This window comes from Sulfurimonas sp. NW15 (assembly GCF_051132285.1).
Classification (GTDB): Bacteria; Campylobacterota; Campylobacteria; order Campylobacterales; family Sulfurimonadaceae; genus Sulfurimonas; species Sulfurimonas hydrogeniphila.
Genome location: NZ_CP093237.1, coordinates 1431916 through 1489586, shown reverse-complemented (window position 1 = coordinate 1489586; position 57671 = coordinate 1431916). Strand labels below are relative to the sequence as shown.

Annotated in this window: 56 protein-coding genes (2 of these 56 only partly in view); 33 read left to right on the top strand and 23 right to left on the bottom strand. The window is 37.0% G+C overall.

All coding sequences use genetic code 11. The features are described 5' to 3' along the window. The 3 genes in view from ftsZ to MLC52_RS07595 are tightly spaced (at most 12 nt apart) and all read right to left on the bottom strand, a layout consistent with a single transcriptional unit that may run on beyond the window. Positions 1-597, bottom strand: partial view of a cell division protein FtsZ gene (ftsZ, locus tag MLC52_RS07605; protein WP_151900107.1) — the 5' portion only. It extends 516 nt beyond the left edge of the window; the window shows 597 of its 1113 coding nt (coding positions 1-597); it begins with the start codon at positions 595-597; its stop codon lies off the left edge, out of view. Between the two features lie 12 nt (positions 598-609). After that, complete coding sequence (gene ftsA, locus MLC52_RS07600) at positions 610-1974, bottom strand: cell division protein FtsA (protein WP_151900108.1); 1365 nt, start codon at positions 1972-1974, stop codon at positions 610-612. A gap of 1 nt (position 1975) precedes the next feature. Then, positions 1976-3442 (bottom strand): peptidylprolyl isomerase, encoded by a 1467-nt coding sequence (locus MLC52_RS07595; protein ID WP_434579900.1) that lies wholly within the window; start codon positions 3440-3442, stop codon positions 1976-1978. A 94-nt stretch (positions 3443-3536) separates the two neighbouring features. Between MLC52_RS07595 and MLC52_RS07590 the strand changes: the two genes are divergently transcribed. Further along, positions 3537-4832 carry an adenosylmethionine--8-amino-7-oxononanoate transaminase gene (locus MLC52_RS07590; protein WP_346388874.1) on the top strand — a complete coding sequence of 432 codons (1296 nt, stop codon included), beginning with the start codon at positions 3537-3539 and terminating at the stop codon, positions 4830-4832. Here MLC52_RS07590 and MLC52_RS07585 read toward each other — a convergent pair. Continuing rightward, a complete protein-coding gene (locus tag MLC52_RS07585) occupies positions 4829-5422 on the bottom strand; it encodes a class II aldolase and adducin N-terminal domain-containing protein (RefSeq protein ID WP_151900111.1) in 594 nt (197 codons plus the stop codon). The genes MLC52_RS07590 and MLC52_RS07585 overlap by 4 nt on opposite strands. A gap of 5 nt (positions 5423-5427) precedes the next feature. After that, entirely contained in the window at positions 5428-6549 is a 1122-nt protein-coding gene (gene dnaJ / locus MLC52_RS07580) for a molecular chaperone DnaJ (RefSeq protein WP_151900112.1), read from the bottom strand. 87 nt (positions 6550-6636) lie between these two features. On the opposite strand from dnaJ, the gene mltA reads away from it, so the two are divergent. The 3 genes from mltA to MLC52_RS07565 are packed head-to-tail and all read left to right on the top strand — an operon-like array spanning position 6637 to position 9197. Further along, complete coding sequence (mltA, locus tag MLC52_RS07575; protein ID WP_434579898.1) at positions 6637-7740, top strand: murein transglycosylase A; 1104 nt, start codon at positions 6637-6639, stop codon at positions 7738-7740. Further along, on the top strand, positions 7737-8306 hold the full coding sequence (gene recR, locus MLC52_RS07570; protein WP_151900113.1) for a recombination mediator RecR: 570 nt from the start codon (positions 7737-7739) through the stop codon (positions 8304-8306). Before mltA ends, recR begins: the two co-directional genes overlap by 4 nt. Continuing rightward, positions 8307-9197 (top strand): phospholipase A, encoded by an 891-nt coding sequence (locus MLC52_RS07565; protein ID WP_434579896.1) that lies wholly within the window; start codon positions 8307-8309, stop codon positions 9195-9197. On the opposite strand, the gene MLC52_RS07560 is transcribed toward MLC52_RS07565, so the two are convergent. The 5 genes from MLC52_RS07560 to MLC52_RS07540 all read right to left on the bottom strand — a co-directional run bounded on the left by MLC52_RS07560 (position 9194) and on the right by MLC52_RS07540 (position 13939). Then, positions 9194-9988 (bottom strand): shikimate dehydrogenase, encoded by a 795-nt coding sequence (locus MLC52_RS07560; RefSeq protein ID WP_434579895.1) that lies wholly within the window; start codon positions 9986-9988, stop codon positions 9194-9196. The genes MLC52_RS07565 and MLC52_RS07560 overlap by 4 nt on opposite strands. A gap of 10 nt (positions 9989-9998) precedes the next feature. Next, the gene (locus MLC52_RS07555) at positions 9999-11411 is read right to left on the bottom strand and encodes an anthranilate synthase component I family protein (RefSeq protein WP_434579894.1); all 1413 of its coding nucleotides are present in this window, start codon (positions 11409-11411) and stop codon (positions 9999-10001) included. A 16-nt stretch (positions 11412-11427) separates the two neighbouring features. Beyond that, positions 11428-12078, bottom strand: a complete 651-nt coding sequence (locus MLC52_RS07550) for an SPOR domain-containing protein (RefSeq protein ID WP_434579892.1) — start codon at positions 12076-12078, stop codon at positions 11428-11430. Between the two features lie 61 nt (positions 12079-12139). Next, positions 12140-12682, bottom strand: a complete 543-nt coding sequence (locus tag MLC52_RS07545; protein WP_151900118.1) for a DUF1882 domain-containing protein — start codon at positions 12680-12682, stop codon at positions 12140-12142. Positions 12683-12691: 9 nt separating this feature from the next. After that, positions 12692-13939 carry a serine hydroxymethyltransferase gene (locus MLC52_RS07540; RefSeq protein WP_151900119.1) on the bottom strand — a complete coding sequence of 416 codons (1248 nt, stop codon included), beginning with the start codon at positions 13937-13939 and terminating at the stop codon, positions 12692-12694. Between the two features lie 165 nt (positions 13940-14104). Here MLC52_RS07540 and MLC52_RS07535 point away from each other — a divergent pair, with 165 nt between their 5' ends. Continuing rightward, complete coding sequence (locus MLC52_RS07535; protein WP_434579890.1) at positions 14105-14761, top strand: ferritin family protein; 657 nt, start codon at positions 14105-14107, stop codon at positions 14759-14761. Between the two features lie 24 nt (positions 14762-14785). On the opposite strand, the gene amrA is transcribed toward MLC52_RS07535, so the two are convergent. After that, positions 14786-15340, bottom strand: a complete 555-nt coding sequence (amrA, locus tag MLC52_RS07530; RefSeq protein ID WP_151900121.1) for an AmmeMemoRadiSam system protein A — start codon at positions 15338-15340, stop codon at positions 14786-14788. 62 nt (positions 15341-15402) lie between these two features. Between amrA and MLC52_RS07525 the strand changes: the two genes are divergently transcribed. The 6 genes from MLC52_RS07525 to MLC52_RS07500 all read left to right on the top strand — a co-directional run bounded on the left by MLC52_RS07525 (position 15403) and on the right by MLC52_RS07500 (position 21410). Beyond that, a complete protein-coding gene (locus tag MLC52_RS07525; RefSeq protein WP_434579888.1) occupies positions 15403-16350 on the top strand; it encodes an AAA family ATPase in 948 nt (315 codons plus the stop codon). 4 nt (positions 16351-16354) lie between these two features. Then, positions 16355-17215: a DUF58 domain-containing protein gene (locus MLC52_RS07520; RefSeq protein WP_434579887.1), complete on the top strand. Its 861-nt coding sequence runs from the start codon at positions 16355-16357 to the stop codon at positions 17213-17215. Next, complete coding sequence (locus tag MLC52_RS07515) at positions 17212-17598, top strand: hypothetical protein (RefSeq protein ID WP_151900124.1); 387 nt, start codon at positions 17212-17214, stop codon at positions 17596-17598. Before MLC52_RS07520 ends, MLC52_RS07515 begins: the two co-directional genes overlap by 4 nt. 94 nt (positions 17599-17692) lie before the next feature. Next, the gene (locus MLC52_RS07510; protein WP_434579885.1) at positions 17693-18505 is read left to right on the top strand and encodes a vWA domain-containing protein; all 813 of its coding nucleotides are present in this window, start codon (positions 17693-17695) and stop codon (positions 18503-18505) included. Beyond that, on the top strand, positions 18506-20053 hold the full coding sequence (locus tag MLC52_RS07505) for a vWA domain-containing protein (protein ID WP_434579883.1): 1548 nt from the start codon (positions 18506-18508) through the stop codon (positions 20051-20053). Continuing rightward, positions 20031-21410 carry a BatD family protein gene (locus MLC52_RS07500; RefSeq protein ID WP_434579881.1) on the top strand — a complete coding sequence of 460 codons (1380 nt, stop codon included), beginning with the start codon at positions 20031-20033 and terminating at the stop codon, positions 21408-21410. The genes MLC52_RS07505 and MLC52_RS07500 overlap by 23 nt, the downstream gene beginning before the upstream one ends. Positions 21411-21431: 21 nt before the next feature. Here MLC52_RS07500 and MLC52_RS07495 read toward each other — a convergent pair whose 3' ends face one another. From MLC52_RS07495 to ppk2, 5 genes are all read right to left on the bottom strand, one after another. Further along, on the bottom strand, positions 21432-22445 hold the full coding sequence (locus MLC52_RS07495) for a cytochrome-c peroxidase (protein ID WP_346388865.1): 1014 nt from the start codon (positions 22443-22445) through the stop codon (positions 21432-21434). Between the two features lie 330 nt (positions 22446-22775). Next, the gene (gene pdxA, locus MLC52_RS07490) at positions 22776-23720 is read right to left on the bottom strand and encodes a 4-hydroxythreonine-4-phosphate dehydrogenase (protein ID WP_346388864.1); all 945 of its coding nucleotides are present in this window, start codon (positions 23718-23720) and stop codon (positions 22776-22778) included. Then, entirely contained in the window at positions 23717-24499 is a 783-nt protein-coding gene (locus MLC52_RS07485) for a pyridoxine 5'-phosphate synthase (RefSeq protein WP_346388863.1), read from the bottom strand. Before MLC52_RS07485 ends, pdxA begins: the two co-directional genes overlap by 4 nt. Further along, positions 24496-25212: a lysophospholipid acyltransferase family protein gene (locus tag MLC52_RS07480; protein WP_346388862.1), complete on the bottom strand. Its 717-nt coding sequence runs from the start codon at positions 25210-25212 to the stop codon at positions 24496-24498. The genes MLC52_RS07485 and MLC52_RS07480 overlap by 4 nt, the downstream gene beginning before the upstream one ends. Positions 25213-25275: 63 nt before the next feature. Beyond that, positions 25276-26217 carry a polyphosphate kinase 2 gene (gene ppk2, locus MLC52_RS07475; protein ID WP_188110054.1) on the bottom strand — a complete coding sequence of 314 codons (942 nt, stop codon included), beginning with the start codon at positions 26215-26217 and terminating at the stop codon, positions 25276-25278. 86 nt (positions 26218-26303) lie between these two features. Between ppk2 and MLC52_RS07470 the strand changes: the two genes are divergently transcribed. Further along, the gene (locus MLC52_RS07470; RefSeq protein ID WP_434579879.1) at positions 26304-27173 is read left to right on the top strand and encodes a CHAD domain-containing protein; all 870 of its coding nucleotides are present in this window, start codon (positions 26304-26306) and stop codon (positions 27171-27173) included. On the opposite strand, the gene MLC52_RS07465 is transcribed toward MLC52_RS07470, so the two are convergent. Then, a complete protein-coding gene (locus tag MLC52_RS07465) occupies positions 27145-29076 on the bottom strand; it encodes a thioredoxin domain-containing protein (RefSeq protein WP_434579878.1) in 1932 nt (643 codons plus the stop codon). The two genes, MLC52_RS07470 and MLC52_RS07465, sit on opposite strands and share 29 nt — an antisense overlap. A 277-nt stretch (positions 29077-29353) precedes the next feature. Here MLC52_RS07465 and MLC52_RS07460 point away from each other — a divergent pair, with 277 nt between their 5' ends. Further along, positions 29354-29854, top strand: a complete 501-nt coding sequence (locus MLC52_RS07460) for a nucleoside 2-deoxyribosyltransferase (RefSeq protein ID WP_151900136.1) — start codon at positions 29354-29356, stop codon at positions 29852-29854. Further along, positions 29851-32442, top strand: coding sequence for an ABC transporter substrate-binding protein (locus MLC52_RS07455; protein ID WP_434579877.1), 2592 nt, complete (start codon positions 29851-29853; stop codon positions 32440-32442). The genes MLC52_RS07460 and MLC52_RS07455 overlap by 4 nt, the downstream gene beginning before the upstream one ends. 3 nt (positions 32443-32445) lie before the next feature. Here MLC52_RS07455 and MLC52_RS07450 read toward each other — a convergent pair whose 3' ends face one another. Then, the gene (locus tag MLC52_RS07450) at positions 32446-32667 is read right to left on the bottom strand and encodes a hypothetical protein (RefSeq protein WP_434579875.1); all 222 of its coding nucleotides are present in this window, start codon (positions 32665-32667) and stop codon (positions 32446-32448) included. A gap of 130 nt (positions 32668-32797) precedes the next feature. Here MLC52_RS07450 and dsbD point away from each other — a divergent pair, with 130 nt between their 5' ends. The 14 genes from dsbD (at position 32798) to MLC52_RS07380 (ending at position 45733) form a co-directional block, all read left to right on the top strand. Further along, on the top strand, positions 32798-34534 hold the full coding sequence (gene dsbD / locus MLC52_RS07445; protein WP_434579874.1) for a protein-disulfide reductase DsbD: 1737 nt from the start codon (positions 32798-32800) through the stop codon (positions 34532-34534). Positions 34535-34564: 30 nt separating this feature from the next. Beyond that, positions 34565-35659, top strand: a complete 1095-nt coding sequence (locus tag MLC52_RS07440; protein WP_434579873.1) for a cache domain-containing protein — start codon at positions 34565-34567, stop codon at positions 35657-35659. Continuing rightward, on the top strand, positions 35656-36309 hold the full coding sequence (locus tag MLC52_RS07435; RefSeq protein WP_151900140.1) for a response regulator transcription factor: 654 nt from the start codon (positions 35656-35658) through the stop codon (positions 36307-36309). Before MLC52_RS07440 ends, MLC52_RS07435 begins: the two co-directional genes overlap by 4 nt. Continuing rightward, complete coding sequence (locus MLC52_RS07430; RefSeq protein WP_434579872.1) at positions 36299-37456, top strand: sensor histidine kinase; 1158 nt, start codon at positions 36299-36301, stop codon at positions 37454-37456. The genes MLC52_RS07435 and MLC52_RS07430 overlap by 11 nt, the downstream gene beginning before the upstream one ends. A gap of 79 nt (positions 37457-37535) precedes the next feature. Continuing rightward, positions 37536-38060, top strand: coding sequence for a sulfur oxidation c-type cytochrome SoxX (soxX, locus tag MLC52_RS07425; RefSeq protein WP_151900142.1), 525 nt, complete (start codon positions 37536-37538; stop codon positions 38058-38060). 18 nt (positions 38061-38078) lie between these two features. Beyond that, on the top strand, positions 38079-38546 hold the full coding sequence (gene soxY, locus MLC52_RS07420; protein WP_151900143.1) for a thiosulfate oxidation carrier protein SoxY: 468 nt from the start codon (positions 38079-38081) through the stop codon (positions 38544-38546). 51 nt (positions 38547-38597) lie between these two features. Then, positions 38598-38933 carry a thiosulfate oxidation carrier complex protein SoxZ gene (gene soxZ, locus MLC52_RS07415; RefSeq protein WP_193149969.1) on the top strand — a complete coding sequence of 112 codons (336 nt, stop codon included), beginning with the start codon at positions 38598-38600 and terminating at the stop codon, positions 38931-38933. A gap of 4 nt (positions 38934-38937) precedes the next feature. Next, positions 38938-39708: a sulfur oxidation c-type cytochrome SoxA gene (soxA, locus tag MLC52_RS07410; RefSeq protein ID WP_418640407.1), complete on the top strand. Its 771-nt coding sequence runs from the start codon at positions 38938-38940 to the stop codon at positions 39706-39708. A gap of 11 nt (positions 39709-39719) precedes the next feature. Next, positions 39720-41480, top strand: a complete 1761-nt coding sequence (gene soxB / locus MLC52_RS07405) for a thiosulfohydrolase SoxB (RefSeq protein WP_151900146.1) — start codon at positions 39720-39722, stop codon at positions 41478-41480. Positions 41481-41586: 106 nt separating this feature from the next. Beyond that, positions 41587-43038, top strand: coding sequence for an OprD family outer membrane porin (locus tag MLC52_RS07400; RefSeq protein ID WP_346388856.1), 1452 nt, complete (start codon positions 41587-41589; stop codon positions 43036-43038). A 37-nt stretch (positions 43039-43075) separates the two neighbouring features. Further along, on the top strand, positions 43076-43984 hold the full coding sequence (locus tag MLC52_RS07395; protein ID WP_151900148.1) for an MBL fold metallo-hydrolase: 909 nt from the start codon (positions 43076-43078) through the stop codon (positions 43982-43984). Beyond that, entirely contained in the window at positions 43977-44351 is a 375-nt protein-coding gene (locus MLC52_RS07390; protein WP_151900149.1) for a thioredoxin family protein, read from the top strand. Before MLC52_RS07395 ends, MLC52_RS07390 begins: the two co-directional genes overlap by 8 nt. A gap of 10 nt (positions 44352-44361) precedes the next feature. After that, positions 44362-44796: a DsrE family protein gene (locus MLC52_RS07385; RefSeq protein ID WP_151900150.1), complete on the top strand. Its 435-nt coding sequence runs from the start codon at positions 44362-44364 to the stop codon at positions 44794-44796. A 10-nt stretch (positions 44797-44806) separates the two neighbouring features. Continuing rightward, positions 44807-45733: a DUF302 domain-containing protein gene (locus tag MLC52_RS07380; RefSeq protein WP_151900151.1), complete on the top strand. Its 927-nt coding sequence runs from the start codon at positions 44807-44809 to the stop codon at positions 45731-45733. Between the two features lie 5 nt (positions 45734-45738). Here MLC52_RS07380 and MLC52_RS07375 read toward each other — a convergent pair whose 3' ends face one another. Next, positions 45739-46983 (bottom strand): DEAD/DEAH box helicase, encoded by a 1245-nt coding sequence (locus MLC52_RS07375; protein ID WP_434581630.1) that lies wholly within the window; start codon positions 46981-46983, stop codon positions 45739-45741. Between the two features lie 121 nt (positions 46984-47104). Here MLC52_RS07375 and MLC52_RS07370 point away from each other — a divergent pair, with 121 nt between their 5' ends. Beyond that, the gene (locus MLC52_RS07370) at positions 47105-47842 is read left to right on the top strand and encodes a hypothetical protein (protein WP_434579869.1); all 738 of its coding nucleotides are present in this window, start codon (positions 47105-47107) and stop codon (positions 47840-47842) included. A gap of 16 nt (positions 47843-47858) precedes the next feature. Here the strand turns inward: MLC52_RS07370 and lpxB are convergent, their stop codons facing one another. Continuing rightward, entirely contained in the window at positions 47859-48902 is a 1044-nt protein-coding gene (gene lpxB, locus MLC52_RS07365; RefSeq protein WP_434579867.1) for a lipid-A-disaccharide synthase, read from the bottom strand. Positions 48903-48957: 55 nt separating this feature from the next. On the opposite strand from lpxB, the gene MLC52_RS07360 reads away from it, so the two are divergent. Further along, positions 48958-50172, top strand: a complete 1215-nt coding sequence (locus tag MLC52_RS07360) for an amidohydrolase family protein (protein ID WP_434579866.1) — start codon at positions 48958-48960, stop codon at positions 50170-50172. 208 nt (positions 50173-50380) lie between these two features. Here MLC52_RS07360 and tgt read toward each other — a convergent pair whose 3' ends face one another. The 3 genes from tgt to MLC52_RS07345 are packed head-to-tail and all read right to left on the bottom strand — an operon-like array spanning position 50381 to position 52992. Continuing rightward, entirely contained in the window at positions 50381-51499 is a 1119-nt protein-coding gene (gene tgt / locus MLC52_RS07355) for a tRNA guanosine(34) transglycosylase Tgt (protein WP_434579864.1), read from the bottom strand. Positions 51500-51541: 42 nt separating this feature from the next. Next, positions 51542-52690, bottom strand: coding sequence for a response regulator (locus MLC52_RS07350; RefSeq protein WP_434579862.1), 1149 nt, complete (start codon positions 52688-52690; stop codon positions 51542-51544). Continuing rightward, positions 52690-52992: a hypothetical protein gene (locus MLC52_RS07345; protein ID WP_151900158.1), complete on the bottom strand. Its 303-nt coding sequence runs from the start codon at positions 52990-52992 to the stop codon at positions 52690-52692. Before MLC52_RS07345 ends, MLC52_RS07350 begins: the two co-directional genes overlap by 1 nt. 179 nt (positions 52993-53171) lie before the next feature. Here MLC52_RS07345 and efp point away from each other — a divergent pair, with 179 nt between their 5' ends. From efp to dnaE, 3 genes are all read left to right on the top strand, one after another. Next, positions 53172-53738: an elongation factor P gene (efp, locus tag MLC52_RS07340; RefSeq protein WP_151900159.1), complete on the top strand. Its 567-nt coding sequence runs from the start codon at positions 53172-53174 to the stop codon at positions 53736-53738. A 30-nt stretch (positions 53739-53768) separates the two neighbouring features. Next, positions 53769-55187, top strand: coding sequence for an ATP-grasp domain-containing protein (locus tag MLC52_RS07335; protein WP_151900160.1), 1419 nt, complete (start codon positions 53769-53771; stop codon positions 55185-55187). An 87-nt stretch (positions 55188-55274) separates the two neighbouring features. Beyond that, a protein-coding gene (gene dnaE, locus MLC52_RS07330; protein ID WP_434579859.1) for a DNA polymerase III subunit alpha crosses the window boundary here: on the top strand, positions 55275-57671 show its 5' portion. Its footprint extends 1221 nt past the window's final position; only the first 2397 of its 3618 coding nucleotides appear in the window; its start codon is at positions 55275-55277; its stop codon lies off the right edge, out of view.

Genomic DNA, 57671 nt, shown 5'->3' with positions numbered 1-57671 from the left:
TCCGCTGACAGCCTGTGCCAATACGCTGTCTACTATTTTAAAGCTCTCTTTAAGTCCCAGTCTTCGGTCGATGATTGATAAAAGTTTGTCATTTGGAATAACTACTATAGAATCACTCTCTTTTTTGAGTTCTTCTAATCCTTCTTCCGCTAATTTTAAACGTTTTTTTCCTTCAAACATAAAAGGTTTGGTAACGATTGAAATAGTAAGGGCTCCAACTTCTTTGGCTATCTGGGCAACTACAGGTGCAGCACCTGTTCCTGTTCCTCCGCCAAGACCTGCAGAGATAAAAACAATGTCAGCCCCTTCAAGTGCTGCTCTGATTTCATCATAGTTTTCCAGTGCAGAATCTTTGCCTATGCTTGGTTTCATTCCGGCACCCAAACCTTTTGTAAGTTTTGCACCTATTTGAATTTTTGAAGCGGCATTTGTTTCATTGAGAACCTGTGCATCGGTATTGATAAGCATCATCTCAATACCTGTTACACCTTCATTAATCATATGTCCTATCATATTTCCACCGCCGCCACCGACACCGACAGCTATAATTCTTGCACCGGTAGGGCTCTGTGCTTCTTCTATTACAAATGGTTCCATTCTTTCACTCCTTTAAAATAACTGGGTTGCCCAGTTCCAAAATTTACTGAAACTTCCAGCTTCATCACTTTTTTTCTCTTTTGCTGTCTCTAAGTTTACCATTTTATCCTTATCACTAACTGTTTGTTCTTCAGATGAGACTATAGGTATAACAGGTTCATTGGACAGATCAATACTGTTTGTTACTGTCGGCTCTTCATTAGTATGACGGACTCTTTTGTTGACATCAATCTCATAAGGGGTATAAGGAGAAGCAGAGTACATAACCAGTCCGACAGCACTTGCATATTCCGGACCGCGCAATGAGTCAAAAAGACCGTTCATCTCAATAGGTTTTGCCAAACGAACAGGGACAGAACCAAAGGTTGCTACAGCCAGGTCACGTATACCGTCCATTTTTGAAAAACCGCCTGTGAGGACTATACCTGCTCCAATCTGCTCTTTAAGCCCACTGTTTTCTATAAACTGAGCAAGTATCATTAATGTCTCTTCGACTCTTGCAAATATGACATTGTGGACAACTTCCAGAGAGACTTCATGCGTAGAGTTCTCATCCCCGATAATAGGAAGTTCTATTAAATCATTGCTTGGCGTGAGCAGTGAACCATAAGTCAGTTTTACTTTGTCTGCAACATTAAGCGGTGTGTGCAAGGCCATGGAAAGGTCACTTGTTACATGGTTTGAACCAACACCCAAGAATTCGTTGTAGCGAATTGAATTGCCTGAGTGAATGGCAATGTTACTTGTATTACCACCCATATCAATAACTGCGGCACCTAACTCTCTTTCATCTTCATTGAGTGTTGCGATGGCTGAAGCATAACTGTTAAGGACTACATTCTCCACCTCGACACCAGCTCCCCTGACAGCTTTTTTAAGATTGTTCAGATTTGATTTTTGTGTCGTTATGATGTGTGTTTCAACCTCAAGTCTTGAAGCATTCATCCCAAGCGGATCTTCTATATAGTCCTGGTCATCTACTTTAAAGTTAAAAGGCAGTGCGTGCAGAACTTCGTATTCGTTTGGTATATTGGCGTTGTACAAAGAAGTGTGCATAACTCGTTTTATCTCTTCAAAGGAGATCTCCTTTGATTGAATGTTTACAATGCCATTTGAGTTAAGGCTTTTTGTGTAGGCTCCGGATATGGAAACAATTGCCGTGTTGATATTGCTGCCTGATACCCGTTTTGCATCTTCAACTGCTGTTTTTATACTTCTTGAAGCAAGTTCAATGTTTGTTATGCTTCCCTTTTTTAAACCCTGTGCTTTTGTTGTGCCTGCACCGGTTATTGAGATTGTATGATTATTGTCGATTTCTGCAATGATTGCACAAATTTTTGTCGAACCTATATCTATGGCTAAAACAGTTCTACTCAATTTAGAGTCCTTGAATATAAATCTCAGTTTGGTACTTGTTTTGAAGCGTTTTTATAAGCCCTTCGTTAAACAGAGTATTTTTTAATTTTGCGACAGTGTCGCTAACATTGTTGTTTTTATTTGTAAGCAGTTTTTGTTCCAAAATGTTGTATAAAACAACTTTTCCGTTATTCAGACCGATATAAGATCTTTTTTTATCACTCACAAACAGTTTTTGTAAGAAATCAGCAGCTTCTTGCTTACTTAGAGGTGCTAACTTGTCTACAGAAGTCACAGTAAGAAAATCAGAAGTTTTGCCTATAAAAGTATTTACAGAATCATTGACAAGTTTCATCAGCTTTTCTTTTTTCTTTTGTGTTATATAGAGTGGTAAAATTTCCGCTTTTGCTTCTTCAAATGATTTTGGTTTTGCAGGTATTGTTTTTGTTAACTCAAAAACATAGTATGTTCCATTGATATTTATCGGTTTTGTATATGGTTTCGTCAGTGCCAGTTTGGAAATTGTATCGAGTGTTTGCTCATTGAACGGATTGTTTGATTTTGAGATTTGAGTACTTTGCGGTTTTACAGTGTCCGGAAGTTTGTTCTTTTTAAATGCTATATATGTTCGTAAGGCTTTGTCTTTCATCGCTTTTGCATTAAGCTCCCTAAGAACCTTTTCTTTAGCTGCCTCAAGAGTTAAAATTTTACCGTCACTGCCTTTGAAATGTGTTCTGTTTTCTTTGTAGTATGTCGCAATCTCTGTATCGCTGAATTTTTTTGTTACAGGGGCTACCTTGATAAAAGTAACCTCGTAAACAACATCATTCATAAAATTGTTTTTCTGTTTTTGCCAAAACTTTTTTAATGCTTCATTGTCTACAGAAACCTGAATGTCATCAAGTGCAAGAACTTTATAGTTTATTTTGTCTGCGATGTTGAAAATCGTGTTTAAAATATTTTCTTCATTTTTTGATGTTTTTACAGGAAGCAGTTTCAAAGTTTTTTGTATAAGAAGTTCTTTTCGCAACTCGGTTTCATACTCTTTGATACTCAGTCTGTTCTGGGAAAGGACAAGCTTGTATGTCTCTTTGTCGAATGCTCCGTTTTTGTAAAAAGCTTTTTGCTGTTTGAGTGCTTCAATCATCTCTTCGTCACTTACGATAAGATCATAAGACTGTGCAAGATTTATAAGCAATGCCTGCTGTATCAACTGTTGGAGTGCCTGTTTGTCCAATCCGAACTGTTTTGCTTTTTCTTCATCAAAGTTTCCCTGAAACATTTGATTATACTGTGCATAAAGACGAGAATAGGTTTTTTGCAGTTCACCGTTTGTAATTTCAACATTTCCCACTTTTGCAACAGCACCTGCTTTGTTGCCATAGCTGTATTGTCCCCAGCCGACAAAGCCTGCTCCAACAAATGCTATTGTTGAAATCCATATAGTTATAATAAGCCATTTCTTATGTCTTTGCATCCATGTAATCATATAATAAAAACCTTGTTTGTGATATTGTTTGATATTCTATGTAAATTCGTATTAAAACTTGATAAAGAGAGAAAATAAAAGGTATAATTTGCCCATGAAAAACAATGAATTGAAAAACAGAGATCTGGATGTCCTTTGGCATCCGTGTACACAAATGAAAGACCACGAAACGCTGCCGCTTATTCCGATTAAAAAAGCACACGGTATTTATCTGGAAGATTTTGAGGGAAACAGGTATATAGATGCTATCAGCTCCTGGTGGGTAAATATGTTTGGACATACGAATGAATATATTAATTCAAAAATAAAAGAACAGCTTGATACTTTGGAACATGTTATATTGGCAGGTTTTACGCATGAACCGGTTATAAGGCTCTCTGAGCGTCTTGTAAAACTAACACCGGCTAACTTGGATAAGTGTTTTTACTCAGATAACGGTTCATCTGCTGTTGAGCTTGCCTTGAAGATGAGTTATCATGCTCATTATAACGACGGAAAGAAAAAGTCTCTTTTCGTTTCACTGAGCAACTCGTATCACGGGGAAACCATAGGTGCTTTGAGTGTCGGAGATGTGAAACTTTACAAAGAGACCTATGAGCCTCTTTTGATCAAAACAATTCAGACACCTGTCCCTGTTGACATGAGTGAGACGGCAGCTGTAGAAGCAGCGCAGAAGTTTGAAGAACTGTGTCAGGAAAAAGCATCACAAATCAGTGCCTTGATATTAGAACCTCTTATACAGGGTGCAGGCTATATGCATATGTATCATGCAAAGTATCTGGTACTTGTTCGGGAAATATGTACAAAATATGATATTCATCTTATAGCCGATGAGGTAATGGTCGGTTTTGGAAGAACAGGAGAACTTTTTGCCTGTGAAAAAGCAGGAATATCCCCTGATTTCCTGATTCTTTCAAAAGGCTTGACCGGCGGATATTTACCGCTTTCTGTGGTTCTGACTTCCAATAACATATATGCAAAATTTTACTGTGACTATAATGAGCATAAAGCTTTTTTGCATTCTCATTCCTATACAGGGAATGCCTTAGCCTGTGCCGCTGCAAATGCAACACTTGATATTTTTGAAAATCAAAATATTATTGAAAAGAACAGAGAGCTTGCAGACTATATGTCACAAAAACTCCAAAGGTTTTTAGAATTGCCGAATGTAGAACAAATCAGACAGACAGGGATGGTTGGCGTTGTGGAACTCAAAGGCTATGATGCTAAAGAGAGAATAGGGCTAAAAGTATATGAATATGGGCTTGAACATGGTGTTTTACTGCGTCCGCTTGGACACATAGTCTATTTTATGCCGCCTTATGTGATAACTAAGGAAGAGATAGATACTATGATGGATGTGGCATATGAAGCCATAACAGGGCTTTAGTCATAATCACAAAGAGAGTTACACGAATCACCTAACATGAGTAAGCGACAGCTTTTTTCCAAAATGGCAAGTTTTTTTGCCATTTCATGAATATCTCTGCTGTATGCATAGACCCCATATCCGCGAATCACCATCAGATTTGTCTTTTTTGTTTGAAAATACAAAATAATTTCACTTTGTGCTCTTTCATACCAGTCTTCAAATTGTTTGGGATCGATTATTTCCACCAAGCCTATCTCTGTATATCCAAAATAATCTTTTGGAATGATAATGTTATGTTCAAGCGAATAGGCTGTAGTGAATTGTGGCATACTGAAGCATATAAATTTTGCTTCTGAAATATGAGAATAGATGCCTTGGTGAATATTGGCGTCTATACTTGCCTGTTTCCATCTGTAGTCCTGTTTGAAAGACAACTCTATAAGACTCTCTTCATTGATGTTGTCAAATATAGCCTCTTTTGTGTTGATGATAAAGCGGCTTTTGTCTGTTTTGGAAGATATTGAACCGTGATATATGCCAAAAAAATCTTTTCTAAACATGGAAAGAGCCAGTGATGAGAGTTGATTTTTAAGGCGTGTTTTATTCATAAGGGTTACTTAAACCAGTTTTTCATTTTGTCTATCACTGAATCCAAAATACCTTCATGAGGTTTTGATTCTATGCCAAAAGAGTCTTGAATTTTGTCTAAAAGTTCTTTTTGTTCATCAGTCAGTTTTTTAGGATACTGGATGTTGATCACAGCGATTAAATCACCTTTTCCGTGTCCATGGACATCTTCTATCCCTTCACCTCTAAAGACATACCGTTGTTTGTCTTTTGTTCCGATGTCAAGTTTTAGTTCAAGTTCGCCTGTTAAAGAAGGTATTGTCAGGGTGTCTCCTTTAACAGCTTGCGTGAAAAATACCGGAATTTCAATATATACATCGTTGTCATCTCTTATAAAATGTTTGTCAGGTTTGACTTCAAATGTTACATAAAGATCGCCACGGTTTCCTTTTTTTCCGATATTTCCTTTTCCTGAAACGCGTAAGCGGTTCCCGCTGTCAATACCTTTTGGCACAGAGATGGTAATAGTCTCTTTTACCTCTTCATAACCCTTGCCATGGCATTTTCTACATTTGTCTGTTGCTGAGGTACCTGTTCCGTTACATACCGGACAGGTTTGAGAAAAGGTCATAAAGCCCTGTTTCATATAGATTTGCCCCTGTCCTTTACATTGCGGACATGTTGAGAGCTTGCCGTCTTTTGCTCCTGTACCTTTGCATGATTCACAGGCTTTTTTATAGGTGTATTTTATCTCTTTTTCACAGCCAAATACAGCCTCATTAAAATCAATGACAATATCGACATTCATGTCAAGCGGATATTTGTCCATATCGGCAGGATTTTGGCGTCTTGTGCGTCCGCCGCCAAATCCGCTGAACATCTCTTCGAACATAGACCCCAAATCATCAAAACTTGAAGAAGATCGACTGCCGCCGCCCATTCCCTGGAGACCTTCCTTGCCATAACGGTCATAAATACTGCGTTGCTGGTCATTGCTCAAACACTGATAGGCTTCATTAATAAGCTTAAATTTGTGTTCTGCCTCTTTATCCCCAGAGTTTTTATCCGGATGATATTTTTTTGCCAAAGTTCGGTAAGCTTTTTTGATAGTTGCCTTATCTGCATTTTGTGATACTTCTAAAATCTCATAATAGCTTAAGTGTTCCATTATAATAAAATCCTATTTAAATATTTTTTTGAAATTATACCCATTTTGTAGTTTAAAAAAAAATAATTAGATGATATAATACTGTTTATGAAACAAACAACTCTTTTTTTCCTGATGATGACACTTTTTTTAGGGTGCAACAAACATACACAGTCGCCACAGCCAAGTAAAATAAAAAATGTAAATTTTACCAAAACATCTTTTTCAAAACTTCCCGGATTTCAAGAACAAAATTATGATGAATTCTTAAATAATTTTACAAATAACTGTAAAAGTACACAGGGACAAAAAATCTATAAAAATTTATGTCAAAAAGCCTTACATGTAACAGATGCAAAACAGTTTTTGCTTAATAACTTCACCCCTTACTCAATAGCTGATAAAAGTGGAAATAAAGAGGGCTTGTTAACCGGGTACTATGAAGCACGGATACACGGTTCTTTTCATAAAAGCGATACCTACAAATATCCGATTTATGCAACACCGAAGGATCTGGTTGTTGTCGATCTGAGTTCTATATATCCCGAACTCAAAAACTACAGGCTTCGAGGAAAGATACAAAATAACAGGCTGGTTCCTTATTACAGCCGCAAAGAAGCAAAGCTTCATGATTTAAATGCCTCGGTCATTTGCTACTGTGATTCTAAAATAGACAGATTTTTTCTACAGGTACAGGGTTCAGGAAAGGTAATCTTGGATGATAATTCGACGATGTATATAGGATATGAAAACCAAAATGGCTATAAATATAAATCAATAGGAAAGTATTTGGTGCAAAAAGGAGAAATTTCTTTGCAAAACATCTCTTTGCAGAGTATCCGTAAATGGTTGGAGGAACATCCCTCTCAGATCGATGAAATACTTGATTACAATCCCTCTTTTGTCTTTTTTACAAAAAGAGACAAAGGTGCAACAGGTGCATTAGGGTTACAACTTCGAGAGAAAAGTTCTATTGCAGTTGATAAAAAATATATTTCGTTGGGAAATATGCTATACTTGTCATCAAGTTTCGGAAAAGAAAAATTTAATAATATCGTTTTTGCCCAAGATACGGGTGGGGCTGTCAAAGGTCCTGTACGGGCAGATCTGTTTTTAGGCAGTGGAGAGGATGCATTGAAAATTGCCGGAAAACTACAATCACCATTGCAGTTATGGCTATTTATGCCAAATAAAAAAGAAGTGAATGAATGAACAGCTCCTTGGAAAAATTTAACAGGCTTGTTGATGCACTCGGTGAATTGCCGAGTATAGGAAAAAAGTCGGCGACAAGACTGGCGTATCATATGATTATGAATGATACATTTGCAGGGATGAAAATAGCACATGCTATTGAAGATGCCCTGGGGAGTCTGAAAAAATGCAAAGAGTGTGGTGGCATGAGCGAAGATGAACTGTGTCATATCTGCTGTGACGAGACACGCGACACATCTTTATTGTGCATAGTTGAAAATGCTAAAGATATTTTGCTTTTGGAAGAGAATGGCCTGTTTGACGGAAAATATTTTGTTTTGGAATCACTCGAAGAGTTAAGTATGACACATCTGGAAACTATTGTACAAAATGGAATAAGAGAAGTGTTGTTTGCGCTTACGCCCTCAATAGCAAATGATGCCGTCATTCTGTATATAGAAGACAAACTTGGCATATATGATTTGAATTTTTCTAAAATAGCACAGGGTGTCCCGACAGGAGTCAGTTTGGAAAATATAGATTTGCTTTCATTAACGAGAGCGTTAGAAGATAGAGTAAGGGTGTAGATGAGATTATTTTTATATGTGATTTTAATAGTAACGGTGCTCCAGGCAGAACAAATCTCTGATGCAACAAAAAGTAAAATAAATATTGAAAATATTGCAAATGATACTTCAAAAGAGAATATGCAAAAATGGCTTGATAACTCTTTTGGTCTTCGTCCCTATAAAGCAAATTACCTTTTACCTTTTGGTGTTGCAAATAAGAAGTATATAAATCATAAACTCGATATTGTGCCATATGATAAGTTTGAAGCTGAACTTCAAGTGAGCTTGCAATTGCAAGTTTTTAAAAATATTTTTGGTTTAGGGGAAAAATACTCTTTGGCATATACGCAACAGGCTTTTTGGCAGATATATGTTACATCTTCTCCTTTTAGAGAAAACTTATATAACCCTGAAGGATTTGTTGTTTTTCCCATTAGTGACAAAAGCTCAATATTTCAAATGCGATCATTAAAATTTGCTATTGCACATAAATCAAACGGACAGCCGAATACAGAGTATATACCAGAATTTAATGGTTTTAATCTCTCTAAAAGTATAAATTATTTTTATACAACATTGCGATTGCAACATAGTACGCTTATTACAGACTTAACACTTTTGGTACCTTTTCCGGGAAGTGCAAATTTAAGTGATAATCCTGATTTAATGAAATATTTAGGGTATACAAAGGTAAAATTTACCTATTTTTATAATAAACATATGTTTAGTCTGATGGCACGAGGGAATATAGACAGTATGAGAGGAGCGGTTGAAGCGACTTATTCTTACCCTTTACGAAAAGACAAATCATATCTGTATATAAAACTTTTTAGTGGATATGTAGAGTCTTTAATAGATTACAACAAAGATATCACAAAACTTTCTATAGGTTTTAGCTTTTCTCGTTAGTAAAGAAAACTTTTTTGCATCTCTTTTTTTATGGCTTCTTTGTCAAGTTCAAAGTTGCAAAAAAGTTCATTTGCCAAAACTCCCTGTCCCAAAAGCATGTCTGCACCGTCTTTACATGTAAGACCTTTTTCCTTGGCAAGTTGTAAAAAGGGAGTAATTCTGCCATATATGGCATCTGCAACATAGTGGGTATTTTGCAAAGCAGCTTCAATCATCTCTTTTGGTGCAGGCAGATTTTCATCTTTGAGACCGGCACTTGTTGTATTTATAACCAAGTCATACTGACTGGGCTGAAAATTTTCCCATGTATAACATTCACAGTCAAGTTTTTCAAAGTATGTAAGGCGTGCCTTGCTTCTGTTGAGTATGCTTACATGTAAACCTTCTTCTAAAAATTTTTGCACAAGAGCTTTTGCTGTGCCGCCTGCACCAAGTACCAAAATATTTTGTATATTTTTAAACTCATTTATGGCATACATAAAGCCATCAGCATCTGTATTGTAGCCGATAAGTTTTCCGTTTTCATTTATAAGTGTATTGACAACTCCGATTTTTTTTGCAAAGCCCCGAACTTCATCACAGGCAGCATAGGCGCTCTCTTTGTGTGGTACTGTGACATTGGCACCGCTCAGGCCCAGAGAAAAAAAGGTTTCTTTGAGTTTGTTGCCATCTTTGAGAAGCGTGCGTGTATAGCAGGCATTGTAATTAAGATTTTTGAAAACGCTGTTGTGCATCAGAGGACTGCGGGAGTGTGAAACAGGATTTCCAAAGATGGAGAAAAGTTTATGCATTGTATCTCTTTTAGTCTTTTTTATCTAAATCTTCAAGTGAGTGAATGAGCGCACCCAGTTTATTGTTTACTTCAAGATACTCCAGTTCTTTTATACTGTCTGCGACTATGCCCGCACCTGCCTGAAGAACTACCTTGTCTTCTTTTACAAGGGCTGTCCGTATGGCAATTGCACTGTCCATATTTCCGTCAAACCCGAAGTATCCGACACTGCCGCTGTAAAAACCGCGTTTTAAGCCTTCATATTCGGCTATAAGTTCCATAGCACGAATTTTTGGAGCACCGGTCATAGTACCTGCTGTAAATGTTGCCATAAACAGATCAAACATATCTTTGTCATCATCGAGTGTTGCTACCACATCAGAAACAATATGCATAACATGTGAAAAACGCTCTATATGCATAATATCTTCCACTTTGACTGTACCGGTTTTGGCAACCCGGCCGACATCGTTTCTGCCAAGATCTATAAGCATTAAATGTTCAGCCAACTCTTTTGGGTCTGCGAGCAGTTCTTTTTCAAGTTCTTTGTCTTTTTGTTTTGTAGTTCCGCGTTTTCTTGTACCGGCAATTGGGCGAAGAAGCAATTGTGTATCTGTGAGTCTCACCATAACTTCAGGCGATGAGCCGACGATACTGAAATCTTCATACTCCATTAAAAACATATAAGGGGAGGGATTTTTTGTACGAAGAATACGATAAAAACTAAAAGGGTGCACTTTTATATGTCTGGTGAAACGATTTGTCATCAAAATTTGAAAAACATCACCGCTTTTAATCATCTCCTTTGATTTGTCTATCATGGCAAAGAATTTTTCTTTTGTATGGGCAAAGCTTCCTTTGTCCTCTCCAATGTTGAAGACTCTGTGTTTGTAAGTATATGTGCCTTTTAAATCATTTTCAATGGCTTGAAATTTTTCACTGTACTCTTTGAGTGTCGAAATAAGTGTAATCTGATGATTTTTATGGGAATAGACAAGGACAAGTTTTGGTAAAATCAGGTCTAAGTCCGGAGTGTTCAATTCGTCTTTGAGGTTGTCCATGAATAATCGAAGTTTTGGCTCAAAGACTTTTACCATATCATAACCGATATAGCCGATAAATCCATCCACATAACCGACATTTAGTTTTTTTGTGGCATTTTTATATTCGTCTGTATCTATATTTTTATAATACTCTTTTAAAAAGGAAAAAGGATTTTCTTTTTTAATATGTTTTGTACCGTTTTTGTCTGTATAGACTGTTTTGTCGTCTATAAACTGTAAGCGTTCTCTCGCACCTATACAGATAAAACTGTAGTTTCCCTCACTCTGTCCGGCACTTTCAAAAAGGTAGGAGACCTCCTCCTTGAAAAACTCTTTTAGTTTTGAATAAACGGCAATAGGTGCCAGCTGATCTTGTGTAAATTGTTTAGAATATATCAAGATTACCCTTGTAAAATTATAATTTTACTAAAAATGCACCCGGCTCAATTTTGGCACGAATAACACGTTTAGCATTATTTGCTTCTTTTTGTGTTTTAAATGGTCCAATCAATACTTTGTTAAGTGTTTTTGAATTGACTGTAACTTTATGATATCTATATTTATAGCCTAAATCCGTAATAGATTTTAGGAATTTTTTATTTGGTTCATATTTTGAAAAAGACCCCACCTGTATATAATACTTTACCTTTGATGTTCCATGAGGTTTCTGTTTTATCTGGGGTTTCTGTGTCACTTTTTTGGTTTGAGTCACTACTTTTTTCTGTGGTGCAGCAACTGTTTTATGTTCTTGTTTACTTTCTTGTTTGAGTTTTTGTGCGATTTTATCTAAATCTTCATCAACAGAATTATTTTCCTGTATGACATCCACTTCTTCAAAAAGAGGTTCTTCAGGTGTTTCCTGTGCAAGAGTTTTGGCTTGAGGTTCCGGCGGCAGTATAGCTTGAGGCAAATTGTCTGTCCCCTTGGAATTAAGTGAATTCATAAGCATTACAACTACTATGAGAATAATTCCCAATGTGGCAACAGCGAGAATTATTTTTTTATTTGAGCTGGAAGAGCCGTTTTTATTCAGGACAATATCACTTAGTTCATTCTTATCATTCATACTATTATACCCTCAATTTTTTATTTGTTCTATGATACCAAAAATAACCTAAAGAACAAAATCACATATGCTTCGACCACGAAGCGCCTCTCTCTTTTGCATAGACTTCATAAGGAAGTGTCAAAATGTTGTATTCATCAGGCAAATCATTTGTCGGAAACATTCTCCACTGTTTTGGCTGTTTTGCAGCCAGTTTCATACTGATCATTTTGCCAAGTTGTATCGCTTCTTGCAGTGTTGTATGCCCTTTGTGAATATAGAGATGCAAATGCCCTTTGGTCTTTGTTTCATAGGCTGTAAAGTTAATAAAACCTTCTTCTCGCAAAAGAAGCTGTGCTTTGTGATAGAATCTTTCAGGATCTCTGCCGTTATAATCAATAACTATATTTTCAACAATCCCTTTTTTGTCCACAATCGAATGGGCTACAGTTATTTCACCTTTTATATGTTTGTTAATCACAGACTGGTTTAAAGGCGCATTGACTTTTTCAAATTTATTGTAAAAAGTACGCCCTTTAAAGGTGATTTTGTTCACTACCGTATCTCTTTTGATCCAGTAGTGGTCACTTACCATTTTTATAAGTTTTAAATCCATGGCAGTCATGTGGGAACCTTAATATGTTGGTTGGTTGTATATTACAAAATTTTGTGCAAGTTCTTTGAGTTCTTCTTTTATTTTTGCCTGAAGTTCAGTATTGTTGATATCATCCAAAACATCTGCCATTTTATTTGCGATGAGTTCAAACTCTTTTTCTTTCATACCGCGAGATGTAAGTGCCGGTGAACCGATACGAATACCTGATGTTACGAAAGGACTTCGTGTTTCTCCGGGAACAGTGTTTTTATTGACAGTGATCCCTGCATTTCCCAGAGCTGCATCAGCATCTTTTCCGGAGATCTCTTTGCCTACAAAACTGACAAGCACTAAGTGATTGTCAGTTCCGCCGCTTACGACATCATAGCCGCGTTTCATAAGTACATCAGCCAATACAGAAGCATTTTTCTTTACCTGTTTCGCATAATCTTTCCACTCTGGTGTAAGATTGTGTTTAAAACCAACTGCTTTCGCAGCGATTACATGTACAAGCGGTCCGCCTTGAAGAGCCGGGAAAATAGCAGAGTTTATCTTCTTTGCTATATCCTCATCATCTGTCATTATCATACCGCCGCGAGGTCCTGCAAGTGTTTTGTGTGTAGTTGTTGTAACTACATGTGCGTGAGGGAATGGACTAGGATGCTCACCTGCGGCTACCAAACCTGCAATGTGTGCGATATCTGCAAAAAGAATTGCACCGACTTCATCGGCAATTTCACGAAATTTCTTAAAATCAATTTCACGGGCATACGCAGAAGCCCCGCATACGATGATTTTAGGCTGTACAATTTTAGCGATATCTAAAACTCTGTCATAGTTAATACGTCCGTCAAGTTCAACACCATAGGTGAAACTGGAGTAGTTTTTCCCTGAAAAACTTGGTTTGGAACCATGTGTCAAGTGTCCGCCATGGCTCAGGTCCATACCTAAAAGTTTGTCACCTGCTTTTAAAAGTGCCGCATAAACAGCTCCGTTTGCCTGTGATCCTGAATGTGGCTGCACATTTGCATATTTGCACCCAAAAAGTTTACATGCTCTGTCTATAGCCAGCTGTTCTACGCTGTCAGCATATTCACATCCGCCATAGTAGCGTTTTGCCGGATACCCTTCAGCATATTTGTTTGTAAAAACCGAACCCATAGCTTCCATTACTGCCGGAAGTGTGAAGTTTTCACTTGCTATCATTTCCAGATGGTTAGTCTGTCTCTCTAACTCTTTTTCGCACAAGTTATAAACTTCTTCATCGTACTCTTTTAAAAAACTCATGGTGTCAAAATCCTTGTAAAAATTAAAAAATATATTTATTGTACTGAAAATATAATAATATTGTTCTGAATGGAGAGTCTGTTTTTTATTTATCAGGGTTTTGAGAGCTGTCCTTAAGTTTCCATGTGCAATAATGATGGAAAATTTCAATATAAAGGTGTTGCTATGAGAAAGTATGAAACGTATAGATGTAACAAATGTGGAAATATTGTAGAAATACAGGCAGTCGGGGGAGGAGAACTGCATTGTTGTGGCGTGGCAATGGAGATGATTACGCAAAATCTTACTTTAGTCAATCTTATGAAAGCGTTTGCCGGAGAATCTCAAGCCCGAAACAAATACGAATTTTATGCAAAAGTAGCACAAAAAGAAGGCTACCGAGATATAGCTGCCCATTTCCAAAGAGCGGCAAACAATGAAAAAGAGCATGCAAAATTAGAATTTGCCCTCCACAACAGGCTCAAAAACAACAGCGAAGAGAGTTTTGGCAAGACAATGGAAAATCTTCAAGATGCCATTAACGGTGAGCATTATGAAAATTCTGATATGTATCCTGATTTTGCAAAAATTGCCAAAGAAGAGGGTGATAAAGAAGCAGCTGTACTTTTTACGGCTATTGGCAAAGTGGAAATTGAGCATGAAAAAATGTATAAAATGCTTTTAGAACGTCTAACTTCCGGACATGAGTTTGAAAGTGATGAAGAAGAAGCATGGATATGTGAAGTGTGCGGGCATGTTCATTATGGAAAAAAACCACCGAAAAAATGTCCTGTGTGTAAACATCCGCAAGAGTATTTTTCAAGGCTGCTTGAAATAAAATAGGTCCCAAAGAGGATGAAGGAAGTCTTAAAAGACTATCGCTTCATATACATAAAGCGTTGCATCCTTGCAATGCTCTGGTGCAATTCCTGCTTTTTCAATGCAGCAGCTTCTTACAAACTGCTCTTTATCCCATCCCATATCTGTTGCCACTTGCGGTAAATAGGTACCGTTTTTATTACCGTATTCAATATATATTCCATGTTTGCCGACAATGACATCATCAACAGAATTGACTTTTTTTCTCGGTGTAAGCACTGAAATTTCAATCTCTATATTGTCAAGTTCTTCTTTTGTGACAGGGGTAAAACGGGTGTCATACCGTGAAGCGGAAATTGCCATATCTATAATGACTTGATAAAGAGGCTCATCCGGTTCAAATCGTCCTATACAGCCTCTGAGTCTGCCGTTTTCTTTAAGTGTGACAAAAGCACCGAGGTGCAGTTTGAATTTTGGAGGTACTTTCTCTTCATCGAGGGCAATTTTTCGGTTATGTATAACAGCTTCATAAAGCGCTGCTTTTGCTATCTCTTTGAGTGCTTTTTTTTCTTCGTCTGTGAGGTAAAATTCATCTGTGTCCATAATAAAACTCCTTTGTAGATATATTTTACATATCTTTTACAAACTAATACTACACTTTATATATGAAAAACAAGATAAAATTATTAAAACAAGAAATAGCAAAAGGGGTCATCGGTCATGAAAATATGATTGATGCTCTGCTTATCGGACTTATTACAAACGGACATATATTGCTTGAAGGGGTTCCTGGTCTTGCAAAAACAACGGCTGTCAATGCCTTGTCAAAAGCATTGAGCCTGGATTTTAAACGTGTGCAGTTTACTCCTGATTTACTGCCGTCAGACATTATCGGAGCAGAGATTTATGATGTCAAATCCGGAGAGTTTAAAATTAAACACGGTCCGGTTTTTACAAATTTGCTTTTGGCAGATGAAATAAACAGAGCGCCTGCAAAAGTACAATCGGCACTCTTGGAAGTCATGCAAGAGAGACAGGTTACAATTGGTGATGAAAGTTTTAAAATCGAACCTCCGTTTTTGGTGCTTGCAACACAAAATCCGATTGAGCAGGAGGGCGCTTATACTTTGCCCGAAGCGCAGTTAGACCGCTTTATGTTTAAAGTAATTGTCGGTTATAACACAGAAGATGAAGAGTATTTAATAGCACAAAAAGCTGCAAATGAGACTTTTGAAACCATTGAACCGGTTCTTTTGGCCAGTGAACTCGAAGAGATGAAAGAAGAGGTAAAAGCTGTTTATATCGAAGAGGAGTTGAGTACCTATATAGTAAGACTGATCTTTGCAACAAGAGATCCGAAAAAATACGGTCTTGAGACGTTGGAACGATATATAGCTTTTGGAGCAAGTCCGCGTGCAACGATAAATATGCTCAAAGCCGTCAAAGCAAGAGCCTATTTAAGAGGGAATGATTTTGTCTCTCCTATAGATATTGCTCTGAGCATCAAAGATGTATTGCGACACCGTATCATTTTAAGTTATGACGCCATTGCAGAGGGGTTAAGCAGTGATGATATTATTCAAACAATCCTAGAATCTATAGAAATACCGTAACAGCATGCTGAAAACACTTTTGGAGTCCAATAAAAAACTTGCACTAATCCTTATCAAAACACAAAGAGAAGTCTTTAGTAAAATTGCAGGGGAAAATATTTCAAAAAAAAGAGGCGAGGGATATGATTTCCAAGAACTCAGAGAGTATGAAAGCGGAGATGATATAAGGCATATTGACTGGATTATAAGTGCAAAAACTACAAAACCCTATGTGAAAGTTTTTCATCAGCAAAAAGAACTCAACGTAGTGATTGTTCCGTTTTTATGCGGTTCGCTTCATTTTGGAACGAAAATACTGAAAAAAGATTTACTGACTCAGATTTGTGCATTACTCAGTTACAGCTGTGTCAAGCAAAACAATCCCTTTGAGAGCTATATCTGCAGTGATACACTCTTTTTGTGTACGCAAAAGACCAAACAGCTCTTTGCTGTGCGAAGACTGGCAGAAAAGGTTGACAGTTTCGATGTTCTTGGAAAAACTTTGGATTATTCGTACAGTACACAGGCTCTTTACAGACAAATTCAAAGAAAGAGCATTCTGTTTTTAATCGGAGATTTTTTTGATACGCATGATTTAAATTTGATGGCATTGAGTCTGAAACATGAGCTTGTACTTATTATTGTCCGTGACCGTTTTGAAGAAAATCCTGCAGAACTTGGAGAGTTGAATATTACCGACCCGGCTTTGGGTATGAGTGCAGAGATAAGCCTTAACAAAAAAACGCTCCATTCCTATAGAAAAAAAATAGTACAAAATGATGAGATGCTGTATAAAAAACTCAAAACAGCAGGAGTCCGTTTTGTGAAAATTTACACAGATGAAGATCCGGCTGAAAAAATTATCGGTCTTATGGAGAAAACATGAATGAAATAAATGATATTTTTGCTCCTGTAACAGTACCGGACAACTCTTTATATCTGTTAGTGTTTTTTATACTGCTTTTTTTTATACTGTTTTTTGCACTCTTTTATTTTTATAAAAAAAGAGTGCAAAAAAATAAAACAGACGAAACATGCTATTTGAAAATACTGCTGCATTCAAATTTTTATAATGTCAAACAAAGTGCCTATCTTTTTACCTATTACGGAAGAAAACTGGCAAAAACACAAGAGCAGAAAAAAGAGCTTGAGCATATAATTTCACAGCTTTTTCTCTATAAATACCAACAAAAATCTCTACAGATACCGCAAAAGCTCTCTCATGAAATAGAGAATTTTTTAGATACGCTAAGAGAATTCTATGCTTAATTCCTTTCATTTTACATATCCCTTTTTTTTGCTGCTGCTTCCTTTGTTTGTTTTGAGCACTTTGTTATTCAATCAGGAAAAAGAATCTTTCTATATGCCTCATTTTTTGCAACTGCTCTTGCATGTTAAGAAGAAACACTATGCAAGAAAAATTTTAAAATGGGCTATGATTACATGTATGACTGTTGCATTGAGCGATCCTGTTGTAGTGAAAAAAATAAAAGCAGTCAGGAGCAATGCAGTTGATATTGTGCTGGCACTTGATACCAGCGGTTCTATGAGTACTTATGGTTTTAATGAAAAAAATTACAAACAAAGCAGACTGGATGTGGTAAAAGAGGTCGTGAAAAGTTTTATAGATATGAGAAAGAGCGACAGAATAGGTTTGGTCATTTTTGGTACAACAGCCGCTATAGCCTCTCCTCTGAGTTTTGACAAAGAGGCGCAAAAAAATATCGTAGGCAAGATTGAAGTGGGGGTTATTGGAAAAAGCACAGCTTTGATTGATGCTCTCGTCTCCTCTGCAGCGCTTTTGAAAAATGCAAAAAGCAAGTCAAAAATCATTATACTGTTGAGTGACGGAGAAGACTCTGCAAGTAAAATTCCGCTCGCATTTGCACTGAAACTGGCAAAAAAATACAGCATAAAAATTTATACGATAACCATAGACAAAAGTTACAGCAACATGATGAAGGTTATTGCCAGTAAAAACGGTGCACAAAACTTTGAAGTGCAAAATAAAAAAGATTTACTCAAAGTCTACAAACGCATTGATAGGCTGCAAAAAAGTGAACTTGAGTACAATACTTTAGATGTAGAAGAGCATATATATTTTTATTTTCTTCTGTTTTCGTTGTTGTGCGCAATCTTGCTTGCAGCACATGTAAAAACGAGAGGGGTGTTGTAAATGTTCTTTTTATATGATTATGTACTGTACCTCTTGGTTGTTCCTGCATTACTCTTTGTTTTCTCTTTTAAAAAGAGCAACAATATTCTCGAAACTGTTTTTTCTCAGGCAGTGATCAAACAACTCTTATTACATCCTCAGTTAATACAAGCTTCCATGCGCTACAGATATTTTTTACTTGTCATATCTTTGATGATAATCGCACTTGCCCGTCCTGTATATCTGAAACAAAATACGGTGATCAAACAGATGAGTAGTTCGGCTGTTATTGCACTTGATGTCTCAGAATCTATGAACTCATCAGATATTTATCCGAGCCGTTTCACTTTAGCCAAAGAAAAACTTGTAAAACTCATCGAAAAAGCAGAGCATTTACATGCAGGGGTACTGTTGTTCGCTAAAAACAGCTATATGCTTTATCCTCTCAGTGAAGATACACAGGCTCTTGCCTATATGCTTAAAAACGCTCAGATAAAGCAAAAATTTGAGCCAAACACCAATCTCTTTGGAGTATTTGAGGCAAGTGAAAAAATGCTGCATACGGAAAAAACAAAAAATATAATTTTACTGAGTGACGGTGCTGAAGATGTCACAAGAGTGGATGAAACTGCATATATTAGAAAAAATCATCTAAGGCTGTATGTCATTGATTTTGCATCCAGGAAAAATAATGCCTTGAACAATATGGTGCAAAAGAGTCATGGATATTATACAAAATATAAATGGGGAGAGGGTGACATAGAAAAAATTCTCAATGCCATACAAAAGAGTTCGCAAAAGATATCTGCTGATGCATATGATATGAAACAGTATCAGGAACTGTTTATGTATCCTTTGGGGCTTGCACTGTTGATTCTCTATTTTGTTTTTATACTTGGCTTGAAAAAAAAGCATACAGTTAAACTGACAGTGTTGTTTGCTCTGATGCAGCTGACTTTTTTAAATACTCCTGTAAATGCGGGTGCTTTCGATTTTATTACACTGCAAAAAGCAAAGTCTTTTTATGCAACAAAGCAGTATGAGCAAGCGGTAGAATGTTATAAAAAGCTCAAGCCTACAAGCGCAGTTAATTATAATATTGCCAATGCTTTGTATAAAAAACATGAATATTTACAGGCAATAAAGTATTATAAAAAAGCACTCGGCAAAGATAAACTGTTCAATGCAAAAATTTATCACAATATCGGCAACTGTTATGTACAAAGAGGGAAACTGGAACTGGCAAAGTCTCAGTTTGAGCATTCTTTGCAACTGCATGTTTTTGATAAGACAAAAAAGAATTTACAGATAATTACACAGGAGCTTAAAAAAAGAAAAAAACTCAAAAAGATTTTCAGCAGAGGCACGGCAAAAGTATGTTTTAAAAACAGGCTTGAACAAATGAATAATGATTATAAAGTCAGTTCAAAATACAAGATAAAACTGCAAAAACTGGTTTTGTCAGAGGAAGAAAAATGGATAAAAATAATACAAAAACAAAAAACTCCTGTTTTCTTGCAAAAAATCCGGACAAAAAGGAGCAGCAGTGACAGTAAAAAACCTTGGTAGTATAATTTTTTTACTCTTTTGTATTCCTTTGGAACTGTATGCATGGGTACAAACAACTGCACCCAAAGAGATTGTCAAAACAGAAACTTTGGAGTTTCGCGTGGTTGCAAAAGGCTTTCATGTTACATTTCCAATGATAGAGTATATAGACGGGTATATCGTGCAAAATGTAAGAACTTTCCATGAGGCAACGCTGATTCATGCGAAAAAAGCAGACAAAGTGACTAAAATTTACTCTTTGGCACCGACCGAAGATGTTACATTACCTGCTTTTAGTATCAAAGTTGACGGCAAGGTTGAAAAGACACAGCCTTTACATGTAAAGGTGAAAAAACGCACACAAACACATTCACCGGATTATAGATTCAGTATGAGCATCAGCAATATAACGCCGATGGCAGGAGAAAAGTTTCTGTTACATGTAAGGCTTGTCTGTAAAGATGATGTAGAAGACTATAGTGTTGAGACCCCCCGTTTTAATGATTTTGCATTGCAGGAAATCAGTGACAAAGAGTATAAAAACGATAAAGGCGAATGGGTCGAAGAGCTTCGCTATGAAATCATAGCCCAAAAAAGCGGGACTTTTGTTTTAAATCCCATAAAAGCTACAATAGAACTCTCAATCCCAAAATATGCAAAACGAAATATTTATTCTAATGCTCTGAACCTGGAAGTGAAAAAAATTCCAAATAATCTTACTGTTATGGGTTCTTATGAGCTTCATGCAAGTGTGAATGTCAAATATGTCCAAAAAAATCAGCCGGTACAATTCACACTCTCTCTGCGGGGCGAGGGTAATATCAATAATTTTGATGATATAAACATAAGTATAGCAGGTGCAACCGTATACGAAAAAAGTACAAAAAAACTGCACCAGGGAGAGGAAGAAATTTATCAAAAAAGTTTTGAAATTGTTTCGGATAAAAACTTTACGATTCCCTCTGTTTCTTTAGAATATTTTGACATCAAGGAGCAAAGAGTAAAAGAGATAACAACACAGGCTTTTGCGATACATGTGGAAGATGCTGTGTTTGAAGATACAACAAAAAAGAAGGAAAGGACAACTATGATGGAAAAAGCAGTTTATTTTTTGTCGGGAGTATTTGCAGCACTGTTTTTAGTTTACATGTATCAGGTACTGAAAAATACTACAAGAACGGACAAAGAAAAAAGGATCAAAAAAGAGTTGCAGAGTATTGGGGATAAAGAGAAATTTTTGAAAAAAGTTGTACCTTATTTGGGAAAAAACAGATCACTGGACAGATTACTGTATACTCTTGAAAATGTGGAAAATTCTGAATTTAAGCAATTGAAAAAAGAGATAATCAGATATATCTGTGAAGAAGATATTTTATAGCAACATTATGTTGCTATAAAACTAGTTTAAGTTCGGTTTAGGAGTTTTATCTGTTGAAGCAGGAAGCATAGGCATCATCATATGCGGTTTTTTCCCTGTTAATGAACCTAAGAATGCTTCAATAGACTCAGCCTGTTTGTCCGTAATTTTCATTCCAAGTTGAATACGCCCCATCTCTTTGATAGCATCTTTTAAGTTCCAAATCATACCATTGTGAAAGTAAGGTGCAGTCTCAGTAATGTTTCTGAGTGTCGGTACTTTTACCATGCCGTTTTTGTCACCTTTAAAGTCACCTGTATTCATGTATTTGTATGTTGCTGCCACATTCAATACATTCATTTCACCGCCAAGTGCTACACCGTTATGACAAGATGCACAACCAACTTGAATGAAAGTTTTCAGACCCTCTTTTTGCTTTGGTGTCATTGCTTCTTTGTAACCATTCATAAATGCATCAAACGGTGCCGGTGTTACAAGTGTACGTTCAAAATTTGCAATAGTGTCCGTAATTTTTTCAAAAGTGATTTTTACATTGTCACCGTATGCTTTTTTAAATGCTTTTACATATTCCGGCATAGATTTGACTACTTCTTCTATATGTCCTTTTGTTGCTGCCATTTCAGGATGGGCAAGTGCCGGTCCCTGTGCCTGCTCTTCCAAATCTTTTGCCCGTCCGTCCCAAAACTGAGAACCGAAGAACACTGCATTGTAAACTGTCGGTGCATTTAAGTGATGCGGATTGTGTCTCCACATATGTCCTGTTGAAGGACCTACGCCGTCATCTCCACCTTCCATTAAATTATGGCATGTGTTACATGAAATAAGACCACTGCGTGAAAGACGCGGATCCATATAAAGCTTTTCACCGAGTTTTACTTTTGCTTTTGTGATAGGATTTTTCGGATTGTCTATCAGTTTTAAAAGTTCAGTTTGTGAACTCGGAATTGGCATAAGGCCTGCGTTTTTTGCATCTTGAACCAATGATGATGCCATTAACGAAGCGGCTGTTAATGCTAGTGCTGCGATTTTTTTCATTTTGTCTTCCTTCTGAATATTTATAGGTGTAGTATAACAGAACTAATCTTAAAGGAAAATAATTATCATTTAAAAAAATTTATGGAATTTATCTTTCAAACTGGAACAGGAGTGACAAAAAGCAGCAACAGTCGGCACTGAAGTACCGATTCCGGAAAGAGAGTGTTGTTTGGAAAAGGGGCTTCAAAAGCATTTTTGGTATTTTTCAGGTCTGAAACAGCGATTTCGGGAAGAGAGTGTTGTTTGGAACCCGTACTTCAGTGCGGGCTTTGGGTATTAAAAGACTACATCCAAGGTTAAAACCCGGATTCGGAAAAAATATCAGTTTTTTTAACTTATTAAAGGAATTGATTCTTCAGATTTAATGAAATCCAATGCTGCCTGTACAGCATTGATATAACTCAGTGTTTTTGCTTTATTTTTGTAGGCGATGTCAAAAGCAGTTCCGTGATCGACTGATGTGCGTATGATGGGCAGGTTAAGTGAAATATTAACACTTTCGTCAAAATAGAGTGCTTTGAGCGGAGCAAGTCCCTGGTCGTGATACATTGCTGCAAAATAGTTGTAGTTGTTGCGGCAGTAGGGTGCAAAGGCCACATCAGGCACCATTGGACCGACAAACTGTTCAAAGCCTATTTTTTTGTTGGCACTTTTTATTGCCTTCGTGATTATAAGCTCTTCATGCCCCAAAACACCGTTGTCTCCAGCATGCGGATTAAGACCGAGCACGGCTACAGGGGCTTTTGGAATTGTATTGTGCATATCCAAAAAGAACTGTTTGAGTTTTTTGTATTTTATACTTTTTGCAACATCTTTGAGTGGAATGTGTTCTGTAAAAAGTGCCACATACATTTTATGGCATCCTAGCATCATAATGGCTTCTTTGCCAAAGTGTTTGCGTAAGAGGTCTGTATGTCCTTTATACTCAAGTCCTGCCTGCATCCAGGCTTCTTTGTGTATCGGTAAGGTTACAACGGCTTTGGCTTTTTTTTCTTCACACAAACGCACGGCAGCCATAAAAGAATCATAGGCGTACAAACCGCTCTTGGCAGCTACTTTTCCCGGCTGCAGAGCAAAATCTCCCGCAACTTCATAAAGTGTGAAATCATCAGGGATGCTTACATGTAACAGTGCAGAGGCTTTTTGCAAGATATTTTTATTGATGCAGTAAACCGGATGGCATATTTTAGCAATCTCTTCATGTGCTTTGAGTGCTATCTCCAGTCCGACACCGTTTACATCACCGACACTTACGGCTATTGTTGGTTTATTCATCGCCTTGTAACTCTTTTCATCTCTTGTATCGCTTCACGTAATCCGGTAAAAACACTGCGGGCAATAATGCTTTGTCCGATGTTCAACTCTGTAATCTCCTGAATCTGCATGATTTCATCTACATTATGATAATTGAGTCCATGGCCTGCTGCTACTTCGAGACCAAGTTCTTTTGCATATCTTGCAGAGAGTTTTAACTCTTCGAGGGCAGTTTCCAGTCTGTCACTGAGTTCATATCTTGGAAATTCAAGTTCTTTTACAGAGTGATTTGATTTTGGCAAAGAGGAGTGAAGCATCGCAAAAAGATTTGCAAAAAGTCCGGTGTGAAGTTCGACCATCTCGGCTCCGAGCTTTTTTGACTGTTCTACTGCATCTGTAGAGGGGTCAACAAACAGCGAAACAGGAATGATGGCGTCATGGAGTTGCTCAATTGCATAGGATATTTCATTTTCATAGGCAAAAACATCAAGTCCGCCTTCTGTGGTAACTTCTTCTCTTTTTTCAGGAACCAAGGTTGCACGATGAGGCCTGACCTTACTGACAATGTCGAGTATTTTTTTATTAATCGAACATTCCAAATTAACAGGCACCTTTGAAAACTGCAAAATATTTGTAACATCATTGTCCTGAATATGTCTTCTGTCTTCTCGTAAGTGTATAGTAATCTGATCAGCACCGCTTTCACAGGCGACGTAAAGTGCCTGCAAAATATCAGGGTCATTTACCTGCCTGGCTTCTCGTAAAACTGCTACATGATCAATGTTTACACCAAGTTTCATTTGTTTCCTTTTGTTTTTTCTTTTACTGATTTATAAAATTCAAGATACTTTTCTTCCAAATTCTCATAGTTGATGATTTCGCCTATATGGACTTCAACAGTGTAAGGTTCATTGTAAGGGGCATTTTTAAATACCTTTTCAAGTTTGTCATTGATATATACAGGAACTATGTCAAGGTTGTTTGCTTTGGCTATTTTTGAAGCACCGCTTTGAAATTGTTTAATGCCTTCTCCATTGTATCTCTCACCTTCTGGAAAGATGTAAATATTTAAGTCATCAACTTTGGCAAGTGTTCTTTTGATGGTCTTAAAAAAGCGTACGAGTCCTTTTTTGTTTTCCAAATCTACAGGAATACATCCGCTGTATTGAAAAAATTTGCCATATATCGGGTCTTCAAAAAGTTCCTGTTTTGCTATCCAGGCACCACTTTTGCTGTATCTTGAAAAAATATTTTCCATCACGAGAATATCAAGCAGAGAACGGTGGTTGATTGCATAAAGAATTTTGTCTTTGTTTGGAAGTTTGCCTACAGGTTTTACTTTGATATTCAAAAAGTCCAAAACCTTGTTTGAATACTCCTGTCTTGCTTTTGAGAGTTCCTGATAGGCATATTTTTGTGTGATAAACGGATGAAAATAGGTTTGTTTGAAAATTTTTATATATTTGAAGCCAAGCTCAATCATAAAAATAAATTTTCCTAAATCTTTTAGCATGAGGTGCCCTTTCATTGAAAAAGAAAATTATAGCTAAAAATATACAACCCTTTTGTAACACGCCTACGCATTGTCTTTTTTTAAGGTCATCTCTGTTTCCATGATTCTGATTTCATCATTGGCAGAAATACGTATGTCAGCATCTGCTTTGAGTTTCTGTTTGTCAATTTTTTTCGGATAGTCAAAATGGTTTAATATATGTTTGATGGTATTTATACGGGCTTTTTTCTTGTTATCGGAACGAATGATTGTCCAGGGTGCATAGTCTGTATGAGATGCTAAGAGCATAGAATATTTCGCTATGGTGTATTTGTCCCATAAATCTTGTGATTTTTCATCCACCGGTGAGAGTTTGTACTGTTTGAGCGGGTCTGTTTTTCTCTTCTCAAAACGTCTTTTCTGTTCGGCTTTTGAAACAGAAAAATAGAATTTAAAAATTTTTATATTGGAATTGACAAGCATCTTTTCAAATTCGGGAACTTCATGTAAAAACTCTTTATGCTCCTCTTGTGTACAAAAGCCCATAACAGGCTCAACACCTGCACGGTTATAGTAACTTCTGTCAAAAAGGACTATCTCTCCGGCTGATGGCAGGTGTTGGACATATCTTTGAAAATACCACTGTGTTCTCTCTTTGTCACTGGGCTTGTCAAGGGCTACTACTCTTGCACCACGAGGATTGAGATGTTCTGTAATACGTTTGATAGTCCCGCCTTTTCCCGCAGCATCACGACCTTCAAAAATCATTAAAACCTTCTGTCCTGTTTCTTTGACATGGTTTTGCATTTTTAAGAGTTCTATCTGTAAATCTTTGAGTTCACTTTCATATCGCAGGACTTCATCTTTTACCCAGACGGCAACACGTTTCTTATGAGGGTCTTTGCCTCTTTTGTCCTCAGTGTCTTTCTCTTTTGTTTTATTTTTTCTTCTGTCTTCATGTACAATATCTTTTAAATCAGTACCTTCTTTTATCTCATCTTCGAGCATAGTTCTTTCATGTCCCATCTTTTTATCCTTTGATTTATTATAATCACTTTCACCTTAACATAAATTTTGTTCTATGTTATAATGGTACAAGAAGGTATGAAAAGATGGATGTAAGTATTGAATCAGCATTTAAAAATTTTTTGGAAATTGATTTTAAAAAAATAAAAAAATACAAAAAAGCTGTGCTTGCAAAAAAAGAGACCGAACCCCTGCATCAAATGCGTGTCTCTTTGAGAAGGATGCGCTCTGTATTGTTTACTTTTCAATCCGTAATACCAAAAAAAATTACAAAAAAAATTGACATAAAAATTGCAACCGTGGCCTCTTATTGCAACAGAGCCCGTGATATTGATGTTTACATGGAAACATACCTAAAAAAAGAGACATTGTCTTCTACAGAATCGCTGCTTTATAAAATTGTTGTCCACTACAGAGAAAAAGAGTATAAAAAGATTCAAAAGTATTTAAAGTCTCACAAATATAAAAAGCTTATAAGAGAACTAAGAAGATGGATACAAACAAAAAAATGGCGAAAAAAGCTTAAAAAAAAGGAGTTGTCCGCTCTGGAAAAAAACATTATTCCTTTTGCCGAAAATTTTTTAAAAAGCTATACAAATGAAATAATTTTATACGGTTCCACAATAGGGGCTGTCCTGGAAGATGAACAGGCGCACAAATTACGAATTAAATTAAAAAAACTGCGATATGCCACAGAGCTGTTTTCCGCTTATCTGCAAAATAAAGATACTTTCAGAAACACACTCAAAGAACTACAGGATATTTTAGGAAAACTTCATGATATATATGTAACAAAAGAGTTGCACAAAGTTTTTCTGCAATCCCAAAAAAACAAAAAACTTTTTACCTTTACAAAACAACTTGAAGCAGAGAATACAAAGAGGAAAAAAAAGCTTAAAGAAGCTTTTTTTCTAAAGTGGAAAGAGTTTAGAAAGATTGCTCAACAAGTTGATTAATCTTATCCACATCCTGTGTATTTGCAAAACAGCTTTTCTCTCCGCATATTATGAAATCATCTGTTTCACTTCTTTTTAACAGTGTGAACGGATATTTTATTTTTGCCAGTTTGTACGCGTAGCTGTAAATGTTTTGTTCGCTTGTTTTTATAACTCTGTCTCCTTTGACATATCGTAAAGCCTGTATAAGCATAGAGGGGTAGTAAATTGGCTTACGCCCGAGTTCATAAGAGTTGTATTCCATTGTTTTAAAGGCAAAATGGGTATATTTTTCATCTTCAAGAAGTGTTCCGAGGGTTTGTAGAACATCTATCATAATACTGACGGAACTTGTATATGTTGTATCGGTTATTTCGGCTTTTACAGCAAATTCGCCGCTACTGAAGTTCCACAGTCCTTTGTCGTAAAACTCTTCCAGTGCTTTGTTGACAAACCGTTGGGCATGTATAAGATACATTTCATTTTGTGTGTATTTAAAAGCGCTGAGAAGTGCCTGTGAGAGAAATGCATAATCTTCCAAAAAAGCTTCAACTTTTGGCTTTTTGTGCATGAGTGCCGTATGATACAGTTTTCCATCAATAAAGAGTGTTTCAAGAAGCTTATCAAGGCTTTTTATGGCTTTTTCTTTGTACTTGCTATCAACAGTTCCAAGCAAAAATAAAGCATTTATCATCATACCCGACCATGATGTCTGTACTTTTTTGTCTGTAAAAGGGTAGTCTCTTTTTTGTCGAATTTTTTGCAGAAGTGGTTTTACATCACTGAACCATGCAGGAATCTCTTCTTCGAAACGAATGATATTTTTGCCTTCAAAATTTCCGTGATGCGTAACATGCATCGTTTCACACATCTCTTTTGCATTTTCATATCCATTTTGAACAAGAAGCGTATAAACTTCATCATAGGTATAAACAAAGTAGCTTCCCTCTCCCTCCTCACTGTCGGCATCACTTGCACTGTAAAAAAGTCCATCTTCACTCATAAAGTTGTACCAGAAGTCTGCTGTCTCTTTTGCAATATGCAAATATGTTTTATCCTCATATAGCAAATAGGCTTTTGTGTAGACACCACAGAGCAGGGCATTGTCATAGAGCATCTTTTCAAAATGCGGCACAAGCCATTTTTCATCTACACTGTAACGGCAAAAGCCTCCGTCTACAAGGTCATACATACCGCCTTTTATCATGTTTTTGAGTGTATTTGTCAGCATTGTTTTTGCATCGGCATCATTGTAGAGTCTTGCAACAACAAGCAGGGCATCAAGAGTGGAAGCACGTGGAAATTTCGGTTTATCTGAAAAACCGCCGTTTTGTGCGTCATAATTGTTTTTGGCTTGGAGCAGAAAATTTTTATAAAACTCCTCTTTTAACACAGTCGCTTCTTTTGGATGCTCTTTTTGACCCAAAAAGCCTTCTATCTCATTGGCATTTTCAAAGAGTTTGGGATCTCCCTCTTTTACTTTTCTTGCTATAAGTTGTGCAATCTCTTTAAAACCCATGCCTTCTATGCTGCCAGAATTTGATTCAGGCGGTATGTAAGTGGCGGCAAAAAAGGGTTTGTTCTGTGGTGTACAAAATATACTTGTCGGCCATCCTCCGGCGCGACGATTCAAAAGCATATATACTTCCTGATAATATTTGTCTATATCCGGACGCTCTTCTCTGTCTACTTTTATAGAGATGAAACTTTCATTTAAAATATCCGCACACTCTTTGTCTTCAAATACTTTTTCTTCCATTACATGGCACCAGTGACAGGAACTGTAGCCTATGCTGATGAAAATTGCTTTGTTTTGGGCCTCTGCCTGAACAAAAGCCTCTTCACACCACGGCCACCAGTCTACGGGATTGTCTTTGTGCTGCTGCAGGTATGGAGAATCTTCGTTTGCTAATCTGTTTGACATAGTTTGTAACCTCTTGTATTTTATAGGGTCAATGCCATTAAGTTAAGCAATTTTTTCGGAACCCGTACTTTAGTGCGGGCTTTGTGTTTTTCAAAACTAAAGCCTAGGGTAAAACCTGGGTTCCAAGAAAACATCAAACTTATTTCTTAACTTAATGGCATTGATTTTGTATGGTAGGGTATGAAAAAAGGGCTGATGCTTTGCTTAAGCGTGTAATTTACACAACTTGTATAAAAACATGATACAATAGTGTTGAATTTAGTGAATAGAGTATTGTATGAAAAAAATCTATATAGCCGGACCTGATGTTTTTGAGCCTGATTCTGTTGCAATTGGAAAAAATTTAGTGCAATTGTGCCAAAAATATGGATATGAAGGTCTCTACCCGCTTGACAACATTGTTGATTTTTCACAGCAAAAACATAAAATTGCACAGGATATATTTGATGCAAATATTGCAATGATACAAGAGGCTGACATAGTGATAGCCAACTTAAATCCTTTTCGCGGGAAAGAGCCTGACAGCGGAACTGTTTTTGAGTGCGGATATGCCTATGGACTCAAAAAAGAGGTATACGGATACTTAAGTCCTGCCTGTAATTATATTGACAGATTTACAGAAGATGAAAGATTTGCAAAAGAGGGATCTTTTTACGATTTGGATGCAAGAGTGATAGAAGATTTTGATTATCCGCTTAATCTAATGCTCTCCTGTTCTACAAAAATTATAGAAGGCAGTTTTGAAACAGTTTTAAAATTTTTAAAAGGCAGAGAATGAGATTTTTCCTATTGATACTCTTCTTTTTATGTGGTTTCACAGAAGCCGATACAAACCGAGGACACGCTGCAGATGCCTTGGAAAAAGTCTCTTTGCAACTCCACTGGAAATATCAGTTTGAGTTTGCGGGATTTATTGCTGCCAAAGAAAAGGGATTTTACCGTGATGCCGGTCTGGATGTGGAGATCAAAGAGTACAGGACGGGGATGGATGTCGTTGATGAGGTTCTCTCACAAAGAGCAAATTACGGTATTTACAACTCTTCTATTTTACTGGAGTATCTGCAGGGAAAACCCCTGATTCTGTTGGCGTCATTTTTTAAGCGTTCCGCACTTGTATTGATTACACAGCCTTCTATCCATTCTCCCAAAGATCTGATCGGCAAAACAGTGATGTCTTCGCTTGTTGATGATTTCAGGCTTAATTTTAAACCTTATTTGGATGGATACGGCGTAAAGATAAGTGATCTTAAAATGGTTCCGCAAACATACCGTGTGGATGAGTTTGCAAAAGGTGAAGTCGATGCTATGACGGCCTTTATTTCCGATCAGCCTCACAAACTTGACAAACTCGGTGTAAAATATAATATTCTGGATCCCTCAAATGATAACCTCTTTGTCTTGCAGGAGGAACTCTTTACCTCCGCTGCTGAACTGAAAAACCATCCCTACCGGGTGCATGCTTTTAAAAAAGCTTCCATAAAAGGCTGGGAATATGCTCTCTCGCACAGAAAAGAGATTGCCAAAATTATTCATGAAAAATATGCGCCACAGCTGGACACAGAGACATTGGAATATGAAGCAGAAACAATCAACAAACTGATATTGCCTTTTATATATGACATAGGTTCCATAGACAGAAACTTCCTGCATAAACAGATGCAGCTTTTTAAAAATGATTTTCATGTGGGTGCGGGAAAAACACTGGATGATTTTATTGTAAAGCCCGGGATAAACGGACTTGCATTGACAGATGAGGAACAAAGATATATAGAGCTGCATAAAAAGATATCTTTGTGTGTAAATTATGATTTTTTTCCGATTGACGGATTTAAAGACGGCAGACACATTGGTATTATGGCTGATGTGTTTGCAATGATTGGCAATAAAACAGGTTTTGAGTTTATTCCTGTAGAATCACACTCAGAAGAAGAGTTGTTCCAAAAACTGCAAGAAAAAAAGTGCAAACTACTTGCAGTCGTGGCAACGAATAACAGGTATTTTACTACTGTCAGACCGACAAAACCTTTTAGCAGTACCCATTTCACATTGTTAAGCAGGCTTGACAAATCCTTTGTTGAAAACCCTCTGTTTTTAAAAGGAAAGTTGTTGCTGGTGCAAAAAAACTCATTTAAAAATTATTTAAACTATCTGTATCCCTATTTAAATATTGAAGTGGAAGAGAATAAAAATACAATGGTGAAAAAAGTGCTCGACGGCAGAGCCTATGCTATTGCATCCATAGATGAACAGGCGGACTATTTTATTGACAAATATGGATACGGAAAGCTGAAGATCAATGGATTCCTGGCAAAAGAGAGGCTGCTGCATGGAAGTATCGGTGTGCAAAAGGATGAACCGGTCTTGTACTCAATTATGCAAAAAGCTTTGAAGAGTCTTTCCAAAGAGAAGATAGAAGCAATAAAAAACAGCTGGAGACTCACGCGGTATCATGAAAGAGTTGATTACTTTCTTTTATGGATGGTTTTAGGGGTTGTTGCAATCATTTTTTTTATTATGATTTACTATCAAAGAAAATTGAAAAACTTCAATGCGGCACTTGAACAAAGAGTGCAGCAAAAAACAAAAGAACTGCAGGAGACAAATGAAATTTTAAAACACAAAGTACAGGAAAAAGCAAAAGAACTGATAAAAAAAGATGAAATTCTGACTGCACAGTCAAAACAGGCTGTAATGGGAGAAATGATCAGTATGATTGCCCATCAGTGGCGACAGCCCCTAAATACAATTACGCTTCAAATTTCAAATTTACAGTTAAAATATCTTATGGGACAAAATATTTCCAAAGAGGATATTATGCAGACTTTGGAAGATATCAGTGATTCTGTTGTGTATCTTTCAGATACTATTGAGGATTTCAAGACATATTTTCGCCCAAACAAAGCTCCTCAAGAGACTGACATGAGAGGATTGCTTAAAAAAGCAATAAAATTTGTTGAGCCAAGACTCAAGTCAAATAAAATTAAGCTCCAAACAGAATGTAATTCTGAGTTGTCTGCAAATGTATATGCAAATGAACTGATACAGGTTTTACTGAATCTGTTAAACAATGCCATTGAAGCATACGAAAATAAAAAAACAGAAGATAAGATTATAAAGCTTACATGTAAACAGAGCGGTCCGAAGATTCAGATTGATGTGACTGACAAAGCGGGAGGTATAAGAAAAGAACACTTGTCCAAATTGTTTGAACCCTATTTTTCTACCAAAGGCAAAAACGGAACAGGCCTTGGACTGTACATGTCAAAAATGATTATAGAAAAACAGTTTGGAGGGAGTATCAGTGTGGAAAGTTCAATGTTTGGTACAACTTTTACCATAGTCATACCAAAAGATGTACAAAAATAATATTTAGATTTGTTTTCTTTTTACCATTGCCAAAACCATCGGGAGGTTGAGTCCGTCATTATGATATCCTTCATCTCTGCATGATTCACATTTGTCACCCATAGGGCATATGTCGTTTTGCAGGAGTTCTTGGAGGGTTGTGAAATTATTCTCTTTTATACAATCAGCTATATCTTTTAGAGTCAGCGAATTGCATACACATATTTCAGTATCTAAATCTAGCATGTTTTTAAAAACCTTTTTCTTTGATATAGAATTATAATATATTTTTATTAACACAAATTTTATATTTATGAGATACAATTACGCAAAGAATACATACAAAAATGTAATATTTTCCTAAAAGGACAGATATATGAAACTGTTGATTAAAATATTTTTAATTTTGACTTTTAGCCTCGGCTTGCTTCATGCAAGCGCTTTTTTAATGCCGGACCAGGCATTTAAACCTTATGCCAAAGTCAATGACACAATGCAGATAGAAACAGGTGTGAAAATTGCCAAAGATATTTATCTGTATGTTGATAAATTAAAAATTGAACTGATTGATGCAAAAGGTTTGTCCATACAAAGCATCACAAAGCCTGCTGTATCTGAGCACCAGGGCGACAAAGTTTATATCAAGTCACCGAATTTTATTGTTACATTGAAAAAAGATGCTTCCTTGAAAGGGATGCAAACAATAAAATTAAAAATCTCTTACCAGGGATGTTCGGAGCAGGGCTTGTGTTATGAACCAAGTACAAAAGAGTTTACACTCACTGTGGATACAGACAAACTCTCTTCGGCAAACGATGCGTTAGGTGCAAAAACAGAAAAAAAATCAGAGACTGACTCTATAGCAGATACGATAAAATCAAGCAGTTTTTTTGTTATTTTGGCAACTTTTTTCGGGTTTGGTGTGTTGCTCTCTTTGACGCCTTGTGTATTTCCTATGATTCCTATAATTTCCGGTGTAATAATTTCTCAGGGTGAAGGACTTACGACAAAAAAAGCTTTTGCCCTCTCTTTGGTTTATGTACTTGCAATGGCTGTTGCCTATACAATTGCAGGTGTTTTAGCAGGAGTCTTTGGAGCTAATCTGCAAGCAGCATTGCAAAATCCCTGGGTTGTCTACTCTTTTGCAGGTATCTTTGTTGCTCTTGCTGCAAGTATGTTTGGTTTTTATGAATTGAAACTTCCTGATGCACTTGTAACCAAAGTAAGTACAAATACAAATCGTAACGGTTTTATAGGTGTAGCCATTATGGGATTTCTCTCAGCACTTATTGTCGGTCCCTGTGTTGCTGCTCCTTTGGCAGGTGCTTTGGTATACATAGGACAAACGGGTGATGCACTCTTAGGCGGGGCTGCACTTTTTAGTATGAGTATAGGAATGGGTGTTTTACTTGTTTTAGTCGGTGTAAGTGCCGGTAAGTTTATGCCTAAACCTGGTCCGTGGATGGTTATGGTCAATGAAATTTTTGGCGCATTAATGTTGGGTGTTGCTATTTGGATGCTTGAAAAAGTACTGCCGTCATCTGTTACTACTTTGATGTATGCAATTGTCGGAATAGGATTCAGTGTTCATTTTGGAGCCTTTGACAAAGACGGACACAGTTTCAAGCGGAGTCTGTCTTTACTCTTGTTTCTCTACTCTTTGGCACTTTTCATGAGTGTTTTAGCAGGCGCACCAAGTATAAAACAGCCACTTGGATTTTTAAAATCACAGGCAGCAGGTACAGTGCTTCCTGCAAATGAGAAAAAGTTGATATTTACAAAGATAACCTCATTGGATGAGCTCAATACTTTGTTGGAAAAAAACAGAGGTAAAAAAATAATGCTTGATTTTGCAGCTGACTGGTGTACGGCATGTAAAGAACTTGAAGAGGTGACTTTTGCAGATCCGAGAGTAAAAGAAAAATTAAGTGAATATGTTCTGATTCGTGCAGATGTTACGGCAAACGGAGCAAAAGAAAAGGCACTCAGTAAGGCATATGGTGTTTTTGGTCCTCCTGTGATGATCTTTTTTGACAAAGATTTAAATGTAGAGAAATCCAAAACAATTGTAGGATTTATAGAACCGGAAGCGTTCTTAAAACATCTTCAGTAATTTGGATTAAAGAATAGAGGCGGAGTTTATTTGTTAAAAAAAATAGTAATCTTTTTTGGGGGCATTATACTGATCACATTGCTTCTGACCTTATACTACAAAAATGAAGTCAAAGAAGAAAAAATTTACCATATTATGGATCAAATGCGGCTGACACTTGACTCACAGCTCAAGTCTCATGAAATGGATGATCTGAAAATTGCGCTGCTCCTTTCAAAAAATGAAGCACTTGTCAATGCCCTGGAAAATGATGATGAAGATCTGGGCTATAAAATTTTAGAAGATATTACACAGAGTATTGGAAAAAACACCGGTATGCATATACGTGCCCAGGTCATTACAAAAGAGCTGAATATCTTTGCAAGAAGCTGGGATGACATTTATGCCGGTATGCCGATAGGTGACTACAGACTGGATCTGCAATATTTCTATACGCATACAAATCCCCGTACCTCTGTAGAAATCGGACGCCGTCTGGGTATAAAGGCAACAGTGCCTGTATATAAAAACGGTAACTTTTTGGGCTTTGTGGAAGTTATCTCTTTTTTTAAATCTATAACAGACTTTTTCAGCTCCATGGGTGTTGATTTGTATGTGTTACTCGATGTAAAACACACAGATACTGCAGTTTTGATGATGCAAAACCTGACAATTGACAATTATGTTCTGGCAAACAGAAACTATAATTATGCACATATTCAAACCCTCAACCATATTGATTTTAAAGAACTGAAGCTTAACGGTGTTGTTTATGCAGATGAAAAATATATTTTTTATGAAAATATGAAAGACGGAAGTGGTACAATAATAGGAGCTTTTGTCTTTGTACTGCCAAAAAGATATTTGGATTATTTTAGAAATCCGGAAGATGATATCTCTTTTTTAATTAATGTTACAAGAAGCGGACTGTATGATGTTGTCAAAGAAAAAAAATATCAAAACAACATATATAAAGACTACAGTGCCAAATCAATGGTCTATCTGCAGGATGTAATAGACAAAGAAGAGAGACAGTTGTTTTTTGACGAAGCCTATGAAAAGTTTGATAAATATTCCAAAGACGAGTTGATTCAAATGATGCTTAACAGAAAAATTGTAAAAAAAATAGACGGGAAAATTAAATGAAAATTTTACTTTTGGAAGATGAATACTCTTTGCGTATCAGCGTAGAAGAATTTTTGAGTGATCTTGGATATGAAGTAGACGGGATTACGGATGGACTTGAAGCATATGATGCTGTTTATGATAAAAGTTATGATCTGCTTCTTTTGGATGTAAATGTTCCCTCTTTGAACGGTTTTGAACTTTTAAAAAAACTGCGTGCAGATGAAATTACAACACCTGCCATATTTCTAACATCAATGACGGATGTTGATGATTTAAAAGAGGGTTACAAAAGAGGGTGCTGTGACTATATCCGCAAGCCGTTTGATCTCGAAGAGCTTGAACTGCGTATAGATCAGGCAATTGCAAGTCATTTGCAAAATGACGGTAACAGTGTAGAACTCGGCTGTGGTCTGGTGTATGATTTGAAAAAAAGCAAACTGACGAAAGATGATGAAGAGATTGTACTGAGAAAAACAGAAAAAGATTTGCTTGAAGTGCTTATCAAGCATAAAAACTCTATAGTTTCTACAGAAATGTTTCAAGATGAAGTATGGGGAGAGTATGTGGAACCGGCTACAATACGAGTTCAGCTCAACAATCTTAAAAAGAAACTTCCACAGGCAGTCATACAAAACAGACGCGGTTTAGGGTACATTATTGAAAGATAATAAATATTCGGCAAAATATGCGCTTATTTATACTTTTTTGGTTTCCGGCATACTGCTGACGCCTCTGTTTTTTTATTTCGTCTATATGAAAAATATCCATTCTATTCAAAATGAACTTTTTTTAAAAGAAAAGTCTCTTTTGGTGGTAAAAGCGATGGAAGAATTTAACCAGGATGATGAATATTTTGAGTACCCAAGGTTTAAAACATTTCAGTCAGGTCTTTATGACGAAGGTTTTCATCCGATTTTTACCTTGATTGACACTCCTATCAATTATTTTAAAGAGGGATATTATTTAGAAGGCAACAACGCCTACCTCATTGTAACCTTGCCCAAAGAGAGATATTTCGGTGCGAGATATCTTGTACTGAAAAATGAAATCTCCTTTGCACCTGTGTATGAAAAAGTGTTTATTATCCTTTTTACCATTGTTGTCTTTGTCTTTATACTGAGTCTCTTTTTTTTAGGCAGTTTCGCCAAACCTTTTCAAAGAATAAACAAGCAGCTGGACAACTTTATAAAAGACTCCATGCATGAAATAAATACACCCCTCTCTATCATTAATGTAAATATTGATCTTTACAACAGAAAATATGAACAAAACAAATATATGCAGAGAATGAAAGCTGCCGCAAAAGTACTCTCTAATATCTACAATGATATGGACTATCTTATAAAATATGAACGCTTGCATCATGAAAAAAAAGATATAGATCTTGCCGAGTTTTTAAAAGAACGTATAGAGTATTTTAATGAAGTTGCCAAAATGAAAAATATTCAGATCAATGCATCAATACAGGAGTGCGGAATGGTATATATGAATGACAAAGAACTGCAGCGTCTCATAGACAACAATATATCCAATGCCATAAAATACTCGTATGAAAATTCAAATATTGATATTACTCTTTTTAGGAAAAATGAAAAATGCCATTTGAGTTTTAAAGACTATGGTGTAGGCATTGAAAAAGTTGAAAAGATATTTAGCCGATATTACAGAGAAGACAGCAGCAAAGGCGGTTTTGGAATAGGGCTCAATATAGTAAAAGCAATCATAGACAAAGAAAATATAGAACTTGAAATAGAGTCACTTCCGAAGCAGGGAAGTCTGTTTATCTACACATTTCCTAAAAAAAAGACAAATTAAATATAAATAAAACTGATTTTACATAAATTTTACATTTAGTAGTTACACTTACTCCATAAAACAAATAGGAGGAACGAGAATGAAGAAAACTGTTATGATGTCATTACTTGTGGGTGTTTCATTATTTGCTACTGATTATAGCAAAGTAATAACACATCCGGATGCGAGTAAGATGATAGAAAAAGATTTGTTAGCACCACCAAAAGTATATAGTATGCCAGCCGGTTGTGTAACAACTGACCCTGATGCAATAGCAAGAGGTGCATATATTTTCCATAATTTAAACGGAAAGAAGGCAAAGAAAAACCCGCCAAAAGGTTTGTCTAGAAAAACGAAAGACGGAAAAGTCAAGCAATACGGAAACTGTGTTGCCTGCCATAATATAGAAGGTGCTAAAGGTGCTGGTAATATAGGTCCTGATTTAACTGACTATAGAGAAAACTTTATAGAGAGTGGTGCAAGAGACAACCAGTTTGTTTTTCAAAAAATAGCTGATGCCCGTATTGACAATCCGGATACTCATATGACAATTAACTTAACAACCAAGTTATTCACTCCAAGAGAAATATGTGATATTACTTCATATATTGTTGCTCCAAAATAATTATAAGGAATTTAAACTATGCAAAGAAGAGATTTTTTCAAAAAACTAGGAACAGTAGCTGCGGTATCAGCTGTTATGCCAGCGATGAGTTTTGCCGGTGGTTCGAAACCTATAAGTCCAAATAAAATGGATTATAATACTGCTGTAAACACGATAACAGGTGGGAAAACCCCTAAACCTTCAAAAAAAGTAAAATTAAAAGTTCCGGAAATTGCGGAAAACGGTGCAGTTGTTCCTGTAACAGTTACAGTTGATTCTCCAATGACTGAGAGTAACTATGTAAAAGCTATTCATATTTTAACAGGAAAAAATTCAAATGCTCGTACAATTGATGTTTATTTGACTCCTGCTAACGGCAAAGCAATGTTTTCAACACGTATTAAACTTGGTGGTACGCAAAAAGTAACTGCTTTGGTAGAGTTGAGCAATGGAGAGTTTTTAACAGCTTCTCAAAGTGTTAAAGTAACTATTGGTGGTTGTGGTTGATTCTAACCAAACATTTAAAGTCAAGAAAAATATAAAATAGAGGAATTGAAAATGCAAGAAAGAAAGTCACTGATTAAAATCAAGCCAAAAAGATATAAAAACGGCGAGATAGTCAAAGTTAGTTTTATGGTTATGCACCCAATGCATACAGGTATGGCTAAAGATAAAAAAACGAAAAAAATTATTCCGGCAAAATATATAAACAGTGTAAAGTTTATTTATAACGGAAAAGAAATTACAAGTATGAAAGTCTGGGAGTCATTATCTGTAAACCCTGTATTTACTACATACATGAAAATTAACGGCAAAGGGAAACTGACTGTTAAATATACGGATAATACTGGCGAAGCGCACGAAAAAACCAAAAAGATTAAACCAAAAGGATAATCAAATGAAAACAGGTATTAAAATAGCTCTATCAGTTGCAATGCTTGCTTCATTATCTTATGGTGGTGAGCAATTTGCAATGAGCGACGCAGACCGTGCAATGTACGCAGAGATGTCAGAGAACAATCCTGCAGACATTATGGTGGCTGACGGTGAAGAATTACTAGGTTATATGGGTGGAGACGAAGGTCTTGCAAAATATCTTGGTGTGACCGAAGATGAACTGCCGGCATATATAGCAGGGTTTCCCCGTTATATCAAAAAGTTTGACATGGTTGTAGGAATTGACCAGGTTCTGCAGGCAATGATGGCAGACGGCGGACACAAACCGCTGAAGCTTAAAAGCGGAAACATGTTTGCAATGGTGGCATATGTGAAATCTATTGCAAACGGCGAAAAGATAAACATAGATGTAACAGCAAACAAGCAGATGAAAGAAGCTTATGCACTGGGTTTAAAGACATATATGACAAAACGCGGCGGTCGCGGACTTTCATGTAACTCTTGTCATGCTCCTGCTGTAGTCGGCCGTATTTTAAGAACACAGCCGCTTCCGGATTTAGGTGCAAAAGGTGCAAAAGCTGCGGCAACATGGCCGGCATACAGAATGACAAAATCATCTTTAAGAACACTGCAACGCCGTTTTCAGGGATGTATGAAAAATGCACTTTTAAAAGTTATACCGCTCGGTTCAAAACAGATGGTAGCACTTGAAGTGTATTTAACAAATAAAGCAAAGGGCGCTGAAATTTCAATCCCTGGTTTAAAAAGATAGAAGGTTAATTAATGGAAATTTCTAGAAGAGATTTTATGCACATTGCAGCGATATTTGGACTGACTGCAGCTACAAGCAGCTTTGCAAGTTCACAAAAAATAGAGCAGATTGGTTTAAAAGATATATACCAGTTTAATTCAATGGGTAATTTTACACTGATGCATATATGTGATTTACATGCACATATAAAACCACTGTACTGGAGAGAGCCCTCAACATTGATCTCTGCTCCAAACCTTGTGGGAACACCTGGGTTTTTATGTGGTGAAGCATTTGCAAAGCATTATGGACTTGAACCAAGTTCTCTTGATGCATATTTCGACACATATATAGACTTTAGCAAATTGGCTAAAAAGTTTGGAAAAATGGGCGGTATCGCGCACATTAAAACTTTGACAAATCACATTATAAAAGAACGCGGAAAAGAGAATGTACTTTTCCTTGATTCCGGTGATACATGGCAGGGAACTGGTGTGGCACTGAAAACCGCTGGCGAAGCTATTGTAAAAGCCCAAAATTATCTTGGAATTGACACTATGGTCGGGCACTGGGAATTTACCTATGGGAAAGAGAGAGTCAAAGAGCTGATTGAGATGCTTGATGCGAAATTTATTTCTCAAAATATCATAGGTGATGATCCTTTTGCTGATGAGTATGAAGAGTTGATTTTTGAACCGTATACTATTGAAGAGCGTGGTGGGGCAAAAATCGGAATTATCGGACAATCCTTTCCGTTTACATCTACTGCGAACCCAAAAGAGTTTACAGAGGGTTGGAGTTTTGGTTTAAGACTTGAAACACTTCAAGAATATGTAGATGAGTTGAAAAATGAGAAAAAAGTGGACTGCGTTGTTGTGCTTTCGCACGATGGATTCAGCGTTGATCAGGAAGTGGCGCGTAAAGTTAAAGGTATCGACTTTATTTTAAGCGGTCATACACATGACCCTTCACCGGAACCTATTGTAATTAACGGTACTGTTATTGTTATTGCAGGAAGTCACGGAAAATATATAGGTCGTTTGGATATTGATGCAAAAAACGGAAAAGTGAACGGATATGAGTACAAACTGATTCCTATTGCTTCGCATATTATTCCGGCAGATCCGGAGGGTGTAAAGCTTGTCAATGAATTGTATGCTCCTTTTGACAAAGAGTTTAATGAAGTGTTAGGCCGAACAAAAGGAATGCTTTATAAGCGTGATACATTCTTCTCAACATTTGATCAGCTCATCAATGATGCAATTATGGATGAGATGAAATGTGATGTCTCTTTTACTCCAGGGTACAGATGGGGAACAACAGTGCTTGCCGGTGACAATATTTTAATGGACAATGTATATGAGATGTGTGGGATTACCTATCCTGATGTGTATACATTTGAGTTAAAAGGTGAAAAAATTGCAACACTTTTAGAAGATATTGCAGATAATGTTTTTAATGCAAACCCTCTATACCAGCAGGGTGGTGATATGAGCCGTCTTGGCGGTGTAACCTATTCTATCGCCGTTTCAAACAAAGCGGGTGAGAGAATATCAAATCTTAAGATTGGAGGTAAACCTATAGACTTGAAGAAAACATATATAGTCTCATCATGGGGTGGGAACCTGCAAAAAGCAGGTGCCAACTTGCAAACTGACAAAATTCGTCCGGTTTATGATGTTGTACGTGATTATATTAAAAAGAAAAAAGTGGTTGATGTGAGTAACAAAGGTAATGTTACTATACTAGATTACAGTTGTGGCTGTCCGACTAAGGGGTCAAGAGGCTGCTAAAGGAACAGGAGGCAGCTGCAACTGCCTCCTGTATCTGAATGTGTTAACAATAACATAATCAAACAAGGTTATTATAACACTTTTTAAACAAATAAAAGGGAAACAAATGAAAAATATGATTAAATTGGCAGCTGGAACTGCTGCTTTACTACTAATGGCTACTTCAGCACAGGCAACGTTAAAGACAGATAAGGTTACTTTAAAAGGGAACATGCAAGTGAAGTATAACAAACTTCCATCTCCAGTTGATTCTTTGAAAGAAGCTTTTACTGAGGGTATGTTCTACGGTCGTTTCAGAACAAACTTTTTCTATTGGGACTGGGATGTAGAAAATTATGCAACTGGCGGAAAGCAAAAAGATAACAAAAACAATGGTGTCGGTGGTAGTTTAATCTATAAATCTGCTCCGTTTAAAGGGTTCAGCGGAACTGTTGGCCTGTATACATCACAAAACTTAGATTTCTTTCGTATGGATAAACAAGATGCAAAATATGCAAAATCGGGTAAAGATACATTCAGCAGATATAATTTATCAACTGGCGGGCATTATGGTATTACTGATTTAGGTCAGGCATATTTACAGTATGATGCTACAAAAAAGACAACTGTTAAAGTTGGTCGTCAAATGTTTGAGACAGTGTTTACAAAATCAAATGATACAAAGATGATACCAAATACTTTTGACGGTCTTACTGTTGTCAGTAAAGATTTACCAAAAACTACGGTAAAACTTGCATATTTTACAAAACAAAAACTAAGAGATCATACAGTTGCACATGATGTTCTCGCATTTGATCCAAACAATAAATGGAACCAAAATGATGATTCGGCAATAAACAAAAACCTCACAGTTGCAAGAATAGGACAGGATAACAAACTTATAGTCGGTACTGTGACAAACAAGTCTGTTAAAAACCTCAAAGCAAGTGTAGGTTATGCAACAGTTCCCGGTGTTGTGAGCAATATTACATTGGAAGCACATTATACTATTCCTGTCGGTTCAATGAAAGTTGTCCCTGGTGTGAGATATATGATGCAGTATGATGCTTTGGGTGCCAACTACGGTGTGGCAAACTTAAAAGGGAATCAGACAAACTATACTAATCCGAACTCTTTGGATTCAAATCTGTTATGTGCTAGAATTGACTTTAAACAAGGTGCATTTTTAGGCCGTTTAGGGTACTCAAAAGTAGCTGACAAAGCAGATATCGTTGCTCCATGGCGTGGATTCCCGACGGGTGGATTTACTCGTGCAATGGCTCAGTATAACTGGTATGCAAACACTCAAACTATTATGCTTCGCGCAGGATATGACTTTGGAAAAGCAAAAATTCTTCCAGGATTCAGTGTAATGGTCAGATACGCAATGCAGGATTTTGATGACAATAAACCAGGTGTACAGGCTGATAGCAATATTATTCATATGGATGTTCGTCAGAACATCGGACACAGCAGTGAATTAAAATTCAGACTCGGTATGGTTGACGCGAAACCGACAAACGGTAAGACAGATGTATCATACAATGAGTACCGTTTAGAGTATAACTACTTCTTCTAAAGAGAAGTAGTTTAATCACAATTATAAAGGTTATGCTTTGAAGTCATTTTTGTTGAGTATTGTGTTATTTCATTCTCTCCTTTCTTACGATTACAAACTTCAGCCTGAAAAAGTAGATGAGATCACCACTCACTGCTTTTTTGGGCTACCAGAAGTGATGGATGAGCATAACAACGGAAACATGTCCAATTCATGTTTTGTTACCCTTGGGAGCAGCTATCTTGTGATAGATAGTGGTCCCACGTATCAGTATGCCCAGCAGGCATATCAAAAGATGAAAGCTATCAAAAATCTTCCTGTCTCTTATGTTATAAACACACATGTTCATGATGATCATTGGCTTGGAAATAGTTACTATGCGACACTTGGTGCCAAAATCATAGGATCAGAGGCATTTAAAGAACTTCCTAAGTTGGAACAAACACGCATGCAAAGAAGAATATCTGCCGAGGCATATAAAAAAACGACACAGGTCTTTCCGACTGTTTTTGTAAAAAAAGAAAAAGTTTTACAGATTAACGGAAACAAAGTATATATCAAAAGTGTAAATCATAAAGCGCACACAAACAGTGATCTTTACGTTTACATACCAAGTAAAAAAATTGTCTTTGTAGGTGATCTTGTGTTTAATCAAAGACTTCCCTCACTTCGAGATGGAGATATAAGCGGCTGGTTGGAGGCTCTTGAACAAATAAAGAAAATGGATGTTCAGTATATTATTGGCGGGCATGGAGAAAATATAGATAAAAAAGCCGTTGATTTTACCTATAATTATCTGAAAACCTTAAAAAAAGAAGTAAAAAAAAGGCTGGAAGCGGGTGAAGATATCGCTGATGTTGTAAATGAGGTTAAAATGAAAAAGTATGAAAATGACCCTTTTTATGATTCCATCCACAGACAGAATGTAGAAACAGCTTATAGAATGTTGGAGTGGGAAGATGAGTAAAATTATATTTTTAGTTTTGTTAAGTGCTTTTTCTTTATGGGGTCTTGAATTTCATACTTATGAAGAAGCGTTAAAAATCCAAAAACAAAACAATAAAATTATTATGATAGATGTCATACGTTCGGATTGTCAGTACTGCATCAAAATGAAAAAAGAGGTTTTTGATGATCCGGAAATGTCAGAATGGATAGAAGAGCGTTTCATTCCCGTGGAATTGAATCTTGATTTTGATGAACTGCCTTTGGGATTACATGTATATTTTACACCGACTTTTTTCTTTGTAGACAAAAATCAAAAAATAATTAAACAGATTCCGGGTTCATGGAATATTCAGGATTTTAAAGATTTAACAAAAAACATAAAATAAAGGATAATTCATGCTAAAATTTACACTAATTTTACTAAGCTTTTGTATTCTCTCGTTTGCAGATACAGAGTATGCAGAGCCCAAACCTTCTATAGACAATCCGAGACAAATTGTCTTTTCAGTCACAGAAGATTCTCCGCATGCACTGGATCACATACTCAGTGTCGCAAACAATGTTTTGAAGTTTTACGGACCGGAAAAAGTAGAGATGAAAATCGTTGCCTATTCCAAGGGGATAAAACTTTTGGACAGACATGTGAAAGAGACTGCTGTGCGCGTAGATGCTCTGATGCAGTATGATGTAGAATTTGTTGCGTGTGGAAACACAATGCGGACACTGCATATAAAAAAAGAAGACCTTGTTGACGGCTCCGTTGTAGTAACCGCAGGTGTGGTTGAACTGCTGGAGAGTGTTAAAGCAGGTTGGATTTATATTAAACCATAGGAAAAGAAAAATGAAAAAACTAATTACACTGGCAATTGTACTTTTTTGTGCAGTTTCACTCCAGGCAAAAGGAGACTTGCATCTTTTCAGTATAGAAAACAAAGATGGAAAAATTACTCCATATACTATTGAACAGGCGCTGAACAACGGCGGTTTCCATGTAGAGCTTAACAGCAATATGATAGGACCGTTTAAAAAACAGTTTAAAGAGACACAATACAAAGTCTTTACTTTAATGACATTCTGGAGTAAAAAATACACAAGAGATTTGGTGATTAAGTATCCAAAAGCGGGTGTTTTTACACCGATGGGTATGGGAATCTATCAGGCAAAAAATGAAAATACTTTGCATTTTTCTGTGTTGAGCGCAGAGGCACAGGGAAAAATATTAGGGATTAAAGACCTGTCTCTTCTGAAAAAGATAGAAACAGACGTGCTTGCAGTGATAAAAAAGAATTTTCCAAAAGCAAAGCATACTTACAGTGAAGACAGTTTAAAAACATCACATAATTTAGTAACAGTTTATGAGATGGAAGTAGATGAGGATGAAGACCCTGATGATGTGCTGGATGAACTTCAAATGAACCTTGAAGGCGCATTTAAACCATACGGGTTTGTTGTTCCCCAGTTTATGGATCTCAACGAAGTACTTACACAAGACGGAACAAAAGAGTCACCGTTTGATTTTTATATTACTTATTCTATCTGTAAACTGCCGGTTATTTATACTGTTTCAAAAAGCAGACCTGAAGCATCGGCATTTGCACCATGTACAACAATGTTGTATAAGAAAAAAGGAGAAAATAAAGTTGTCGTAGGTTTTCCGGCTGTGTATAACTGGCTGAGTTCTGCAAAAGTTGAAGACAAAGAGGCGAAAGCGACACTCTTAAAAGCACAAAAAGATTTCGAATCTATTTTGAAAGATATTACAGAGTAGAAGAGTTATCTTCTTGCTCTGCTTCTGTTGGCATTTGAGCCGCGGGAGTTTCCTCTTGGCTTGTTTCTTGAGCCTCGGTTTCCACCCATATTGATTGGTTCTGCTTTGATGCTCGGATCGGGTTTAAAACCTTTGAGCCATACTTTTTGTATATCTTTTTTTATCAGTTTTTCTATATTTTGCAAAAACTCATCTTCATCAACACACACAAGTGATATAGCTTCTCCTTTGTTTCCTGCACGGCCTGTTCGTCCGATGCGATGAACATAATCTTCACTGACATTTGGCAGTTCAAAGTTGATGACATGAGGGAGTTGGTCGATGTCTATGCCTCGTGCTGCAATATCGGTTGCCACTAAAACTCTTACATCACCTTTTTTAAAGTCTGCGAGTGCTTTTGTTCGTGCATTTTGGCTTTTGTTCCCATGAATGGCAACGGCGGATATTCCTTCTTTTTCAAGCTGTCCGCTGAGTTTGTTTGCGCCGTGCTTGGTACGGGTAAAAACAAGAACCTGTTGCCATTTGCCCTCGTTGATAAGATGTGTTAACATTTCTCTTTTTCGTGCTTTGTCGACAGGGTATACACTTTGTGCTACACTGGTGTTTGACTCGTTTGTGCGGGCTACTTCGATAAGTGTCGGAGATCTTAAAAACTGGTTTGAGAGTTTTTTAATGGCATCCGAATAGGTTGCCGAAAAAAGCAGCGTTTGGCGTTCGCTTGGAATAATGTTGACAATTTTTTTAATGTCGTTGACAAAACCCATATCGAGCATTCTGTCCGCTTCATCTAGTACCAAAAACTCTATTTCTCTCAAATCGATTGTTTTTTGGGAAATATGGTCAAGTAGACGTCCCGGTGTTGCAATGACAATATCAATGCCTTTTCGCAGTTGTGTAATCTGCGGGTTAATCTTTACACCGCCAAAAATAACAGTTGATTTAAAAGGGGTATGTTTGGCATACAATGCGACATTTTCGGCAACCTGCAGTGCAAGCTCGCGTGTCGGCGTCAAAATAAGTGCACGGACTTTATGCTTTTGCTTTGAAGATTTTTTGCGTGAAAGCAACTCCAAAAGAGGCAGTGTAAAACCTGCGGTTTTTCCTGTTCCTGTCTGTGCACCTGCCAAAATATCTTTTTTTTGTAAAATGACGGGAATCGCCTTTGCCTGAATGGGTGTAGGTATGTCATACCCTTGTTCTTTGACAGCTTTTAAAATCGGCGCTGAAAGACCGAGTGAATTAAATGTAATTTCTTTTTGAATCGTTTTTTCCTAATGAAGACTTAAACAAGTCTTTTGTTTATTCTTCTATAATAGCATAATTTATGGCATTTGTGGGTATAATTTCAAAAATACTTTTATAGGACACCAAATGCCTGCTGAGACCATTGCCATTAAACCAAACAACCATCGTATTTATCCCTGCCCGGATGATAAAAAAACAGAACTTTTAAATAAAATTATAGAAGAAAACAAGAATGAAGATATTTTAATTGTTTGTGCAAGCAATTCTCAAGCACTTAAAGAAGAGCTGGACAATAAAGAGATTCCGGTCATAGAAGATAGAGAACTTGTAAAAAACAAAGATTTGACCTGTGGTTTTTTGATCAGTTATGATATGCCGATCAAAGCCATCGTCTATATAGCAAGAGTGTCAAAAGCTACACACAAGGCCGTAATGCTGTTGGATGAGAGTGAGCAAAAAGCCCTGCATGCTATAGAAACTTTGCTTGGACGTGCCATTAAACAAGAAACAGTTGAAGGTTTTGCATATCCGCAAAAAGAGTCTAAAGATTCAGATGAACCAAAAAGAAAAAAACTCTCAAAAGATGAGATAAGAGAAGTTGCTAAAAAACGGTATGAAAGTTCTACACAGGAAAAGCCGAAGTTTGACAAGCCAAAAGGTGATTTTACAAAGGATGATGAAAAAGAGAACAAATGGGCAAAAAAGAAAAAAGCACCCAACAAGTTTTTAGGCAAAGATGAAAACGGCAAAGCAAAATTTTCAGGAAAAAGCGGCGAGCGTAATCACCGTTATGACGGGAAGCCAAGAGAAAAGCTTACAGGGAAAAAAATAAGCATTCAAGCCCGCAAACCAAAAGATACATAAAGGCATTAGTTTGACGCTAATGGGAAAGAATTTCTGCCACTCTTTGAGAACTCCCATGCTGTAGATATTCTCTTAAAGATTGGGAATTTTGTAAAAATTTCTCTCTGTCATACTCTTTATAAGCATTTAAAAGATTTTCTACAGTCACATCCTTCTGAATAAACTCAGGATGCAGTGCCTCCTTTTTATACTGTGAAAACATAATATTCCCAAGACCAAGATAATCCAGTTTCACAAGTCTGCTTGCTAGAAAATAATCAAACGGTTTTGCAATGTAACTCAAAACAAAAGGCACACCTATGAGTGCCGCTTCAAGTGTAGCCGTTCCACTGCAGATAAAAGCAAAATCTGCATTGTAAAGGGCATTATGCGGTTCATGCGTGATGTCAAAATTACTTATATCTCCATATAATGACTTGATGTCTGTCTGGGAAAAATGCTCAGGTATAACCAGTGTTGCCTTTACATGTAAGTGCTGCACAAGTTCCCTAAAAACAGGCATGAGTTTTGTAATTTCACCTTTTCGACTGCCGGGCATAAACACGACATTTTGTACTTCGTCCCTGAGGGATTCTTTAAAGTGTGTAATTTGGTCAAGTAATGGATGCCCGACATATTCTATAGGAGCTTCTTTTGGATAGTAACTCGGCTCAAAAGGTAAAATAGAGCATAACCTGTCTATAGTTTTGGCAAGCACGGGAATGCGTTTTTTCTTCCAGGCCCAGGCTTGGGGCAGTATATAGTAGATTATCTTTTTTTGCGGGTATCTTTTTTTGATTTTTTTTGCCAGAGGCAGGTTGAAGCCGGAAGAGTCTATCAGCAGTATTTTATCCGCCTCTTTTGCAAGTTCTGTCATTTCGTCTGCAAGTTTGAAAAAGAACCGTAATTTTTTCAAAGCATCCACAAAACCCATAATAGCAAGGCTTCTCAAATCCACAATGGGCTCTCCCAGATTTTTATCAAAGATACCTATAAATTCAACATCATCGGCCAACTCTTTTTGTAATGATTTGAGATGCATATTTGCAGAGTGTTCGAGTGCTGATACCAGAATTTTCATGAGTTTTAAGCCTTAATAATTTATAATACGGACATTATATCAAAGGTGGTCTGAAATGCTTATATCAAATGCCGTAGTGTGTGACGTAAACGGAGAAAGAAATGTCGATGTACAGATACAAGACGGTGTGATTGTCGCCATAGGTGAAAATTTGCAGGATGAAAATGTTATAGATGCCCAAGGTGCCTATCTGTTGCCGAGTCTTATAGATACCAATGTAAGAGTGCTGGATTCTTCTTTAAATGCAAAAAATATAAAAACACTTGCGAAAGAGGCAAGAAAAGGCGGAGTAGGGCATATTGTATTAAATGCCGATGCAACACCTGCTATTGACAATGAAGTTGTTTTGGAATTTGCACAAAACGGTGTCAAAGATATCAAGGGCGTAAAGATTGATTTTATGCTGAACGCTTTAAAAGAAGATATGGCGCTTTCAAATATCGCGATTTTATTAAAAAAAGGTGTTGTGGCCCCTTATATGAGCACGATAGCAAAAAACAATATTGCTATTAAAATAGCAGAATATGTCAAGATGTATGACGTAACACTCTTTTGCAAGCCTGAGGACAACTCTTTGATTAATGCCGGTGTAATGCTTGAAGGAGATGTCAGCTCAAAACTCGGACTGGCAGGAATTCCTGAGCTGAGTGAAGTATTACATGTATCACGAATGATAGAAATAGCAAGATATTTCAATATTAAAATACTCTTTAAGTCCATTGCCTCACCTCGTTCTATAGAGCTTATCACTAAGGCAAAAAAAGAGGGTGTCCATGTAAGCTGTGAAGTCTCCGTGCATCACTTGATTTATTCCGATGAAGCCTGTGAAGGTTTTAATACAACGGCAAAACTCAATCCTCCTTTAGCAAGCAGGGAAGATGTCATTCTTTTGCAAAATGCTTTAAAAAATGGTGATATTGATGTTCTGAGTGTTTTGCATCAGCCAAATTCACCTGTAAATAAAGAAGTGGCGTTCTTTGATGCGGCCTATGGATGTGAAGCACTAGAAGATGCACTGCCGATTTATTATACAAAACTGGTAAAATCAGGGATGATCTCTATGAGCGAATTAGTAAAATTGACTGTACAAAATCCTGCCAAATGTATCAATACGAAAGCAGGAATTATAGAGGTAGGACAAAATGCAGCAGACATTGTGCTTTTTGACACAAATGAAAAAAAAGTTATCCACAATGCCCAGTCGCTTTATAACGGCGAAGCACTTTTTGGAACTGTTATTCCAATGCCGGAAGAGAGTGATAAAAAGTAACAACAGTCGGCACTGAAGTACCGATTCCGAAGTCTTTTTGGAACCCGTACTTCAGTGCGGGCGAGAGTGGCAGGAAAGTTATTACAGAAAAAAATTTGGTTTTATTTTTAAGCCATGCTTTGGTATAGAAAGTACCGATTCCGAAGTCTTTTTGGAACCCGTACTTCAGTGCGGGCTGAATTGCTTTTATGTTTAAATTACTTGAAAATCAACTTCTTTTTGCATAAAATATTTGTTTATACTCTGCAAAGCTGTCTGCTAAAATAGCCTCACGAACCTCTCTCATCAGATTGAGATAGTAGTGCAGATTGTGAATCGTAGCAAGTCTGAAGTAGGTTATTTCACGCGCACGAAATAGATGGTTGATGTAGGCACGGCTGTATGTTTTACATGTAAGGCACTGACACTCAGGGTCTATAGGTAAAGGATCTTCTTTGAACTTGGCCCCTTTGATGTTTATTTTCCCAAATGAGGTAAAAAGCGTGCCGTTTCTTGCATTTCTTGTGGGCATTACACAGTCAAACATATCGATGCCGCGTTCAATATTTTCTATTAAATCTTCCGGTGTACCGACACCCATCAGGTAACGGGGTTTGTCTTTTGGCATATATTGTACGGTATGTTCTACCGTATCGTACATTTCATTGTTGAGTTCTCCTACAGAGAGCCCGCCGATGGCAAAACCGTCATAATCCAAAGCACACAGTTCGGTCGCACTTTTTGTTCGAAACGCTTTGTCTGTACCGCCTTGAATTATGGCAAAAATATTCTGTTCAACGCCCACACCCTCTTTTTGCTTTGCACGAAAGTACTCTATTGATTCTTTTGCCCAGGCAGTTGTCCGTTCTATAGAGAGTTTTATGCGCTCCTGTGTTGCCGGCAGTGCAACCAAATCATCTAAAATCATCATGATGTCAGAACCGAGATTGTGTTGGATGTCTATTACCTTTTTAGGTGTAAAGAAGTGCTTACTGCCGTCAATGTGGGAGCGAAACTCTATACCGTCAGTTTTTGATTTTGAGATGTCGCTTAATGAAAATGCCTGGAAACCGCCGCTGTCTGTCAAAAAACTTTTAGGGTATTGTGTAAAGCCGTGAAGCTTGCCCATCTTGGAAACTGTTTTATCACCCGGACGCAGATACATATGGTAGGTGTTTGCCAAAATGATGTCGGCACCGAGTAATTCTAAAACATCATGTGCATCCAAAGATTTCACACTGCCTATAGTACCGACAGGCATAAAAACAGGTGTTTTAATGGTGGAATGGGCTGTTTTAAGAGTTCCTGCACGGGCATTTTTTGAAGTTGCATCTAAAGTAAATTCCATATTTCTCCACTCATTTTAAAATTTTGTGAAATTATAGCTAATTTATGTCAGTAAAATATAGGTGATATCATCTTCTTGTATTTCTATCTTTTTTTGATACAAATTTTCAAATTCCTCAACACTGTCTGCCTGCATAAAATCTTCTGCAATATATGCATTATAACTCTCTTGTGAATTATGAACCGTGTTCTCATTCAAACCGTCACTGTAGAGAATCATTTTTTTAAGTTTTTGTATATCCAGTGTGTCAACAGTAAATTTTTTTGTATAGGATGCCAGAGGAGTATTGTTGGATTTGAGTTTGAAGACCTCTTGTGTATCGAGCATATAGAGTACAGGAGGCATAGAAAAAATCGCATAACTCAGGGTATTGTGCTTAAAATGTAAAAAATGCGCACAAAGTACTTCATATTTTAGTAAATTTGGTCGTATAAACTTCACTAGCGAGTTGAGTAATGTCTCAAGCGAAAACAGTTTTTTTTCTTCTTTTAGCAAATCAACAGAGTAGTTGACAAAAGAACTGCACAGCATTGCAGTCACAGAAGCAGAGATGCCTTTGCCCATACCGTCTACCAAAAAGATAAAATACTCATTTTCATTTAACTTTCGTATAATATAGCTGTCTCCGCTGAGCGTGTCTTTTGGCTTATAGACGGCTTTACATGTAAGTTTTAGAAGCCTGTTGTCCTCTTCCAAATCATTTTTTGTAATAATTTTTTCTTTTGCAAAAGTAATACCTTCCTGATAATTGCTGTATTTTATTTTTTGGTCCTGTTCTTTCATAATACATCTGTCAACTATGATGGATTTTACTGCCTGATTGAATATTGAGACTAAAGAAGAGACAGTAAAAGGTCGTTTTAAAAAGCTTGCAATATGCAGATCAATTGCTTCTTTGAGAATTTCAATACTTTGAAAAGAAGTTACCAGTACTATTGGAACAGAAGTATCCACTTTGCGTATTTTTTTGCTCATTTGCAGTCCGTTGCATATCGGCATACTGTATCTGGTAATAACAATATCTATTTCATTTTTTTGAAAGCTGTTAAAACCTTCTAGACCGTTTTTGGCACAATATACATTTTTGAACATATCGGCAAAAATGTTTTTATATATCTGTATCGTTTTTGTATCGTTTTCAACACATAATATATTTAAAGTTTTATATATGTCTGATATATAGTCATTCATCAATGCGCGGAGAGTTTTTTTACATTCAATAAAGGAACCAGATTCAAATCATCCAAAAGTTCATGCAAACCTTCATTTTGTATGTGTACCTCAAGATTTATCCCGTCGTCCACGAGTTTACACAGGTATCCTATAATAGAGGAGGTAATGGAGATGGATTCCAAAATGAGAATTTTTATATATTTTATATCCGGAGAATTGTCGATCATCTTTTCAATTTCGTTTTTTATTTCTTCATAATGGCTTATAGCCTTGATATTGCCTTTTACAGTTATAGTATTTAATGATGATGAAATTTCCATTTTTAGCTCCAGTTTGCTTTTTATAAATAGTACGCCTCTATATATTAAGAATTGCTTAATCTTGCGATTTAAAATAGCAAATAATAATAAAATGTCACTAATCAGATATTTGCAATGCTATTAGAGACTTCTAAGCCCATTTATTATAGAATTGTAAAAATATTTTTAAAGGTGAGTGAATGGCAACAATCGGTATGAGTGATATCAAAAAAAATGTGCGTCTGATAGTAGGGGAAGTTCCGTATAAAGTAGTAGAGTTCCAACATGTAAAACCGGGAAAAGGGGCAGCATTTGTCCGTATGAAAATGAAAAGTTTTTTAAACGGCAAAGTGGTTGAAAAAACAGTGCATGCGGGTGACAAGTTTGAAGTGCCTGTGATTGAATACAAAACAATGCAGTATCTGTATGATGACGGAGAGATGTATCAGTTTATGGATAATGAAACATATGATCAGCTTGGCTTGACATATGAACAGTGTGATGATGCTTCTAAATGGTTTAAAGACGGTATCAACGTTGATATTGTGTTTTACAAAGGCAAGGCAATTTCTGTGCAGGCTCCGGAAGTAATGGAATTTGTTATCACAGAAACACCGCCGAATTTTAAAGGTGATACATCAAGCGGAAGCAAAAAACCTGCAACACTCGAAAGCGGTGCTGTTGTTCAGGTACCGTATCATGTGCTAGAGGGCGATACTGTTAAAGTCAATACAGTTGACGGCGAGTATTTAGAAAAAGTTAAATAATTTAACTTCACTGATTAAGGAATAAGCAGCATGGGATTAAGCAATAAAGAGTTACCGAAATTAGGCCTTTTGTATATGGACTATGTCCTGAGATTTTTTGACCACTCCAATTTCAAAGGGTGGCCAAACAAAATAGAAACAGTGACATATCACTGGAAAAATGATAAAGAGAGATTTATTCAAGAGGTCAAAGACAAAAAAATTGATGTACTTATCGGCAATATTCCTGCTACTGCTTATGAGACATTTCGTGAAATTGCTCGAGCCTTGCCTCATGTGCGTTTTATTCCTTCTTTGGATACACAGTTTTCTAACAAATCAAAAGAGAATGTGACACGGTTTGCCTGGAAATATGACTTGCCGATTCCAAAGACCTATATTTACTACAATCATAAAAAAGCGGATGAAGCACTGAAAAAAGCAAAGTACCCTAAAATCATCAAAAAGTCCTACGGACCTTCAAATTACGGCGGTTATTTTGTACATAAAGTCGACAGTTACGAGGAAGCAAAAGCACTTTTGGAAGAAAAAAGATATCATCCCGTTTATGTGCAGGATTTTGTGCCGATGGAGGCAGACATTCGTGTTATGCTCATAGGGCATAAACCTGTATGTGCCTTTTGGCGTCGTGCGCCTGAGGGGGAATGGCTGACAAATACTTCCCAGGGCGGCAGTATGGATTATAATGATGTACCAAAATCCGTACTTGATTTGGCAGTGAAAGTCTCAAAGGCTGCAAAAGCAGAATACTGGGCCTGTGATGTGGCTTACGGCAAAGACGGGAAAGTGCGTATTTTAGAGTGTGCGACTGCATTTGCCGCTTTTCCTTATATAAGAGACTGGATCGGGGAATACCTGATGTGGCTTTTAAGCGAGGGAAGATTTAGAAAACCGCATATTCCAATGTTTAACTGGGAAGAGCTGGGAAAAATCTCTCCGGATTTACTGCGAACAATGCGACACATTACTTTTGGTGAATATCGTGCAAGTTATGACGGTGCCTACTTTGGTAAAAAGAAGAAAATGTATGGTGACAAAGAAGTTTATCTGCATGAACTGGATAAAAAGTATAAAATTTCTGCCGTCAAACCACGATACAGTGAGGAGTGGCCGAGTGAAAAATGGAATTATCAGGATAAACTCTCGCTTAAACCGTTGCGTTCTTTGAAGAAAGATTCGAATGTAGAAGTTCCAAAGCCTACGAAAGATGAATCACAGGAGTCTTTTAGTGATGAGGTGAAAATTACACAAGAAGAACTGAGTGATTTTTTAACATCTGTAAAAGGCATAGGGAAAAAGAAAGTAAAAAAAATAGTGGAACATTTTGGTGATGTGGATGAGGTAATTGGTGTATTGCATCAAAACCCGAATATGCTGACAGAAATAAAAGGCATTACCGAGAAGCTTGTAAAAAAAATAAAAAAAGCATGGAAAAAGCTTCTTAAATAAGGAGCTTTTTTTCATCTTCTTACCTCAAATTAAGTCATTTTAACTATAATCACTCTATTCTTTACATACTAAAAAACGGAGTGATTTTTGAGTGCAAAACCTTCCTTTACACATTTACATCTTCATACAGAATACTCACTGTTAGACGGTGCAAACAAACTCTCAAACCTTGTTTCAAGAGTCAAAGAACTTGGGATGACAAGTGTTGCTATGACAGATCACGGCAATATGTTTGGAGCTATTGATTTTTACAAGCAGATGAAAAATGCCGGACTCAAGCCTATTATCGGTATGGAAGGGTACATTCACAACGGTGAGACTCTTGGCGATAAAAGTACAAAACAGCGTTTTCATATCTGTTTATATGCCAAAAATAAAAAGGGATATGAAAATCTGATGTACCTCTCCTCCAAAGCCTTTATAGAGGGCTTTTACTATTTCCCGCGAATCAACAAAAAAGAGCTGAGAGAACACAGTGAGGGGATTATCTGTACCTCTGCATGTCTTCAGGGAGAAGTAAACTGGCACCTAAATCTGCAAAATGAAAGAAATGTCAAAAACGGTGCGCTCGGATATGAGGGTGCTTTAGATGTCGCTCGGGAGTATCAGGATATTTTCGGTGATGATTTTTACCTTGAACTGATGCGTCACGGTATCGGGGATCAACTCTACATAGATGAGCAGATTTTAAAAATTTCCAAAGAAACAGGTATTAAAGTTGTGGCGACAAATGACACACACTATACCTATCCTGAAGATGCCCAGTACCATGAGGCCTTTATGTGCATAGGGATGAATAAACTTTATGATGATCCAAATCGTATGCGTCACTCGGTACATGAGTTTTATATAAAATCTCCTGATGAGATGGCACGGCTTTTTGCCGATATTCCGGAAGCTTTAGAACATACGCAGGAAATTGCAGACAAAATAGAAGATTTTGTACCCATTGTAAAATCACCGACACCGCCCAACTTTAAATTTACGCAGGAGTATGCAAAAGAAGAGGGGCTTGATATAGACTTTGAAGATGATCCCCCTTTATCTGAAAATGCCACAGAAGAAGAGAAAAAAAAGTGGATGAGTGCTGCTGATAAGAATGATGCCGAATTTTTCATTGTCAAATGCCGACAGGGACTCCAAAAGCGTCTGAAAATTGTTCCAAAAGAGAAGCATCAGGAGTATCGGGACAGGCTGGAATTTGAGATGAACATCATTAACTCTATGAAATTTCCCGGTTATATGATGATTGTTTGGGACTTTGTTAAAGAGGCAAAGCGTCTGGGTATTGCAGTAGGTCCCGGACGGGGAAGTGCTGCCGGAAGCCTGGTTGCCTACTCTTTGGAGATTACCGACATTGACCCGATGAAATACGACCTGCTTTTTGAGCGTTTTTTAAATCCTGAGCGTGTGAGTATGCCCGATATTGATATGGATTTTATGCAGGCGCGCCGCGGAGAAGTGATAGACTATGTCACAAAAAAATACGGGCGTAATCAGGTTGCCCAAATCATTACTTTTGGTTCTTTGCTTGCCAAGGGAGTCATTCGGGATGTGGCACGTGTTTTGGATATGCCGCTTAGTAAAGCCGACCAGATGGCAAAACTTGTACCCGATGAACTCGGCATTACACTTAACGGTAAAACAAAAAACGGAGAGTTTAAAGAGGGTGCTTTTCAAAAAGAGCCAAAACTTCGAGAACTCATAGAGAGTGATCCTCAGGTCGGACGGGTTTGGGAATTTGCCAAAAAGCTTGAAGGGCTCAAGCGAAATGCAGGAATGCACGCTGCCGGTGTCGTTATAAGCAATGAAGAGTTATGGAAAAAAACACCTATATACAAGCCTTCCGGGGAAGATACCTTTGTCACACAGTATTCACTCAACTATATGGAAGATGTCGATTTAATCAAGTTTGACTTCTTGGGTCTAAAAACACTCGATGTTATTGACAATGCAATCAAACTCATTAAAAGAAGATACAACAAGGAGATAGACTGGCATCAGATAGACGAAAATGACAAAAATGTGTATGATGTCATTCAGACCGGTGAAACAGTCGGAATGTTTCAGATAGAATCATCCGGTATGCAGGATCTGAACCGTCGTTTAAAACCTTCAAACTTTGAGGATTTGATTGCGGTCCTGGCACTGTATCGTCCGGGTCCTATGGAATCAGGGATGCTTGATGATTTCATCGAGCGTAAACACGGACGACAGGAAATTACCTATGTTTTTCCCGCACTTGAAGAGATACTCAAGCCTACCTACGGAGTTATAGTTTATCAAGAACAGGTTATGCAGATTGTGCAGACTATCGGTGGATTTTCTCTCGGTGGTGCAGATATTGTGCGCCGTGCCATGGGGAAGAAAAAAGTCGAGGAGATGCTTAAATACAACAAAGAGTTCTCCGAGGGTGCAGCCAAACAGGGGCTTGATTATAAAACGGCTTCAGAACTCTTTGATTTGATTGAAAAGTTTGCCGGA

What these genes read in the sequence shown, in the direction of transcription:
- MLC52_RS07335 (WP_151900160.1), top strand. Translation starts at nt 53,769, where the DNA reads ATGGGATTAAGCAATAAAGAGTTACCGAAATTAGGCCTTTTGTATATG.
- MLC52_RS07540 (WP_151900119.1), bottom strand. Translation starts at nt 13,939, where the DNA reads ATGAGTTTTTTAAAAGAGTACGATGAAGAAGTTTATAACTTGTGCGAA.
- MLC52_RS07390 (WP_151900149.1), top strand. Translation starts at nt 43,977, where the DNA reads ATGAGTAAAATTATATTTTTAGTTTTGTTAAGTGCTTTTTCTTTATGG.
- MLC52_RS07535 (WP_434579890.1), top strand. Translation starts at nt 14,105, where the DNA reads ATGAGAAAGTATGAAACGTATAGATGTAACAAATGTGGAAATATTGTA.
- lpxB (WP_434579867.1), bottom strand. Translation starts at nt 48,902, where the DNA reads ATGAAAATTCTGGTATCAGCACTCGAACACTCTGCAAATATGCATCTC.
- MLC52_RS07495 (WP_346388865.1), bottom strand. Translation starts at nt 22,445, where the DNA reads ATGAAAAAAATCGCAGCACTAGCATTAACAGCCGCTTCGTTAATGGCA.
- MLC52_RS07515 (WP_151900124.1), top strand. Translation starts at nt 17,212, where the DNA reads ATGAATGAAATAAATGATATTTTTGCTCCTGTAACAGTACCGGACAAC.
- MLC52_RS07565 (WP_434579896.1), top strand. Translation starts at nt 8,307, where the DNA reads ATGAGATTATTTTTATATGTGATTTTAATAGTAACGGTGCTCCAGGCA.
- soxX (WP_151900142.1), top strand. Translation starts at nt 37,536, where the DNA reads ATGAAGAAAACTGTTATGATGTCATTACTTGTGGGTGTTTCATTATTT.
- soxZ (WP_193149969.1), top strand. Translation starts at nt 38,598, where the DNA reads ATGCAAGAAAGAAAGTCACTGATTAAAATCAAGCCAAAAAGATATAAA.
- dnaJ (WP_151900112.1), bottom strand. Translation starts at nt 6,549, where the DNA reads ATGGAACACTTAAGCTATTATGAGATTTTAGAAGTATCACAAAATGCA.
- MLC52_RS07400 (WP_346388856.1), top strand. Translation starts at nt 41,587, where the DNA reads ATGAAAAATATGATTAAATTGGCAGCTGGAACTGCTGCTTTACTACTA.
- MLC52_RS07595 (WP_434579900.1), bottom strand. Translation starts at nt 3,442, where the DNA reads ATGATTACATGGATGCAAAGACATAAGAAATGGCTTATTATAACTATA.
- MLC52_RS07510 (WP_434579885.1), top strand. Translation starts at nt 17,693, where the DNA reads ATGCCTCATTTTTTGCAACTGCTCTTGCATGTTAAGAAGAAACACTAT.
- mltA (WP_434579898.1), top strand. Translation starts at nt 6,637, where the DNA reads ATGAAACAAACAACTCTTTTTTTCCTGATGATGACACTTTTTTTAGGG.
- MLC52_RS07470 (WP_434579879.1), top strand. Translation starts at nt 26,304, where the DNA reads ATGGATGTAAGTATTGAATCAGCATTTAAAAATTTTTTGGAAATTGAT.
- MLC52_RS07450 (WP_434579875.1), bottom strand. Translation starts at nt 32,667, where the DNA reads ATGCTAGATTTAGATACTGAAATATGTGTATGCAATTCGCTGACTCTA.
- tgt (WP_434579864.1), bottom strand. Translation starts at nt 51,499, where the DNA reads ATGGAATTTACTTTAGATGCAACTTCAAAAAATGCCCGTGCAGGAACT.
- MLC52_RS07505 (WP_434579883.1), top strand. Translation starts at nt 18,506, where the DNA reads ATGTTCTTTTTATATGATTATGTACTGTACCTCTTGGTTGTTCCTGCA.
- MLC52_RS07550 (WP_434579892.1), bottom strand. Translation starts at nt 12,078, where the DNA reads ATGAATGATAAGAATGAACTAAGTGATATTGTCCTGAATAAAAACGGC.
- MLC52_RS07590 (WP_346388874.1), top strand. Translation starts at nt 3,537, where the DNA reads ATGAAAAACAATGAATTGAAAAACAGAGATCTGGATGTCCTTTGGCAT.
- amrA (WP_151900121.1), bottom strand. Translation starts at nt 15,340, where the DNA reads ATGGACACAGATGAATTTTACCTCACAGACGAAGAAAAAAAAGCACTC.
- ppk2 (WP_188110054.1), bottom strand. Translation starts at nt 26,217, where the DNA reads ATGGGACATGAAAGAACTATGCTCGAAGATGAGATAAAAGAAGGTACT.
- MLC52_RS07525 (WP_434579888.1), top strand. Translation starts at nt 15,403, where the DNA reads ATGAAAAACAAGATAAAATTATTAAAACAAGAAATAGCAAAAGGGGTC.
- MLC52_RS07385 (WP_151900150.1), top strand. Translation starts at nt 44,362, where the DNA reads ATGCTAAAATTTACACTAATTTTACTAAGCTTTTGTATTCTCTCGTTT.
- recR (WP_151900113.1), top strand. Translation starts at nt 7,737, where the DNA reads ATGAACAGCTCCTTGGAAAAATTTAACAGGCTTGTTGATGCACTCGGT.
- MLC52_RS07350 (WP_434579862.1), bottom strand. Translation starts at nt 52,690, where the DNA reads ATGAATGACTATATATCAGACATATATAAAACTTTAAATATATTATGT.
- soxB (WP_151900146.1), top strand. Translation starts at nt 39,720, where the DNA reads ATGGAAATTTCTAGAAGAGATTTTATGCACATTGCAGCGATATTTGGA.
- MLC52_RS07585 (WP_151900111.1), bottom strand. Translation starts at nt 5,422, where the DNA reads ATGAATAAAACACGCCTTAAAAATCAACTCTCATCACTGGCTCTTTCC.
- MLC52_RS07520 (WP_434579887.1), top strand. Translation starts at nt 16,355, where the DNA reads ATGCTGAAAACACTTTTGGAGTCCAATAAAAAACTTGCACTAATCCTT.
- MLC52_RS07380 (WP_151900151.1), top strand. Translation starts at nt 44,807, where the DNA reads ATGAAAAAACTAATTACACTGGCAATTGTACTTTTTTGTGCAGTTTCA.
- MLC52_RS07435 (WP_151900140.1), top strand. Translation starts at nt 35,656, where the DNA reads ATGAAAATTTTACTTTTGGAAGATGAATACTCTTTGCGTATCAGCGTA.
- MLC52_RS07560 (WP_434579895.1), bottom strand. Translation starts at nt 9,988, where the DNA reads ATGCATAAACTTTTCTCCATCTTTGGAAATCCTGTTTCACACTCCCGC.
- MLC52_RS07370 (WP_434579869.1), top strand. Translation starts at nt 47,105, where the DNA reads ATGCCTGCTGAGACCATTGCCATTAAACCAAACAACCATCGTATTTAT.
- MLC52_RS07485 (WP_346388863.1), bottom strand. Translation starts at nt 24,499, where the DNA reads ATGAAACTTGGTGTAAACATTGATCATGTAGCAGTTTTACGAGAAGCC.
- pdxA (WP_346388864.1), bottom strand. Translation starts at nt 23,720, where the DNA reads ATGAATAAACCAACAATAGCCGTAAGTGTCGGTGATGTAAACGGTGTC.
- MLC52_RS07465 (WP_434579878.1), bottom strand. Translation starts at nt 29,076, where the DNA reads ATGTCAAACAGATTAGCAAACGAAGATTCTCCATACCTGCAGCAGCAC.
- soxY (WP_151900143.1), top strand. Translation starts at nt 38,079, where the DNA reads ATGCAAAGAAGAGATTTTTTCAAAAAACTAGGAACAGTAGCTGCGGTA.
- soxA (WP_418640407.1), top strand. Translation starts at nt 38,938, where the DNA reads ATGAAAACAGGTATTAAAATAGCTCTATCAGTTGCAATGCTTGCTTCA.
- MLC52_RS07480 (WP_346388862.1), bottom strand. Translation starts at nt 25,212, where the DNA reads ATGCTAAAAGATTTAGGAAAATTTATTTTTATGATTGAGCTTGGCTTC.
- MLC52_RS07345 (WP_151900158.1), bottom strand. Translation starts at nt 52,992, where the DNA reads ATGGAAATTTCATCATCATTAAATACTATAACTGTAAAAGGCAATATC.
- MLC52_RS07545 (WP_151900118.1), bottom strand. Translation starts at nt 12,682, where the DNA reads ATGACTGCCATGGATTTAAAACTTATAAAAATGGTAAGTGACCACTAC.
- MLC52_RS07460 (WP_151900136.1), top strand. Translation starts at nt 29,354, where the DNA reads ATGAAAAAAATCTATATAGCCGGACCTGATGTTTTTGAGCCTGATTCT.
- efp (WP_151900159.1), top strand. Translation starts at nt 53,172, where the DNA reads ATGGCAACAATCGGTATGAGTGATATCAAAAAAAATGTGCGTCTGATA.
- MLC52_RS07360 (WP_434579866.1), top strand. Translation starts at nt 48,958, where the DNA reads ATGCTTATATCAAATGCCGTAGTGTGTGACGTAAACGGAGAAAGAAAT.
- dsbD (WP_434579874.1), top strand. Translation starts at nt 32,798, where the DNA reads ATGAAACTGTTGATTAAAATATTTTTAATTTTGACTTTTAGCCTCGGC.
- MLC52_RS07455 (WP_434579877.1), top strand. Translation starts at nt 29,851, where the DNA reads ATGAGATTTTTCCTATTGATACTCTTCTTTTTATGTGGTTTCACAGAA.